This is a genomic window from Aeromicrobium sp. Root495, assembly GCF_001426755.1.
Taxonomy (GTDB): domain Bacteria; phylum Actinomycetota; class Actinomycetes; order Propionibacteriales; family Nocardioidaceae; genus Aeromicrobium.
Genome location: NZ_LMFJ01000001.1, coordinates 1 through 42458, shown reverse-complemented (window position 1 = coordinate 42458; position 42458 = coordinate 1). Strand labels below are relative to the sequence as shown.

The 42458-nt window shown below is 72.4% G+C and carries 41 protein-coding genes and 1 tRNA gene; 11 read left to right on the top strand and 31 right to left on the bottom strand.

Annotated features, from left to right (window positions below; translation table 11 throughout):
- Positions 1-31 precede the first annotated feature (31 nt).
- A tRNA-Thr gene (locus tag ASD11_RS00205) sits at positions 32-104 on the bottom strand.
- 91 nt (positions 105-195) lie between these two features.
- Between ASD11_RS00205 and ASD11_RS00200 the strand changes: the two genes are divergently transcribed.
- Positions 196-489: a chorismate mutase gene (locus ASD11_RS00200; protein WP_056281639.1), complete on the top strand. Its 294-nt coding sequence runs from the start codon at positions 196-198 to the stop codon at positions 487-489.
- Between the two features lie 6 nt (positions 490-495).
- Here ASD11_RS00200 and ASD11_RS00195 read toward each other — a convergent pair whose 3' ends face one another.
- Genes ASD11_RS00195 through topA form a run of 4 tightly spaced genes read right to left on the bottom strand, consistent with a single transcriptional unit; the run spans position 496 to position 6594 of the window.
- Positions 496-2022 (bottom strand): alpha/beta hydrolase, encoded by a 1527-nt coding sequence (locus tag ASD11_RS00195; protein ID WP_056281636.1) that lies wholly within the window; start codon positions 2020-2022, stop codon positions 496-498.
- On the bottom strand, positions 2022-3167 hold the full coding sequence (locus ASD11_RS00190; RefSeq protein WP_056281633.1) for a DNA polymerase III subunit delta': 1146 nt from the start codon (positions 3165-3167) through the stop codon (positions 2022-2024). The genes ASD11_RS00195 and ASD11_RS00190 overlap by 1 nt, the downstream gene beginning before the upstream one ends.
- A complete protein-coding gene (gene tmk / locus ASD11_RS00185; protein ID WP_056281631.1) occupies positions 3164-3805 on the bottom strand; it encodes a dTMP kinase in 642 nt (213 codons plus the stop codon). Before tmk ends, ASD11_RS00190 begins: the two co-directional genes overlap by 4 nt.
- Before the next feature lie 29 nt (positions 3806-3834).
- A complete protein-coding gene (gene topA, locus ASD11_RS00180) occupies positions 3835-6594 on the bottom strand; it encodes a type I DNA topoisomerase (protein ID WP_056281628.1) in 2760 nt (919 codons plus the stop codon).
- Positions 6595-6761: 167 nt separating this feature from the next.
- On the opposite strand from topA, the gene ASD11_RS00175 reads away from it, so the two are divergent.
- Positions 6762-8024 carry an MFS transporter gene (locus tag ASD11_RS00175; RefSeq protein ID WP_056281625.1) on the top strand — a complete coding sequence of 421 codons (1263 nt, stop codon included), beginning with the start codon at positions 6762-6764 and terminating at the stop codon, positions 8022-8024.
- Here the strand turns inward: ASD11_RS00175 and ASD11_RS00170 are convergent.
- The 4 genes from ASD11_RS00170 to ASD11_RS00155 all read right to left on the bottom strand — a co-directional run bounded on the left by ASD11_RS00170 (position 7976) and on the right by ASD11_RS00155 (position 13492).
- Positions 7976-8833 carry a DUF559 domain-containing protein gene (locus ASD11_RS00170; protein ID WP_056281623.1) on the bottom strand — a complete coding sequence of 286 codons (858 nt, stop codon included), beginning with the start codon at positions 8831-8833 and terminating at the stop codon, positions 7976-7978. The genes ASD11_RS00175 and ASD11_RS00170 overlap by 49 nt on opposite strands.
- 236 nt (positions 8834-9069) lie before the next feature.
- Positions 9070-10518 (bottom strand): DUF7059 domain-containing protein, encoded by a 1449-nt coding sequence (locus tag ASD11_RS00165; RefSeq protein ID WP_056281619.1) that lies wholly within the window; start codon positions 10516-10518, stop codon positions 9070-9072.
- Positions 10519-10588: 70 nt separating this feature from the next.
- Entirely contained in the window at positions 10589-13015 is a 2427-nt protein-coding gene (locus tag ASD11_RS00160; protein ID WP_056281615.1) for a sodium-translocating pyrophosphatase, read from the bottom strand.
- Between the two features lie 135 nt (positions 13016-13150).
- Positions 13151-13492, bottom strand: a complete 342-nt coding sequence (locus tag ASD11_RS00155; protein WP_056281613.1) for an anti-sigma factor antagonist — start codon at positions 13490-13492, stop codon at positions 13151-13153.
- 96 nt (positions 13493-13588) lie between these two features.
- Here ASD11_RS00155 and ASD11_RS00150 point away from each other — a divergent pair, with 96 nt between their 5' ends.
- Positions 13589-15907, top strand: coding sequence for a DEAD/DEAH box helicase (locus ASD11_RS00150; RefSeq protein ID WP_056281611.1), 2319 nt, complete (start codon positions 13589-13591; stop codon positions 15905-15907).
- On the opposite strand, the gene ASD11_RS00145 is transcribed toward ASD11_RS00150, so the two are convergent.
- Positions 15898-16428 (bottom strand): CGNR zinc finger domain-containing protein, encoded by a 531-nt coding sequence (locus ASD11_RS00145; RefSeq protein WP_056281609.1) that lies wholly within the window; start codon positions 16426-16428, stop codon positions 15898-15900. The two genes, ASD11_RS00150 and ASD11_RS00145, sit on opposite strands and share 10 nt — an antisense overlap.
- A 39-nt stretch (positions 16429-16467) precedes the next feature.
- Here ASD11_RS00145 and ASD11_RS00140 point away from each other — a divergent pair, with 39 nt between their 5' ends.
- On the top strand, positions 16468-17478 hold the full coding sequence (locus tag ASD11_RS00140; RefSeq protein WP_056281607.1) for an EamA family transporter: 1011 nt from the start codon (positions 16468-16470) through the stop codon (positions 17476-17478).
- Here ASD11_RS00140 and ASD11_RS00135 read toward each other — a convergent pair.
- From ASD11_RS00135 to ssd, 8 genes are all read right to left on the bottom strand, one after another.
- Positions 17463-17831, bottom strand: a complete 369-nt coding sequence (locus ASD11_RS00135; RefSeq protein WP_056281604.1) for an Rv3654c family TadE-like protein — start codon at positions 17829-17831, stop codon at positions 17463-17465. The two genes, ASD11_RS00140 and ASD11_RS00135, sit on opposite strands and share 16 nt — an antisense overlap.
- On the bottom strand, positions 17828-18184 hold the full coding sequence (locus ASD11_RS00130) for a TadE family type IV pilus minor pilin (protein ID WP_082554060.1): 357 nt from the start codon (positions 18182-18184) through the stop codon (positions 17828-17830). The genes ASD11_RS00135 and ASD11_RS00130 overlap by 4 nt, the downstream gene beginning before the upstream one ends.
- A gap of 3 nt (positions 18185-18187) precedes the next feature.
- Entirely contained in the window at positions 18188-18412 is a 225-nt protein-coding gene (locus tag ASD11_RS00125; protein ID WP_056281600.1) for a DUF4244 domain-containing protein, read from the bottom strand.
- 71 nt (positions 18413-18483) lie between these two features.
- A complete protein-coding gene (locus tag ASD11_RS00120; protein ID WP_056281597.1) occupies positions 18484-18666 on the bottom strand; it encodes a DUF4244 domain-containing protein in 183 nt (60 codons plus the stop codon).
- A gap of 120 nt (positions 18667-18786) precedes the next feature.
- The gene (locus ASD11_RS00115; protein ID WP_056281594.1) at positions 18787-19500 is read right to left on the bottom strand and encodes a type II secretion system F family protein; all 714 of its coding nucleotides are present in this window, start codon (positions 19498-19500) and stop codon (positions 18787-18789) included.
- The gene (locus ASD11_RS00110; protein WP_056281591.1) at positions 19497-20309 is read right to left on the bottom strand and encodes a type II secretion system F family protein; all 813 of its coding nucleotides are present in this window, start codon (positions 20307-20309) and stop codon (positions 19497-19499) included. Before ASD11_RS00110 ends, ASD11_RS00115 begins: the two co-directional genes overlap by 4 nt.
- Positions 20306-21457: a TadA family conjugal transfer-associated ATPase gene (locus tag ASD11_RS00105; RefSeq protein WP_056281589.1), complete on the bottom strand. Its 1152-nt coding sequence runs from the start codon at positions 21455-21457 to the stop codon at positions 20306-20308. Before ASD11_RS00105 ends, ASD11_RS00110 begins: the two co-directional genes overlap by 4 nt.
- Positions 21454-22521: a septum site-determining protein Ssd gene (gene ssd, locus ASD11_RS00100; RefSeq protein ID WP_056281586.1), complete on the bottom strand. Its 1068-nt coding sequence runs from the start codon at positions 22519-22521 to the stop codon at positions 21454-21456. The genes ASD11_RS00105 and ssd overlap by 4 nt, the downstream gene beginning before the upstream one ends.
- A 107-nt stretch (positions 22522-22628) precedes the next feature.
- Between ssd and ASD11_RS00095 the strand changes: the two genes are divergently transcribed.
- Positions 22629-23435, top strand: a complete 807-nt coding sequence (locus ASD11_RS00095) for an HAD family hydrolase (RefSeq protein ID WP_056288184.1) — start codon at positions 22629-22631, stop codon at positions 23433-23435.
- Positions 23436-23821: 386 nt separating this feature from the next.
- On the opposite strand, the gene ASD11_RS00090 is transcribed toward ASD11_RS00095, so the two are convergent.
- A complete protein-coding gene (locus ASD11_RS00090; RefSeq protein WP_235503217.1) occupies positions 23822-24541 on the bottom strand; it encodes an oxidoreductase in 720 nt (239 codons plus the stop codon).
- A 49-nt stretch (positions 24542-24590) separates the two neighbouring features.
- Between ASD11_RS00090 and ASD11_RS00085 the strand changes: the two genes are divergently transcribed.
- On the top strand, positions 24591-25322 hold the full coding sequence (locus ASD11_RS00085; protein ID WP_056281578.1) for a class I SAM-dependent methyltransferase: 732 nt from the start codon (positions 24591-24593) through the stop codon (positions 25320-25322).
- Between the two features lie 59 nt (positions 25323-25381).
- Entirely contained in the window at positions 25382-25537 is a 156-nt protein-coding gene (locus tag ASD11_RS17950; protein WP_156464509.1) for a hypothetical protein, read from the top strand.
- A 35-nt stretch (positions 25538-25572) separates the two neighbouring features.
- Here the strand turns inward: ASD11_RS17950 and ASD11_RS00080 are convergent, their stop codons facing one another.
- The 7 genes from ASD11_RS00080 to ASD11_RS00050 all read right to left on the bottom strand — a co-directional run bounded on the left by ASD11_RS00080 (position 25573) and on the right by ASD11_RS00050 (position 32490).
- The gene (locus ASD11_RS00080; RefSeq protein WP_056281575.1) at positions 25573-26922 is read right to left on the bottom strand and encodes an O-antigen ligase family protein; all 1350 of its coding nucleotides are present in this window, start codon (positions 26920-26922) and stop codon (positions 25573-25575) included.
- On the bottom strand, positions 26919-28355 hold the full coding sequence (locus ASD11_RS00075) for a polysaccharide biosynthesis tyrosine autokinase (protein ID WP_056281573.1): 1437 nt from the start codon (positions 28353-28355) through the stop codon (positions 26919-26921). The genes ASD11_RS00080 and ASD11_RS00075 overlap by 4 nt, the downstream gene beginning before the upstream one ends.
- Positions 28356-28573: 218 nt before the next feature.
- Entirely contained in the window at positions 28574-29329 is a 756-nt protein-coding gene (locus ASD11_RS00070) for an SDR family NAD(P)-dependent oxidoreductase (protein WP_056281571.1), read from the bottom strand.
- The gene (locus ASD11_RS00065) at positions 29326-30702 is read right to left on the bottom strand and encodes a class I adenylate-forming enzyme family protein (RefSeq protein ID WP_056281569.1); all 1377 of its coding nucleotides are present in this window, start codon (positions 30700-30702) and stop codon (positions 29326-29328) included. The genes ASD11_RS00070 and ASD11_RS00065 overlap by 4 nt, the downstream gene beginning before the upstream one ends.
- A 4-nt stretch (positions 30703-30706) precedes the next feature.
- On the bottom strand, positions 30707-30952 hold the full coding sequence (locus tag ASD11_RS00060) for a hypothetical protein (RefSeq protein ID WP_056281567.1): 246 nt from the start codon (positions 30950-30952) through the stop codon (positions 30707-30709).
- 87 nt (positions 30953-31039) lie between these two features.
- Positions 31040-31897, bottom strand: a complete 858-nt coding sequence (locus tag ASD11_RS00055; RefSeq protein WP_056281565.1) for an SAM-dependent methyltransferase — start codon at positions 31895-31897, stop codon at positions 31040-31042.
- A complete protein-coding gene (locus tag ASD11_RS00050) occupies positions 31894-32490 on the bottom strand; it encodes a serine O-acetyltransferase (RefSeq protein WP_082554059.1) in 597 nt (198 codons plus the stop codon). The genes ASD11_RS00055 and ASD11_RS00050 overlap by 4 nt, the downstream gene beginning before the upstream one ends.
- A gap of 59 nt (positions 32491-32549) precedes the next feature.
- Here ASD11_RS00050 and ASD11_RS00045 point away from each other — a divergent pair, with 59 nt between their 5' ends.
- Entirely contained in the window at positions 32550-33353 is an 804-nt protein-coding gene (locus ASD11_RS00045) for an SGNH/GDSL hydrolase family protein (protein WP_156464508.1), read from the top strand.
- 39 nt (positions 33354-33392) lie between these two features.
- Here the strand turns inward: ASD11_RS00045 and ASD11_RS00040 are convergent, their stop codons facing one another.
- Positions 33393-34403: a class I SAM-dependent methyltransferase gene (locus tag ASD11_RS00040; RefSeq protein ID WP_056281554.1), complete on the bottom strand. Its 1011-nt coding sequence runs from the start codon at positions 34401-34403 to the stop codon at positions 33393-33395.
- Between the two features lie 61 nt (positions 34404-34464).
- On the opposite strand from ASD11_RS00040, the gene ASD11_RS00035 reads away from it, so the two are divergent.
- Positions 34465-35796, top strand: a complete 1332-nt coding sequence (locus ASD11_RS00035; protein ID WP_056281549.1) for a lipopolysaccharide biosynthesis protein — start codon at positions 34465-34467, stop codon at positions 35794-35796.
- 21 nt (positions 35797-35817) lie between these two features.
- On the opposite strand, the gene ASD11_RS00030 is transcribed toward ASD11_RS00035, so the two are convergent.
- The 4 genes from ASD11_RS00030 to ASD11_RS00015 form a co-directional block, all read right to left on the bottom strand.
- Entirely contained in the window at positions 35818-36531 is a 714-nt protein-coding gene (locus ASD11_RS00030) for an FkbM family methyltransferase (protein WP_056281544.1), read from the bottom strand.
- A complete protein-coding gene (locus tag ASD11_RS00025) occupies positions 36528-37691 on the bottom strand; it encodes a glycosyltransferase (RefSeq protein ID WP_056281540.1) in 1164 nt (387 codons plus the stop codon). Before ASD11_RS00025 ends, ASD11_RS00030 begins: the two co-directional genes overlap by 4 nt.
- Before the next feature lie 98 nt (positions 37692-37789).
- Entirely contained in the window at positions 37790-38845 is a 1056-nt protein-coding gene (locus tag ASD11_RS00020) for a glycosyltransferase family 4 protein (RefSeq protein ID WP_082554058.1), read from the bottom strand.
- On the bottom strand, positions 38842-39528 hold the full coding sequence (locus ASD11_RS00015; RefSeq protein WP_082554057.1) for an FkbM family methyltransferase: 687 nt from the start codon (positions 39526-39528) through the stop codon (positions 38842-38844). Before ASD11_RS00015 ends, ASD11_RS00020 begins: the two co-directional genes overlap by 4 nt.
- 103 nt (positions 39529-39631) lie before the next feature.
- On the opposite strand from ASD11_RS00015, the gene ASD11_RS00010 reads away from it, so the two are divergent.
- Both ASD11_RS00010 and ASD11_RS00005 read left to right on the top strand, forming a co-directional pair.
- Positions 39632-41089, top strand: coding sequence for a GuaB1 family IMP dehydrogenase-related protein (locus ASD11_RS00010; protein ID WP_056281531.1), 1458 nt, complete (start codon positions 39632-39634; stop codon positions 41087-41089).
- Between the two features lie 271 nt (positions 41090-41360).
- Complete coding sequence (locus tag ASD11_RS00005) at positions 41361-42284, top strand: glycoside hydrolase family 16 protein (RefSeq protein WP_056281528.1); 924 nt, start codon at positions 41361-41363, stop codon at positions 42282-42284.
- Positions 42285-42458 lie beyond the last annotated feature (174 nt).

Sequence of the window (42458 nt, the reverse complement as noted above, 5' to 3'; positions counted from 1 at the left end):
CCCCAGTCACGGGGACTGAGGCTTCTGGCGGAGCCGCCTGTCGGAATCGAACCGACGACCTTCTCATTACGAGTGAGATGCTCTACCGACTGAGCTAAGGCGGCGAAAGGTTCCCCGAGGATCGCCCGGCGAACCTCGTCGAGTCTACCGATCGCCGGGGCCGAGATGAAATCGGGCCTCCCCTAGGATGGCCGCGTGAGTGAGCGCGACGAGGTCCTGGCCGAGCTGGAGGACATCCGGTCCAGCATCGACAACGTCGACGCTGCCCTCGTGCACCTGCTGGCCGAGCGTTTCAAGAGCACCAAGCGGGTGGGGCGGCTCAAGGCCGAGCACGACCTCCCGCCGGCGGATCCCGAGCGTGAGGCGCGTCAGATCGCGCGGCTCCGGGCGTTGGCGATCGATGCCGACCTGGACCCCGCCTTCGCCGAGAAGTTCCTCAGCTTCATCATCGACGAGGTCATCCGGCACCACGAGGCCATTCGCGGCTGAGCCCGTTCACTCGGCCTTGCAGAGGGTGCCGTCCTTGGGCACCGTGCCGTCGACGAGGTACATGTCGATCGACTTCTGGATGCACGCGTTGCCCGACAGGTACGCGGTGTGGCCGTCGCCGTCGCGGCTCAGCAGCACACCGGTCTTGAGCTCGTCGGCCAGTCGGCGCGCGTTCTCGTACGGGGTGGCAGGGTCGCGCGTGGTGCCGACGACCACGATGGGAGCCGAGCCCGTGGCGTCGATCGTGGGCTGGGGGTTCGTGGCCTCCACGGGCCACAGGGAGCACCCGCCCGCACCGAGGGCCAGGGCTCGCCCGAAGAGCGGGGAGACCTTCTCGAACCGCGGGACCTGCTTCTCCATCTCGGCGAAGGTGGGCCGGTCGTCGGCGTCGAGGCACGAGACGGCCGAGATGACCTGTCCCTGGTTCGACGTGTACTTGCCCGACGCATCGCGGTCGAAGTAGATGTCGGAGAGCCGCAGCAGCACGGTGCCGTCGCCCTTGACGGCCGCCTGGAGCGCCTGCGTGAGGATGGGCCAGGACTCCTCGGAGTAGAGGGTGACGGCGATGCCGTAGAACGCGTTGCCCTCGGTGAGCACGCGGCTCGTGCCGGTGCGCAGCGGCGTGCGGTCGATGGCCTCGAGCAACGAGCTGAGCTTCTGCGTGGCCTGCTCGGGGTCGGAGCCGACGGGGCAGGCGTCCTTCGTGGCGCAGCTGGCGGCGTAGGCGTCGAAGGCCCGCTGGAAGCCGGTGGCCTGGCCCAGGGCGGACTCGATGGTGGACTCGTCGGGGTCGACGGCGCCGTCGAGGACCATGCGGCCGACCGTCTGGGGGAACAACGTGGCGTAGGTGGCGCCCAGCTGCGTGCCGTACGAGGCACCGAACCACGTGAAGGTCTTCTGGCCGAGCACGCCACGCACGACGTCCATGTCGCGGGCAGCCTCCTCGGTGGAGACGTGGGAGGCGAGCTCGCCGGAGCGCTTCACGCAGCCCTCACCCAAGGTGCGCGTGGCGTCCTCGAACTCCTTGACCTCGGCCGGGTCGTCGGGAGTGGGGTCGCTGGCGACGTAGGCGTCCATGGCCTTGTCGTCGAGGCACGTGACGGGATCGCTCAGGCCGACGCCCCGGGGGTCGACGCCCACGACGTTGTAGGCCTTGCGGACGCCGTCGCCGAACGACGTGGCCATCTGCCCGGCGAAGTCGACGGCCGAGCCGCCGGGACCACCGGGGTTGACGAACACGACCTTGCTGCTGTCGCTCGTGGCGTCGACCCACCGGACCCGCAGGCGCAGGGTCTCGCCGTCGGGCTTCTCGTAGTCGACCGGGACCTTGACCCAGCCGCAGCGGTCGCCGTCGCAGTCGGACCACGAGATCTTCTGCTCGTAGAAGGACTTCAGTGGCGCCGCGCTGGCCGGGGCCGGTGCAGGCTCGGGCATGGCGCGGGACGAGTCGTCGCCACGGGTGAGCACGACCGCGACCACGACCCCCGCGACGAGGACGACGGCCAGCAGGACGAGCAGGAGACGGGCACGCATCAGTCGAGGAATCCGATCATCATCGCTTCGAGGGACAGCAAGGGGGCGGCGTTGGCGGCGAGCGCCTCGCGTGTCTCGACGATGGCACCGATGTGGCGCATCGTCGACTCGGGGGTCCACAGCTCGGCGAGGCGCTGGACCTGGTCGGTCACGTCGGCGTTGACGAGCGGCGCCGTGGGCGCGAGCTGGGCGGCCGCGACGTCGCGGCACAGGGAGAGCAGGTCGAGCAGGACGCCGTCGATGGAGTCGCGGGCGAGGCGGGTGCGCCGCCGCTTCTGCTCCTTGTCGAGTCCCGACAACGCGCCGGCATAACCGGCGGGGCGGCGGCCGCGGTCCTCCACGCCCCAGGACTGCTTGAGGTCGTCGAGCTCACGGGCGTCGGCGTCGTCGGCCACCTGCGCGGCGCGCTGCGTGGCCTCCTCGTGGATGCGCTGGGCCGCCTCGAGCGCGCTCCCGATGCCGCGCAGGCCGCTCGGGATGGCGAGGATGCGGCGCCGACGCTCCCGCGAGGCCTCGTCGCGGGCGAGGCCACGCGCCCGACCGATGTGTCCCTGCGAGGCGGCCGCGACCGCGGCGGCGAGCTGCGGCTCGATCCCGTCGCGCTGCACGAGCAACGACGCGATGGCGTGGGTGGGCGGGGTGCGCAGCAGCACGGGCCGGCACCGCGACCGGATGGTGATGAGGACGTCCTCGACCGCAGGGGCGCACAGCATCCAGACGGTGTGCTTGGACGGTTCCTCGATGGACTTGAGCAGCGCGTTGGCGGCCTGGTCGGTGAGCCGGTCGGCGTCCTCGACGACCAGCACCTGCCAGCGACCGAGCGCGGGGCGCAACGCCGCCTTGCGGACGTGGTCGCGCGCGACGTCGGTGCCGATGGACAGGCCGTCGGTGCTGATGATGGTGATGTCGGGGTGGCTGCCCGCGGCGGCCGTGGTGCACGAGTGGCACTCACCGCAGCCCCCGCGCTCGCACTGCAGCGCCGCCGCGAAGGCGAGGGCTGCGTTGGAGCGGCCCGATCCGGGCGGACCGGTGAAGAGCCAGGCGTGCGTCATGGACGGCCCGCCACCGTGGGCGGCGTCCTGCGTGGCGGCCCGCAGGGTGGTGACGACCGAGTCCTGCCCGACGAGGTCGTCCCACACGCTCATGACGACGCCTGTCCGAGCCACGGCTCGACGGCGGAGCGCACGAGGGCGTGCACCTCGTCGGGGGTCCCGCCGGCATCGATGACGAGGTAGTGCTCCGGGTCGGCTGCCGCGAGGGAGAGGAAGTGCTCCCGCACCCGGGTGTGGAACTCCAGCGGCTCGGCCTCGATGCGGTCGGGCGAGCCGGCGCGCGCCAGGCCGATGGTGGGGTCGACGTCGAGCAGGATGGTGAGGTGGGGGCGCAGGTCCTCGGTGGCCCAGCGCGCCACCGGCTCGAGCTCGGCGACGGCGAGGTGGCGGCCTGCTCCCTGGTACGCGAGCGTGGAGTCGACGTAGCGGTCGGTGACGACCACGGCCCCGCGCCGCAGGGCGGGCAGCACGAGGGAGTGCACGTGCTCGGCCTTGTCGGCGGCGTAGATGAGCGCCTCGGCGCGCGGGGACGTGAGCGGCGAGTCGGGGCTGAGCACGAGCGAGCGCAGCGTGGTGCCGAGCTCGGTGCCGCCCGGCTCGCGGGTGAGGACGACGTCGTGGCCCAGGCCCGAGAGCCAGCCCTGGAGCAGGGCGGACTGCGTGGACTTGCCCCCGCCCTCCCCGCCCTCGAGGGCGATGAAGACCCCGGAATCGGTGAGGAGCGCTGCCATGGGGGCGAGCCTAGTCGGCCCCGCCCACGTCAGGACTTCTTGGTGGTCCCGGTCTTCTTGGCGGCGGTCTTCTTGACCGTCGCCTTCTTGGCGGCCGTCTTCTTGGTGGCAGCCTTCTTCGCCGTGGCCTTCTTGGCCGTCGTCTTCTTGGCGGTGGACTTCTTGGCCGTCTTCTTGGCGCCCTTCTTGGCCGGGCCCCTGGCACGGCGCTCGGCGAGGAGCTCCTGGGCCCGCTCCGCCGTGAGCGTCTCGAGCGCGTCGTCCTTGCGCAGGGTGGCGTTGTACTCGCCGTCGGTGACGTAGACGCCGAAGCGCCCCTCCTTGACGACGATGGGGCTGCCGCTCACGGGATCGTCGCCGAGCTCCTTGAGCGGCGGCTTGGCCGCGCGCCGGCCGTAGGTCTTGGGCTGGGCGTAGATGGCCCGGGCCTGCTCCTCGGTGAGGCTCAGGAGCTGGTCCTCGCTCTCGAGCGAGCGGGAGTCGGTGCCCTTCTTGAGGTACGGGCCGTAGCGACCGTTCTGCGCCGTGATCTCCGTGCCGTCGACGTCGGTGCCCACGACGCGCGGGAGCGTGAGCAGCTTGACGGCGTCGTCGATGCCGATGGAGTCCAGGGTCATGGACTTGAAGAGGCTGGCGGTGCGCGGCTTGGCGCTCTTGGGCGAGCCGTCCGGCAGCGCCTCGGTGACGTACGGACCGAAGCGGCCGTTGCGAGCCAGCAGCTCCAGGCCGGTCTCGGGGTGCGTGCCGAGCGACTTCTCCTGGCCGGCCGGGTTGGCGAGCAGCTCCTTGGCGAGCTCGAGCGTGAGCTCGTCGGGGGGCAGGTCCTCGGGGACGTTGGCACGCGTGGGGACGTCGACACCGCCGTCGCCGGGCACCATGGGCGGGCCCTCGACGTACGGGCCGTACCGACCGACGCGCAGGTTGATGTCCTCGCCGATCGGGAACGTGGCGAGTCCGCGCGCGTCGATGTCGGGAAGGTTCTCGATGAGGCGCTTGAGACCGGTGTCGCCCTCCTTCTCGCCGCTCCAGAAGCCGGTGAGCACGGCGACGCGGTCCTCGCGGCCGTGCGAGACCTCGTCGAGGACGTCCTCGAGCTGGGCGGTGAAGGAGTAGTCGACGAGACGCTCGAAGTGCTGCTCCATGAGCCGGACGACGCTGAACGCGATCCAGGCCGGCACGAGCGCCGTGCCCTTCTTGTAGACGTAGCCGCGGTTCTGGATGGTGCCGATGATCGAGGCGTACGTGGACGGCCGGCCGATCTCGCGCTCCTCGAGCTCCTTGATGAGCGAGGCCTCCGTGTAGCGCGACGGCGGCTTGGTGTCGTGCCCTGCGGGCGTGAGCTCGTGGGCGGTGACGGGGTCGCCCTGCTGGAGCGTGGGCAGCTTGGTCTGCTGGTCGTCGCCCTGCGCCTCGGGCTCCTCGACCGTCTCGACGTACGCCTTGAGGAAGCCGTGGAAGGTGATGGTGCGGCCCGACGCCGTGAACTCGACGGGCGTGCCGGACTCCGGGCCGTCGCCGACGGTGGCGGCGAGGCGGATGGAGAGCTGCTCGCCCTTGGCGTCCTTCATCTGCGAGGCGACGGTGCGCTTCCAGATCATGTCGTAGAGCCTGCGCTCGTCGCCGGAGAGACCGGTCTGCTCGGGCGTGCGGAACTTCTCGCCGGCCGGACGGATGGCCTCGTGCGCCTCCTGGGCGTTCTTGACCTTGCCGGTGTAGGTGCGCGGGGCGTCGGGCAGGTACTGCGGCCCGTAGAGCTCGCGGACCTGCGCGCGGGCCGCGGTGAGCGCCGTCTGCGACAGGGTGACCGAGTCGGTGCGCATGTAGGTGATGTGGCCGCCCTCGTAGAGGCGCTGCGCGACCTGCATGGTGCGGGCGGCGCCGAAGCCGAACTTGCGCGACGCCTCCTGCTGCATGGTGGTGGTGCGGAACGGTGCGTAGGGCTTGCGCGTGTAGGGCTTGGCCTCGACGCTCGTGACCTTGAAGGGCGCCTCGCGCAGCCCGGCCGCGAGCGCGGTGACCCGGGTCTCGTCGAGGTGGGCGACGTCGGCCGACTTGAGCGTGCCGTCGTCGGCGAAGGCCTGGCCGGTGGCCACACGCTTGCCGTCGACGGTGACGAGGCGGGCGGGGAAGATGCGGGCGTCGGTGACGTCGGGTCCGGCGTCGAACGCGGCGTCGAGGTCCCAGTAGGAGGCGGAGCGGAACGCGAGGCGCTCACGCTCGCGCTCGACGACGAGACGCGTGGCGACGGACTGGACGCGGCCGGCGGACAATCCGCTCATGACCTTCTTCCAGAGCACGGGGCTGACCTCGTAGCCGTAGAGACGGTCGAGGATGCGGCGGGCCTCCTGCGCGTCGACGAGGTCCATGTCGATGTCGCGGGGGTGGGCGATCGCGTACTGGATCGCGTCCTTGGTGATCTCGTTGAAGACGATGCGCTTGACCGGGACCTTGGGCTTGAGCTCGTCGAAGAGGTGCCAGGCGATGGCCTCGCCCTCGCGGTCCTCATCCGTCGCGAGCACGAGCTCGTCGGCGTCCTTGAGGAGCTTCTTGAGCTTGGTGATCTGCGGCTTCTTGTCGGCGGACACCACGTAGACCGGTTCGAAGCCGTTCTCGATGTCGACGCCGAGCCGCGCCCAGGGCTCGCCCTTGTACTTGGCGGGCACCTGGTCGGCACCCTTGGGAAGGTCGCGGATGTGGCCGACGGAGGAGTCCACGACGTAGCCGTCCCCGAGGTACGACTGGATGCTTCGCACCTTGTTGGGGGACTCGACGATCACGAGCGTGGTCACGATTTACCTCTCCTCGTCGGCTCGCCGGCGGCAGGGTGCCGTCGTCGTCAGCCTCGACGGGCACACCGTAGCGCGCCCTGTCAACGCATTCACATCGCGCATCGGCCGTAGTGATTCACGCCATGGGCCGGACGCGAGCTGTCCGAGGTCGATGGAACCATGGGCCGGTGGGGTTCTCGGGGTACGCGCGGCTGTGGTCGGACCGGCAGGTCCGTCGCGTCTTCGTGGCCGCGTTCCTGGCCCGCATCCCCATGATGGCGCTGCCGCTCGTCCTGACGCTCGTGGTCGTGGAGGGCATGGGTCGCTCGTACGCCGAGGCCGGCCTCGTGGCGGCCGCCGAGACCATCGGCTCGGCCGTCGGGTCGCCCTGGCGTGGACGCCTGCTCGACTCGGTCGGCCTGCGCCGCGCGCTCGTGCCGTCGCTCGTCGCGGTCGTGGTGGTCTACCCGCTCATGGCCGTCGCGACGTTCTGGTGGCTCGTGCCGCTGGCCTTCCTCGCAGGCATCTTCCTCGTGCCCATCTACGCGCTCGTGCGGCTCTCGCTCGCCGTGCTCGTGCCCGAGGAGGAGCGGCGCACGGCGTTCGCCCTCGACGCGGTGGTGGCTGAGGCCTCGTTCATCATCGGGCCGGCCGCCGGAGGGGCGCTCGTCGTGCTCGTCTCCCCCGAGGTCGCCATCACGGCCGTGGGCCTGTGCATCGCCGCCGCTGCCTCGGTGTTCTGGTACACCGACCCACCCATCCGTTCCGAGGCGTCGAAGGACCGTGAGCCGTCGAGCACCCGCGAGCCCTGGCTCACGGCCGACGTCCTCTTCCTCTTCCTCGTGTGCGTGGGCGCCATGGCCGCCCTCATGTCCACCGACCTCGGCATCATCGCCGCGCTGCGCGAGCTCGACAGCGTGGGTCTCGTGGGCCTCGTCTATCTCGGCTGGGGTGCGTCCTCGCTCGTCGGCGGCCTTCTCTACGGTGTCTGGCACACGTCCATCCGGCCGTCGTACCTCCTGCTCGCGCTGGGCCTGCTCACCATCCCCGTCGGGGTGGCGCACGAGCCGTGGGCCCTCGCCCTCGCCACCATCCCGGCCGGCTTCCTCTGCGCGCCCACCATGACCGCCTGCACGGAGTGGCTCGTGAAGCTGGTGTCGGAGGAACGCCGCGGCGAGGCGAGTGGCTGGCAGGGCACCTCGTTCACGGCCGGCGGCGCGGTCACGGCCCCCCTCATCGGCCTGGCCATCGACCACGGCGGCGCGGCGGTGGGCTTCGCGGCGGGTGGCGCCGCCGCCACGCTCATCGCCGTCGGATCCCTCACCGCCCAGCGCCTCCACCGCCCCGCTGAGTGTGACGTTTGCGGGGCGAAACGGCCTCTCCGCGCCCGCAAACGTCACACTCAGCGCCAGCGGCGGGCTGAAGGCCAGGTCTGCCACCACGCTGGCTGATCGAGAGTCCACGAGCCCTGCGGCATCCGCATCGCGTGAAGCTGCGCTGCTCTGATCCTCGCGATCGTGCGCCACGGGTCCTGGTGGTCGAGGACCGTGACGCGGACGACCGTGCATCCATGCCTCTCGAGCAGCTCTTCGCGGCGGTTGTCGTGGGTGTGCTGCTGCAGCCCGCGGTGATGCCCGCCGTCAGACTCCACGACCAGGCCGGTGCTCGGATCAACGACGTCGACGACACCCAGGAGGTCACCGTCGGGACCGAAGAGGGGGACGTTGACGAGGACGTCGGTGACCTCCGCCCTCGAAGCGAGCAGACGCGTGCGCGTCTCCCACGGACTGGCCGCTCGGCTCGACGCGCGATCGACGGCTGCTCGAGCCTGCACGATGCCGCGGACCTTGAAGTGCGACGCGATGACCCCTCGGACCGCGCTCAGAGTCGTGTGCGGTCGGCCGCTGGTCGTGCTCGTCGCCATCTCGATGACGACGGTGGCCTCGTCCAGGCTGGCAGCCAGCCGCGCCTCGTCGAAAGCGGCCCGTGCCAACGTGGTCATGACGACGCCCTCCAGGTCGATCAGCTCGTCGGGATGGGTCAAGCCGCGGAACGGCTCCACGATGTCCCGCCGACGGAGCTGCGTCCTCGGCAGGCAGTGGACCAGGGCCGTCCGTACACCGCTCGAGCTCCAACCATCGAAGAAGTCGTTGCCTTGGAGCCGCAGCGACGCCCACCCGCCCAGAGCGGTTCCTGGAAGCAGCAGCCCGACAGCGTCGTCGACGCGTGCGTCCTGGACCGACAGGTCGGAGCCGGCCACACGAAGAAGACCGTGAGCTCGCCTCTTCAGAGCCGGCCCACGGAGCTGGTCCCTCGTGAGACCTGCCTCGAGGTGCAGCGCCGATCGCCTCGCGTCCCCATGCTCCATGGACGGTGATGCTCCCGACCATCCGTCCGAAGGGCGAGCCCACCGTCCACACCTCGCTGAGTGTGACGTTTGCGGGGCGAATGGGCCTTTCCAGGCCCGCAAACGTCACACTCAGCGGGGGCCGGGGGTCAGGGGGTGAGGAAGCCCTCCTCGACGAGGGTCCGGACGCTCGGGCGGTACCTCTCGCGGACCTCGCTCGCGTCCTCGCCCAGCAGCCCGGCGATGGCCTCGAGGAGCTGGCCGGCCGTGAGGTCGCCGTCACTCGCGCCCACGAGACCGGCCTCGACGGTGTCGAGCGAGGCGGTGCGGCACGGACCCGACGTGAGCCGCGCGACGATGCGCTCGGGATCGCTCGCGCCCGCGCGTCCGTAGGTGTCCTGGACCAGACCGTCGGCCTGGCGCCAGGCGCGGTCCAGCACGTCGCCGTCGGCGAGGGCGTCGGTCCGATCCCCCCACGCCGTGACGTGCGGGGCCATGGGCTGCACGACCTCGTACGGCCAGGACTCCACCCGGACCGACGGGACGGCGCGGTCGGCGCGACGCAGCTGGATCCAGCCGAAGCCCATCGCCTCCACGCCCTGCTCGGTGAACCACGAGAGCCAGCGGTCGTACTGCTCCACGTAGTCGGGACGGTGGCGAGCGCCGGCGTCGGCGAGCCACATCTCGGTGTAGGACGCCAGGTCGAGGACCTCACGCTGCAGCACCCAGGCGTCGAGCCCCGTGGGCGCGACCCAGCCGGACAGTCGTTCCTCCCACGGCTGGCCGTCGGCGTGGACCCAGGCCGCCAGCACCTGGCACCAGCCACCGGGCTCGAGGTGGTCGGCCGAGCCCTGCACCACGCGGCGCACGACGTCGTCGCCCGGGAACGACGTCTCGCGGTAGACGAGTCGTTCCTCGCTGGGCGGCGAGACGACGAACGGCGGGTTGGTGGTGATGAGGTCGAAGCGCTCGCCCGCCACCGGCTCGTAGAGGCTGCCGTCGCGGACGTCGACGTCGACGCCGTTGAGGGCGGCGGTGAGGCGGGCCGCCCACAGGGCCCGCGGGTTGACGTCGGTGGCCACGACGGCGTCGGCGTGGGTGGAGAGATGCAGGGCCTGCACGCCGCACCCCGTGCCGAGGTCGAGCGCCCGGGCCACCGGGTCGCGTCGGGTCAGCTGCGCGAGGCTGTTGGACGCCTCACTGATGCCCAGCACGTGCTCGGACCCCACCTCGACGGGCTGCTGGTCGAGGCCCGGCGTGAGGTCGGCGACGACCCACCAGTCGTGACCCTCGTCTCCGTAGGGACGGACGTCGACGAGCGCGCGGACCTCGCCTCCCGAGACGGCCAGGACCTCGGCGGCGACCAGCGCGTCGACGAGTCCCGGCAGGGCACGCTCGGCGTCGTCGCGGGGCACGGACAGCTGCAGCTGGAAGAGACGCACCACCGTGGCGAGCGGCGACCCGTCGGCCGTCGCGCGACGCGCCGGGGTGGTCTCGTTGCGACCCAGGGCGTGATGGGCGTCGGCGCCGAGAAGCCCGAAGACCCCGTCCACCGTGAAGCCGGTCTGGCGGAGCCGGTCGCGCAGCTGGTCGATCATCCCTTCACCCTGTCAGAACGGCAGGACCCCCACCGGCGGCGGCCGGTGGGGGTCCTGGTGCTGCGAGGCGCTACTTCGCCGGAGCGGGCTCCGGGTCGGGCTCCTCGATCACGGTCGGTGCCGACGGTCCCCCGTCGTCGCCGATCGCGATCGGGCGACGCTTGGAGATGTAGACCGCGGTCACGATGATGACGACCGAGACGGCAGCGATGCCGTACCGCACCAGGTTGTTCTGGTCGTCGCCGTAGCTGAACTTGATGATGAGCGGCACCGCGAGGAGCGCGACCAGGTTCATCACCTTGAGCAGCGGGTTGATGGCGGGACCGGCCGTGTCCTTGAACGGGTCGCCGACCGTGTCGCCGATGATCGTCGCCTCGTGGGCGGGCGATCCCTTGCCACCGTGGTTGCCGTCCTCGACGAGCTTCTTGGCGTTGTCCCACGCTCCACCGGAGTTGGCGAGGAACACGGCCATGAGCGTGCCCGTGCCGATGGCGCCGGCGAGGTAGGCACCCAGCGGGCCGATGCCGAGGCCGAAGCCGACGGCGATGGGCGCGAAGATGGCCAGGATGCCCGGGGTGGCGAGCTCCCGCAGCGAGTCACGCGTGCAGATGTCGACGACCTTGCCGTACTCGGGACGACCCGTGCCCTCCATGATCCCTGGGATCTCGCGGAACTGGCGACGGACCTCGTAGACCACGGCTCCGGCCGCCCGGCCCACGGCGTTGATGGCCAGGCCCGAGAACAGGAACACGACCGCGGCACCGATGAGCAGGCCCACCAGGTTGCTGGGGTCGGCCACGTTGAGGATGCCGCTGAAGGCGTACGTCTCGACGGCGTTGATGTCGGCCGCGTTCTCGGCGTTGAGGCCCGCGGACTGCACGGCCCCCTTGATGGCGTCGGTGAACGAGCCGAACAGCGCCGTGGCCGCCAGGACGGCCGTCGCGATGGCGATGCCCTTCGTGATGGCCTTGGTGGTGTTGCCCACGGCGTCGAGCTCGGTGAGGATCTGTGCGCCCTCCTCGTCGACGTCGCCCGACATCTCGGCGATGCCCTGCGCGTTGTCGCTCACGGGACCGAAGGTGTCCATGGCCACGATCACGCCGACCGTGGTGAGGAGGCCACAGCCCGCCAGCGCCACTGCGAACAGCGCCACGGTGAGCGAGCCCGCTCCGAGCAGGAACGCGCCGTACACGGCAGCACCGATCACGATGGCGGTGTAGACGGCGGACTCGAAGCCGACCGAGAGGCCCGAGAGGATGACGGTGGCCGCTCCGGTGAGCGACGTCTTGCCGACGTCCTGGACGGGACGCGTCTCGGTGCCGGTGAAGTAGCCCGTGAGCGCCAGGATGACCGCGGCCAGCACGATGCCGATGAGCACGGCGACGATGGCGATGACGCGCGGGGAGATGTCGAGCCCGGGCGGGGTCTGACCGCCCACCTGCGCCACCGTGGCGACGAGGCTGTTGGAGTCGATGCCCTTGAGGTCGTCGAAGCTGCTGGGGAGGTAGAACCAGGCCGCAGCCGAGCAGAGGACCGCGGAGAAGGCCGCCGACAGGTAGAAGGAGCGGTTGATGGTGGTCAGGCCGCTCTCGCCCGCACGGGGCTTGGTGAGGAAGACGCCCAGGATGGCGGTGACCGCACCGATGGCCGGGACGATGAGCGGGAAGACGAGACCCTCCTCGCCGAACGCGACCGAGCCGAGGATCAGCGCCGCGACCAGGGTGACGGCGTACGACTCGAAGAGGTCGGCCGCCATGCCGGCGCAGTCGCCGACGTTGTCGCCCACGTTGTCGGCGATCGTGGCCGCGTTGCGCGGGTCGTCCTCGGGGATGTTGTTCTCGACCTTGCCCACGAGGTCGGCGCCGACGTCGGCCGCCTTGGTGAAGATGCCGCCACCGACGCGCATGAACATGGCGAGGAGCGCGGCACCGAAGCCGAAGCCCTCGAGCACGGTGGGGGCGTCGCCCTGGTAGATCAGCACGACGGCCGCAGCGCCCAGCAGGCCGAGGCCCACGGTGAGCATGCCGACGGTGCCGCCCGTGCGGAAGGCGATGCGCATGGCCGGCTCGCGGCCCTCGTTCTGCGCCGCGGCGGCCACGCGCATGTTGGCCTTGGTGGCCAGCGACATGCCGAGGTAGCCGATGGCGGCCGAGAACAGGGCGCCCGCGAGGAAGGCCACCGACTGACCGATGGAGACCTTCCAGTCGTAGTCGAGCACGAACCTGCCGAGCAGGAAGAGCAGCACCACGACGGGCAGGGCGAAGAAGGCGAGGGTCTTGAACTGTCGCGTCAAGAAGGCGGTGGCGCCCTCCTGGACGGCCTGGCCGATCTCCCGCATCCGCTCGGTCCCCTCGTCAGCTGCGAGGACCTGGGAGCGGAAGAGAGCCGCGAAGACGAGTGCTAGGACACCGATGCCGGCCACGATCGCGACGTACGTCGTGTTCGTGCCCGACAGGGAGATGTCCTCGGCAGCCGCAACGAACGTTGCGTTGGCCATGAGTTCCTCCAGTGGTCAAGGGATGTGCACACGGGGTTACCGCGACCCAACCAACCACGAGAGTGTGACGCACGCGACACCGGGGTCAGCATGCGGACAGGCCCACAGCAACCATCCAGGCCCCCGACAGCGGGGTCAGGGACGCGCGGCGCGGGCCTCGTCGACCGAGGCGTGCAGACCGAAGACCTTGTCGAGGCCGGTGATCTGGAAGATCTTGAGGATGCGCTCCTGCGTGCACACGATGTCGAGCGAGCCACCGTCGGCCCGCACGCGCTTGAGAGCGCCGACGAGGACGCCGAGGCCCGTGGAGTCCAGGAAGTCGACCTTCTCGACGTCGATGACGAGGCGCGTGGCACCGCGGTCGACGGCCTCGACGACCGCCTCGCGCAGGCGCGGAGCGGTGTAAACGTCGATCTCCCCACCGACCTCGATGATCTCGAACGGTGGTGCGGAACGGGTGGCGAGTGCCAGATCCATCGGATTCCTCCTGTGCGACCGATTCAACCACGCGGTGCCACGCCCTGCCTCTCGCCGTCTCGCGTCGCGCTGGGTCGCCAGTGGGAGGATGACGGGGTGCGTCCCGACGACCTGCTGGCCCGTCATGCGGACCGCGTCACCCACCTGGAGCAGGTGCCTGCCCGGGACGCGGTGGTGGAGCCATGGCCCGACTGGGTCGACCCCCGGGTGCGAGCCGTCTTCGAGGCCGAGGGCGTCGACGCGCTGTGGGGCCACCAGGCCGAGGCGCTGCACCACGTACGGGCCGGACGGCACGTCGTGGTGGCCACCGGGACGGCGTCGGGCAAGTCGCTCGTCTTCCAGGTCCCGGCGCTCGACGCCCTGGCCCGTGGCCGCGAGGGCGCCGCGCTGCACGGCTTCCGCGCGCCCACCACGCTGTACCTCGCGCCCACCAAGGCCCTGGCCGGCGACCAGCTGCGTCGGCTCGGGCCCGCCGCCACGCTGGGTCGGTTCGCCACGGTCGACGGCGACAACTCCCGCGAGGAGCGCGCGTGGGCGCGCGACCACGCCGACTACGTGCTCACCAACCCCGACACGCTGCACCACTCGCTGCTGCCCACGCACCCTCGGTGGAGCCGGTTCTTCGCCGGGCTCCGCTACGTCGTGATCGACGAGGCACACCACTACCGAGGCGTGTTCGGCGCGCACGTGGCCCACGTGCTCCGACGGCTCCGACGGGTCTGCGCGCACTACGGCGCCGACCCCGTCTTCATCCTGTCCTCGGCCACCATCGCCGACCCGGCCGTCTCCGCGGGGCGACTCACGGGCCTCCCCGTCGAGGCCGTCACCGACGACGCGTCCCCCCACGCGGGGCGCGACGTCGCGCTCTGGGAACCTCCGCTCGTCGGCGCCGCGCACCCCAGCCAGCCGCCGACCCGCAGGTCGGCCACCACCGAGGCCGCCGAGCTGCTCACCGACCTGGTCGTCGGCGGCACCCGGACACTCGTCTTCGTGCGCTCGCGCCGAGGCGCCGAGCAGGTGGCCCTGTCCGCGCAGCGTCGGCTCGACGAGGTGCATCCCGAGCTCCGCGGCCGGGTGGCCACCTACCGCGGCGGCTACCTCCCGGAGGAGCGGCGGGCGCTGGAGGACCGGCTCCGCTCCGGTGACCTCCTCGGCCTGGCCTCCACCAACGCCCTCGAGCTGGGCATCGACGTCGCCGGGCTCGACGCCGTCGTGAGCGTCGGGTTCCCCGGCACCCGGGCCGCGTTCTGGCAGCAGCTCGGACGCGCCGGCCGGTCGGGGCAGCGGTCCCTCGGCATCCTCGTGGCCCGCGACGAGCCGCTCGACACCTATCTCGTGCACCACCCCGAGGCGCTGCTGCACGCGCCCGTCGAGGCCACCGTGTTCGACCCCGACAACCCCTACGTCCTCGGACCGCACCTCGCGGCCGCCGCCCAGGAGCTCCCGCTCACCGAGGCCGACCTCCCCCTGTTCGGACCCCGCGCAGCGGAGGGTGTCCAGGCGCTCGAGCAGGCGGGCTGGCTGCGTCGGCGCCAGGCCGGGTGGTTCTGGACCCGGCGCGACCGTGCCGCGGCCCTCGCCGACCTCCGCTCGGCCGGAGGACGGCCGGTGCAGATCGTCGACGGGCCCACGGGGCGCCTCGTCGGCACGGTCGACGCCGGATCGGCCGACGCCACGGTCCACACCGCCGCCGTGTACGTCCACCAGGGGGAGCCGTACGTCGTGGACGACTACGACCCCGACGAGTCGGTCGCCGTGGTGCACGCGGAGGTCCCCGACCACACCACGTCGGCGTCCTCGCAGAGCGAGGTCACGATCGTGTCCACGGAGCGCACCCGGTCCTGGGGCGAGGTCGAGGTGTCCTTCGGGATGGTCGACGTCACCAGCCAGGTGGTCTCGTTCGCCCGCCGAGCACATGACGGACGCCTGCTCTCCGAGGAGCCGCTCGACCTCCCCGAGCGCACGCTCCGCACGAGCGCCGTCTGGTGGACCCTGTCGCCCGACGCCGTGGAGCAGACCCTTGCCGGCGCCGACGTCCCCGGCGCGGCCCACGCCGCCGAGCACGCCTCCATCGGCCTCCTCCCCCTGCTCGCCACGTGCGACCGGTGGGACCTCGGCGGTCTCTCCACGGCGCTCCACGCCGACACCGGCCGGCTCACCGTGTTCGTGCACGACGGACATCCGGGCGGGGCCGGGTTCGCCGAGCGCGGCTACGACGTGGTGGTGCACTGGCTGCGGGTGACCCGCGACGCCATCGCCGCGTGCGAGTGCCTGACGGGCTGCCCTTCGTGCGTCCAGTCACCCAAGTGCGGCAACGGGAACGAGCCTCTGGACAAGGCAGGAGCGGTGGCGCTCCTGGACCGGGTCCTGCGAGACGCACCCTCCCCTGAGGCCGCGCCCGCGAGTCAGGACTGACGCGCGCGGTAGGCGGCCACGGCGTTGCGGTTGCCACACGCCGTGCTGCAGTAGCGGCGCGAGCGGTTGCGCGAGAGGTCCACCACGACGCCCTCGCAGGTGTCGTCCTGGCACACCCCGAACCGGCTGGACTCGTCCTGGCGCACGACGTCGACGACGGCCATCGCCGTCTCCACGAGGATCCGGTCGGCCAGCGGCCAGTCCTCCTGCACGGCATGGAGGTGCCAGTCCCAGTCGTCGTGACGCACCAGACGGGGCACCGCACGATGCTCGGCCAGCACCTCGTTGACCAGCTCGACTGCGTCGTCGCGCTCGGCCAGGAGGAGCGATCGCAGTCGCGGCCGGACGGTCTGCACCGCGAGCAGCTCGGCCTGCGTGCGGTCGTGCCGACCGGTGTACGCGTAGGCCGCCATGAAGGCGTCGAGCTGCGCCACGGAGTCGAGCGTCTCGGGCTCCTCCGCGGAGTTCACCAGGAACGCGGCCGCCTGGAGAGCCACCTCGACGTCATGGGCGAAGACCATGTTGACACCTTACACCGGACGACCGTACCGTCATGACCCATGAACCGCTTGACCCATGACACTGCCGAGGTCCGCGCCCGGTCCCGGGCGAGCACCGGCCTGGTGCTGGCCGTCGTGTCGGCCGCCTCCTTCGGGCTCTCCGGCCCCCTCGGGCGAGGGCTCATGGACGCGGGATGGTCCCCGGCGGCCGCGGTGGCCGCCCGCGTGGCGATCGCCTCCCTCGCCCTCGCGCCGTGGGCGGTGACCCAGCTGCGCGGTCGGTGGGGGGTGATGGTGAGCGGATGGCGGACCCTGCTCGTCTACGGCCTCGTTCCGGTGGCGGGGTGCCAGCTGGCGTTCTTCAACGCGGTCCTGCACCTCGACGTGGGCGTGGCCCTCCTCGTGGAGTACACCGCCCCCGTGGCCATCGTCGTGTTCTTGTGGCTGCGGCACGGCCAGCGGCCGCACCGGCTCACGGTCGTCGGAGCGGCCGTGGCCGCCGCCGGGCTGGTGCTCGTGCTCGACCTGCTGGGCGGGGGCGGCGTCTCGTTGTCGGCGGTCGGGCTCCTCTGGGCCCTGGGGGCCATGGTGGGCGCGGCCACCTACTTCGTCATGTCGTCCGACGAGAGCCACGGCATCCCCGCAGCCGCCCTGGCGTCGGGTGGGCTCGCGGTGGGCGCAGTGGCCCTCACCGCGGCGGGCGTCGCCGGGCTGGTGCCGTTCTCCGCCGCGACGGCCGACCTCACGTACCGCGGGACCACGGTGCCCTGGTGGGGTCCCGTCCTCGCTCTGGGCGTGCTGACCGCCGCCGTCGCGTACCTCACCGGCATCGAGGCGTCGCGTCGACTGGGGTCGCGGCTGGCCTCCTTTATCGCCCTGAGCGAGGTCCTGGCCGGTCTGCTCTGGGCCTGGCTCCTCCTCGACCAGCTGCCCCAAGGAATCCAGCTCGTGGGCGGTGCGCTCGTGGTGGTGGGCGTGGTGGTGGTGAAGGCCGGCGAGCCCGCCGCCGACGCCACGCCCGAGCCCGTCCCCGAGGCGACTGCTCCACCGACCCCTCACGGCGGCGCGTAGTCGGTCGGAGCCGCGCGCGCGTCGACCTCGCTGACCCAGCGCCGCTCCCACCACGAGCCGCTGACGAGACGGGCCGTCACGGTGGCGACGTCGAGGTCCATCCGACAACGCGACAGCACGGCGTCGTTCTGCCGGGCCACCTCCCGCGCTGCACGGCACCCGTCGTCGCCCGAGAGCGAGGCCTGTGCCCCGGCCAGCGCGGCCAGGTCGGCGGCCGCCGCCACCCGATGCTTCATCCGGACGAGCAGCGCGGCCTGGAGGACGACCGCAGCGAGCAGGCCCAGCACCACGCCCACGGCGATGGCGTGCACGGTCACGCTGCCCGCGTCGCCGTGCCGGCCCGCCGACCTCACGGATCCTCCTGCGCAGAGACCGCCCGGGCCTCGAGCCTCCGCGACCCCACGTGCGGCAGGAAGGGCAGGCCGCGCCGCACGCTCACCTGCACCGTGACCATCCCGTCAGAGCGCTCGACCCGGACGGCCGCTCCTGCGGGCGCACCTCGACGGGCCACGTCCGCGGCCGCTCCGACGGACTCGCCACGCGCCACCAGCCGGGCCGCCTCCCGGGCTGCATCGGTGAGCTGGACCTGGGTGAGCCCGAGCGCGACCACCCAGGCGAGCAGGAAGGTGAACACGACGCCGAACGGCGCGATGACCGCCATCTCGGCCGTGACCATGCCGGACTCCTCCTCCACGGTGCGCCGCACGGCTCACCTGCCTCGCAGCGGTGTGAACGGCAAGCCGTCCCGGACGAGCTCGACGAGGCGCAGCGGGTCGAGCGCCGAGCGGATGATCGACGAGAAGAGGTCCTGGAACCACTCCCCCTGGGTGAGCCTGACGAGGACAGCCGCGACGACGCACGCGCCGAGGCTGCCGACGGAGTACTCCGCCGTGGTCATGCCTCGCTCGTCGAGCCGGCTGGACTGAAGCTTCATGGTTCTCCTTCTGACGGGCGGGTGGCCGGGTCCACCGGCCACCCGCCTGCACGTCGGGTGGTGGGGACAGGTCAGAAGCCGGGGATCAGGTCGGGGATCTTGGACAAGACGTCCTTGACCAGCCCGCCGAACCACTCGCTCTGCCCGATCTTGACCAGCACGCCGCCGACGGTGCACGCGCCGAGCGTGCCGACGGTGTACTCGGCCGTGGTCATGCCCAGCTCGCCTCGACGCGTGCGCAGGAACTTCTTCATGGGGCTACCTCTCGTTGGATGGTGTGACGTCAGAAGATGGCGACCTCGGGCCCTGACCTGCCGCACCTCCTCGGCGCCTGTGGAGACGGGACGTCGCGACGGGCGGGCTGTGGAGAGCCGTCATCCCAGCCCCAGGTCGAGGCCGGCGAGCACGCCCATGACCGTGGGGACGACGCCGACCAGGAAGAAGGCGGGCAGGAAGCACAGCCCCAGCGGAGCAGCGGTCTTGACGGCGACCCGGCGCCCACGCTCGCGCCGTTCGCCCTGATGGACCCGTCGCTGCTCCACCGCGACCTCGTGGACCACGCGGGCCACCGGCATGCCCGACGTCTCGGCCCGGCGGAAGGCGCGCCCCGTGGGCCCCAGCACGGGATCGGACGCGAGGTCGTCCCAGACCGCGCGAGGGTCCGACGCGACCCGAAGGCGTGCCGCGACGCCCTCCAGCTCCTCGGCCAAGGGGGCCTCCACGACGGCGGCCACCATGGACAGCGCCGCTCCCGGTGGACGCCCCGCCTCGAGGGCGGCCACCACGAGGTCGAGCGCCCTGGGGAGCTGGGCCCCCACACGCTGTCGGCGGCGGCGCTGTGCCGCGGGCTCGGCGGCGGCACGCCACCGCCGCCCCACCAGGAGGACACCGAGCGACGTGAGCAGCCCGGCCACCGGACCCAGCACGAGGATGCAGAGCACGGGGAGGGCCATCACCACGCCGAGCCAGGGTCGTGCCGCGGCGGAGGCGCGCTCCTCCGCGAACCGGCGGCGAGCACGACCGGCCGAGCTGCCGGGGACGAGGAGCCAGACGCCGGCCGCTGCGGACAGCGCGCTCACGACGATCACGTCGGGTCCTCGGCCGCGTCGGCGAGACGATCGATCCAGGCCGTGCCGGCGCACGCGAGGGCGGCACCGGCGGCCAGGCACAGGGCACCCGGGACGGTACGGGTCAGAAGCACCAAGGGGTTGGAGCCCAGGCCGGCTCCGAGGCCGAGGCCGAGGACGGGGAGCACCGCCATGAGCCGGCCGGTGGCCCTGGCCGGTGCGGCCTCGCCGCGGACCTCGCGTCCCAGGTCGACGTCGTCGCGGACGGAGGAGGCCAGGCGCTCCAGGACGCCCGCGAGGGGCACCCCGGCCCGGTCGGCCAGCGCCCAGGCCGCCGCGAGGTCGGCCAGGGCCTCGGCGCCGGGCCTGCCGGCCGCGACCTGCAGCGCCGGCACCGGATCGGCACCGGCCGAGAGCCCCGCGGCGACCGGTGCCAGCACCGCCACCTCCTGGGCCACCCCGCGCAGCGCCTCGCGGGGCAGGACCCCGGCCCTGATCTCGGCGGCGAGGAGGTCGAGGGAGGCCGCGACCTCGGTCCGGCTCTGCGCCACGTGGATGCGCCGACGCTCCGCCCGCCAGCGGCTCCACGCGAAGGCCGCGACCCCCGCGCCGGTGGCGAGCGTCAGGCTCGAGGCGAGGTCGTGGACGAGGATCGCCAGCGCGGCGAGGCCGACGAGCACGACGAGCGGTCGGGCGACCGCTCGCGCCGCGATCCTCCTGGTGTGGCCCGCGGTGCCGAGCCGCACTCGCGCCACCACCGCGGGTGCGGGTCGCGCGAGCAGGAATGCGCCGACCGTGGCCGCCCCTGCCAGCCAGGTCCACCCGCTCATGGAGCACCCCACCGGTCCTCGAGGCGCTCCAGGCCCGGACCGCCCGACCAGCCCGTCGCTCCCCGCACCAGGGCCGGCAGGGCCCGGACGAGCCCGGACTCGTCCCTCCCCAGCACCGCGACCTCGCGAAGCTGCCGCGGCCCGCCGCGGCGATCGAGGTGCAGCACCAGGTCGAGCCCTGCCGCCAGCTGGCTGTGGACCGCGGCCCGAGGGAGGCCGGCGGCCACCCCGAGCGCCTCGAACCGGGCGGGGACGTCGGCGGCGGAGTTGGCGTGGATGGTCCCGCAGCCGCCCTCGTGCCCGGTGTTGAGCGCCGCCAGGAGCTCGGCCACCTCGGCCCCGCGGACCTCGCCCACCACGAGCCGGTCGGGACGCATGCGCAGCGCCTGGCGCACGAGGTCGCGCATCGTCACGAGGCCGGCGCCCTCCACGTTGGCCGGCCGGGCCTCGAGGCCCACGACGTGCGGGTGCTCCGGACGGAGCTCGGTGGAGTCCTCGACGACGACGAGCCGCTCCTGCGGAGGGACCAGGCCCAGGAGGGCCCCCAGCAACGTGGTCTTGCCCGACCCAGTCCCGCCCGAGACCACGAAGGCGGCCCTGCCGAGCACGAGCCGCTCGAGCCAGGCGACGGCGACGTCGTCGACCGTCCCCGCCTCACGGAGGTCGGCCAGCGAGAACGTGCGACGAGCCGGCACGCGCAGGGAGATGAGCGTCCCGGGGCGCGCCAGCGGGGCGAGCACGGCGTGCAGACGCGTGCCGTCGGGGAGCCTGGCATCGACCCAGGGACTGGCGTCGTCGAGACGGCGTCCCGCCTGCGCGGCCAGCCGCTGGGCCAGCCGACGGACCTCCTCGTCGGACGCGAGGTGGACGTCGGCCGGCTCGAGCCCGGACCCGCGGTCGACGTGGACACCGTGCACCCCGTTCACCAGGACGTCGGTGACGCCGGGCTCGGACAACAGGTCCTCGAGCGGTCCGGCGCCTCGGGTCTCCCGGCGCAGGACGTCGACCACGGCGAGGACCGTGCCGGTGGAGTGGACGCCCGGCTCGGCGAGCAACGCGTCGGCGACGGTGCGTGCCGTGGGCTCGGCGGCCGATCCGGCCAGTCGCCGCCGGACCCGGTCGACGAGCTCCGGCGCCGCGCCGGTCATCGGGCCGGCCCGTCGGACCCCTCGAGCCCCAGGAGGTCGAGCACGTCGGCTGCGGCGCGCTGCCACCGCCTGGACCGACCCGGGCCCCGGCCGCTCTCGACGCAGAGCCCGATGCGGCGCTCGTGCCTCACCCGGGCGACCGTGGGAACCCCCAGCAGCTCTCCGACGGCTGTGGCCCCGGTGCCGCCCCGGGCCCCGGCGGAGACCGCGACGACCGACGCGCAGCGCTCCTGCAGCTCCCGCACGGCACGACGACCCGCCGCCACCGCGTGGACGCGCTCGGGCACCACGAGCACGGTGAGCACCGAGCGCGCCAGGGTGTCGTCGGCTGCCTGCTCCCTGGCGGCCCGGGGGACGTCGGCCACCACGACGTCGAAGCCTCGCACCGCGGCGTCGAGCACCCCGCCCACGGCCTCCGGCAGACCACCCTCCGCGCCGGGCGCCAGGACGGCGACGCCGTGCGCCCGAGGCAGGACGCGCGGCAGGGTGGAGGCACCGAGGGAGCCGTCCACCTGGAGCAGCTGGGGCCACCGCGCACCCTTCGCGTGCTCCGCACCCAGCACGAGGTCCAGACCTCCCGACGACGAGTCCGCGTCGAGCAGCAGCGTGCCCAGGCCGCGACCCGAGGCCCCCAGCGCGAGGTAGCAGGCCAGGGTGCTGGCACCGGCCCCACCCACGGCGGGGACGACGCTCACCAGGCAGCCCTCGCGTCGGCCGTCGAGCACCTGGAGCACCTCCGTCACCGCGTCGTCCTCCTGGCCGACCACGGCGACGCCCGACGCCCCGACGAGCACGGCGGGCGCCCAGGCGGACTCCCGCTCGCGGCTGACGAGCACGACACGGTCGCGACGAGACAGGTCCGGCCGGGCCAGGTCCTGGCCCACCAGCACGGCGGAGGCCGTGCGCCAGGACCGTCGCAGGCCGACCTCGTCGTGCGCCACGTCCGGCGTGGCCCCTGCGGCAGCACACCAGCGCAGAGCCGCCTCGAGCAGCACCGGATCGGAGGTGGCGACGAGCGGCGAGCCGTGGTCGGAGGAGGGCGAAGGACGGGCGCGTCTCGGCATGGTTCCACCGTCGGGGGCGGCGGGCGAGGACGCGACGACCTTCTCCGGAGCTGTGGACGGCGCCGTTCGCGCCCCGCCGCCCTGTGGACGACCCCTATGCTGAGGACGTGACCACAGCCGGGACACGTTCGGCCGCGTTCTTCGACCTGGACAAGACGATCATCGCCAAGTCGAGCACGCTGGCCTTCAGCAAGCCGTTCTTCCAGGGCGGCCTGCTCACCCGGCGCGCCGTGCTCCGCAGCGCCTACGCCAACTTCATGTTCTCGCTGCAGGGCGCCGACCACGACCAGCTCGAGAAGATGCGCGCCTACCTGACGCAGATGATCGCCGGCTGGGACGTCGCCGTGGTCCGCCAGTGCGTCGCCGAGACGCTGCACACCGTCGTGGACCCCATCGTCTACGCCGAGGCGGTCGAGCTGATCGAGCAGCACCAGGCCGCCGGACGCGACGTCGTGATCGTGTCGGCCTCGGGGAGCGAGGTCGTCGAGCCGATCGGCGAGATGCTCGGCGTCGACCACGTCATCGCCACCACCCTGGTGGAGGAGGACGGCCGGTACACGGGTGAGGTCGCGTTCTACGCGTACGGCCCCCACAAGGCGGCCGCCATGCGCGCGCTCGCCGAGGAGCGCGGCTACGACCTGGCCGACTGCTACGCCTACTCCGACTCCGAGACCGACGTGCCGATGCTCCAGGTGGTCGGGCACCCCTTCGCGGTCAACCCCGACAAGACCCTGCGCAAGGAGGCCGAGGAGCGCGACTGGCCGGTCCTCACCTTCGGGCACCCCGTCACCCTCAGCAGCCGGCTCGCCCTCGACACCACCACGGGCAAGGCGGCGGCAGCGCTGCTGCTCGCCGGTGGCGCCGGAGCGGCCGCCGCACTGCTCGCCCGGCGTCGCACCCGCGGCGCGTCCTGAGCGTCGTCGTCGCGCTTGCGCGCTTGTGAACGAGTGCGCACAACGTTACGAGTGCGTAGGGGTTCCCCGGCTCGTGCTCGGGGCGTAGAACTGAGGCACAACACCACAGACGACCAGTAGCTTCGGTACCCACGCGGCGATCACCCTTCTGACAGGGCAGTCACGTCCGGGACATCCGCGATCAGGGATCACGCGGCCCCGGCTGACATCTTGAGACAGCACGCTTGGTAGCCGACCCTGCTGGCCCCTGACCGGCGTCACCATCCAGGTGACGCCGGTTTCTTGTGCTCGACCGCACTCCCCTCGGCAACCTGACCCATACCTCGGGAAGCTTCCGTAGGGATGGGTCGGTCTGCCAACCCCCCGTGGTAAACCGGGCTGGGGGGTCAGGTGAGGGGGGAGGCTTCGGCGGCCTTCGTGAAGGCGGTCGGGGCGTAGAGGAGCCACTGGTGGACGCCGGTGGTGTCCCCGCGGGAGTAGCCCTCGAGCCCGGCCCGGTAGGCGATCTCGTCGGCGGCGTGACCGGCCTCGGGCACCGTGACCGACGCGGGGTCGACACCGCGCGTCACGAGGACGAGCCGTTCGGCGGCCCGGGCCACGACCCCGTTGTGCGAGAGGAACGCGGACGCGTCGGCGATCTCGGCATGCACGAGGGCCGCCACCACGAGCGCGGGGGCCTGGGTGGGTACCGCGAGCGAGCGGGCCAGCTCGGTGAGGCGGGCCACCCCGTCGGAGGACGCCGGACGGCCGAGGTCCTCGTCGGCCACCGACCCGGCGGCGGCCAGGGCGTGCAGGCGGGCGATGGCCTGGACCGGCGAACGCTTCCAGATCTCGGTGAGGCCGAGGAGCTCGGTGCTGAGGCGCACGGCGGCGCGACCCGTGGCGTCACCGCCACCCGACGTGAGCACGTCGACGTCGGGCTCACCGCCCTCGAGCCGCGACGTGGCGGCCGCGCCCAGCAGGAGCGAGCGGGCGGTGTGGTCGGGCGTGCTGCGCCGCAGGCCACGGTCGCGCAGGACGGCATCGATGCCGTCGCGGGCCGCCGCGAAGGCAGAGGGAACACCCTCGAGCGAGGCGGCGGCTAGGAACGGGTCGACGGGGGACACGGGCCCAAGGTACCGGGCCGCCAGTGGCCCGAACGGTAGCCTTCAGGGGATGAACACGGCGGGCCAGATCCTCGGCAGCTCGTCCCCCACGGGACCGAGCGGTGCCGAGCGCGCCGCCGCCTGGCTCGTGGCCGACCAGCTCTCCTGCGTGCTCCACGTGGGCGACAGCCCGCTGGCCTACGTCCTGGCCGACCAGGGCCACGAGGTCGTGGTGGCGGGCGACGACGTGGTCCGTCGCCGGCACCCCGACGTCCTCTACGTGCGCTCCGTCGGCGAGCGCCTCCCGTTCCGTCCCGACGCCTTCGACGTCGTGGTGGCGCCCGAGCTGCGCGACTCCCCCGTGGCCCTCGCCGACTACGCCCGCGTCCTGCGCCCCGGTGGCCTGCTCTCCACGCTCACCCGCACGCACGACCGGTCCATCCCGTGGATGCGCCGGCTGCGCGAGATCGTGGGCGAGCCGCCACAGCCCCGCGACCCCGCCGACACCTTCGGGGCCTCGGGCCTGTTCACCGACCCCGAGTCCACCGAGATCGGGGCGTGGGAGCAGCTCGACCTGCCCGGTCTGCTGCGCTTCGCCGAGGAGCTGGGCGGCACGCCCGGAGCCCCGCTCGACCCCGCTCAGCACGCCGGCGCGGTGCGCAACCTGTTCGGCGAGTACGCGGCGCAGACGGGCACGCTGCGGGTGCGGCACCAGACCACGTGCACGCGGGCCCGGGTCGTCAAGGACACCACCCAGGAGCCGGAGGAGCAGCCCGACACGTTCCTCCTCGACTTCCGCTGAGCATCCTCGGCCCGGCGCGTCGCCACGATCTGTCGGTGCTCGTGCCTACCGTGAGGGACATGGACTACTCACTCACGCAGCTGGGGCTCGCCGTCGTGTGCGAGGCGTGCGAGGGCGAGATCGACCTGCTCGAGGACGAGCTGGGCTCGGCCCTCTGCCGCCAGTGCGGCGTCGCGTTCCTCGTGGAGGTCTCCCCCCGGCGTCTCACCGCCTAGGGCAGCCCGCGTCGCAGTCTCCGTCCCGCGAAGGATCAGACGTCGAGGCGCTGGCCCGAGCCGACGAGCTCACCCCGGTCCTCGGGGTCGTCCGACGACGGGTCGGGGCGCGACAGGGCCGGGATGAGGAACGGCAGCGCGAGGACGGTCCAGACGTAGCGGTCCCAGAGGATCGTCGTCATGGCGCCGATGATGGCGTAGCCCATGACCGGCAGCACGAGCAGGACGTAGGGGTCCGGGAGCCTCGCCGCGCGCAGGAACACCGAGCCCAGCATGACGAGGTAGACCGCCAGGCCGATCACGCCGATGCCGGCGGCCACCTGGAGGTAGATGTTGTGCGCCTCGAGGATCTCGGCGAGGCCCTGGCCGATCACGGGGTGCTTCTGGAAGGAGTCCCACGCCTCCTGGGCCAGCTGTTCTCGCGCGACGTCGGACCCGCCGGCCGAGCCGCCACCGAAGAGTCGGCCGAGCGCGTTGTCGGAGCTGTCGTCACCCTTGAGGTAGGCCTGCGCCACGAAGTAGGCCACCGGGATGGCCGCACCGAACAGGGTGACCGCCACGCCCACCGAGCGGCTGAAGACGACGTAGAGCACGATGACGGCGGCCAGGGCCAGCAGCGCTGCGCGGCTGCCGCTCACCCAGACACCGAGACCACAGCCGGCGGCACCGGCGAGCGCCGTCCAGCGGTACGCCTTGGGCAGGACCGTCCAGAGGAACGGGCACAGGGCGAAGCCGAGCATGGCTGCGAGACCCATGATGTTGGGGTGCGTGGAGTAGCCCAGCCGACGCCCGAAGTCGACGACGCCGACCGTGAAGGCGAAGCCGAGGTTGAGGATGTTGCCCGCGACGTACGAGGCCGCGAAGGCGATGAGCACCTCGCGGCGCGGACGCCACCAGGAGAAGACGATCGGCAGCAGGAGGGCGCCGATCGCGAGCCGCATGAGGAACGCGAGGCTCCCGACGGGGTTGTCGCTCAGCACCGAGCTCACGATGCCGACGATGAACAGTCCGCTGGCACCCGCGAGGTAGAGCGGCTCGCGGGGGAATGGCCGGCCCATGAGCACCGGGATCAGGAGGCCGAGCGCGGCGAAGAGGATGAGGTCCGAGAGCGACGCGATGCCGAGCGCGGCCACCGGTCGCAGCCGGTCGAGGGGTGACAGTGCGATGCCGAGGGCGAAGAGCGCGATGGCGGCGCCCTCGAAGCCCGCGGCGAGCACGAGGCACAGCCCCACGGCCATGGCCACCGCGAACCCGGCGCCGATGGTCGACCCCGTGCTGATGGTGATGAGCAGCAGGAGCAGGACCGCCACCAGGAGGGCCGGACCCGCGAAGGCGACCGCGGCACGCAGCCGCGGGCTCGGCGCCAGCGTCTGGAAGGGGGTCATGAGCGGGAGAGCGTCGAGGCCTCGTCGCCGGACTTCTGGACCTGCTCGGGCTTGACGGCCGTCGGGAGGGCCGAGCCGTAGCCGTAGCCGTGCCCGTAGCCGTAGCCGTAGGCGTCGTCGCTCGCGCGACGCGGCGTGCGGTTGAGGACGCAGCCGAAGAGCCGGCCCCCGACCGTCTCGACGCGCTCGACCGCGAGCCGCAGCTGCTCACGCGTGGTGGACCCGTGGCGCACGAGGAGCAGGGCGCCGTCGACCTCGGTGAGCAGGATGGACGCGTCGGCCACGGGCAGCATGGGCGGGGCGTCGATGATGACGGTGTCGAACTCCTTGCGGACCCGCGAGAGCAGGTCGCGCATGGCTCGGGACTCCAGGACCTCGGCCGGGTTGGGCGCGGCAGGCCCCGTGCCCATGAAGGAGATGCCGCTGACGTGCGGCTGGATGGCCTGCTCGATGGTGGTGCGACCCACGAGCACCGACAGCAGACCGACGGAGTTCTCGAGGCCGAGGAGCTCGGCGACGTTGGGGTTGCGCATGTCGGCGTCGATGAGGAGCACCGAGCGGCCGGACTGCGCCATGGAGATGGCCAGGTTGGTGGCCGTGAGGGTCTTGCCCTCGTTGGGAAGCGCGCTGGAGACGAGGATGGCCTGGCGGTCGGCGTCGAGCTTCACGAACTGCAGGTTGGTGCGCAGCACGCGGAAGGCCTCCGCGAGGTTGCCGCCGGTCTCGGCGCTGAGCGGCTCCTTCTTGACCTGCGGGTAGAACGGCAGCGTGGCCAGCACTGCGCTCGACGTGATGGTCTCGACGTCGCGGCGCGACTTGACGGTGCGGTCGAGCAGGTCGCGCACGAGCGCACCGGCGATGGCCACGAAGAGGCTCACGAGCAGTCCGGCGGCCAGGTTGAGCGGCACGTTGGGCGCCACGGGCGAGGAGCGGAAGCTGGGGTCGGCGGCGATGCGCGCCGTGACGGCGGCGGTCTGCCCCGAGGCTGACGGGCGCTCGAGCCGCTTGACCAGCGCGACGATGGCATCGGCCTCGGCGCCGGCGATGAGCTGGGCCTGCTCCGCGGTGTCGGCGGTGACGTCGATCTGGATGTTGTTGGTGCCCGTGACGACGGTGGCCGAGATCTGGCCCGCCAGCTCCTGGGGCGTCTCGTCGAGGTCGAGCCGGGTCACGACGGTGTCGAGGACGGCCGGGTCGACGGCGAGGTCGGCGTAGGAGGCCACGCGCTGCTGCAGCGTGTAGGCGGCGACGTACTCCGTGGTGCCACCGCCGGGGGTGGACATGAAGATCTTCACGGTGGAGCCGTACTGCGGTGCCATGGTGAAGACGAGCGCGACCGTGGCGATGGTCCCGAGGAGGAACGCGACGAGCGCGAACTTCCATCGCGCTTGCAATGTTCCGAAGAACTGCCGCAGCTCCACGTACTTCCCCATTCATCGATCAGACGACGGACAGGTCGTCATGGCATGCCGAGTCTATGCCACGACCTGGGGCGCGACCGATCATTCACCGCGCTCCAGCAAGCCCCTCCGAAGGACAGAACGAGTCAACCGGGCCGGAGTTATGGCGAGCAGGGCCGCTGCGGGGTCACGGAGGAGCGCCGTCACCGCCCCGTCGGGCGGCCACGTCGCGGGCCGTGGGCGGCCCGGGATCAGGAGGTCAGGCCGCCGTCGACGACGATGACCTGACCCGTGAGGTACGAGCCGGCGGGGTCGGTGAGGAACTGGCAGACGCGGGCGATGTCCTCGGGGTAGCCCAGTCGGCCGGCCGGGGTGCGGCGCTCGATCTGCTTGAGCTGGCCCTCGTCGAGACCGTGGCTCATCTCGGTGCGCAGGTAGCCCGACGCGATGCTGTTGACCGTGATGCCGCGTGAGCCCAGCTCGCGGGCCAGGGCGCGGGTCAGGCCGTCGAGGGCGGCCTTGGACGCGCTGTAGACCGCGAGACCGCGGTAGCCGGAGAGGCCGACGATCGACGAGATGTTGACGATCGAGCCGCTGCCCTTGGCGAGCATGCGCCGGCTCACGAGGCGCGACATGTAGATCGTGCCCTTGATGTTGAGGTCGACGACGGTGTCGATGTCGTCGTCGGAGAAGAGCCCCAGGATGCCGTCGCGGGCCACGCCGGCGTTGTTGATGAGGACGTCGATGCGTCCCCACTTCTCGATGACGGCCTTCACGAAGACCTCGGCGTCGGCGGACCTGGCGAGGTCGGCCGTCCCGAACAGGAAGCGGTCGGCGGTCTCGGGGTCGGACTGCCAGGCCTCCACCTCGGCAGTGATGCTCCGGGCGCAGGTCGCGACGATGTCGCCGGCGTCGAGGTAGGCCTGCACGATGCCGGCGCCGAGGCCACGGCTGCCGCCCGTCACGACGACGACGCGGGGGCCGGTGGGGGTGGCTGCTGCGGTCATTCTGATCTCCTGACGATCTTGCTTCCGGCGGTGGTGATGTCGTCGACGAACGTGATGCTGCGGGGTCGGGCGGCCGGCACGAGGTCGGCACACGCCTCCCGCAGGGCGACCTTGAGGACGTCGAGGTCCTGTCCGGGCGCGGCCACGACCTCGAGGGCCACCACCGCACCGACCATGGGGTTGGGACGACCGTAGACGCGGGCCATGTCGACTCCCGGCACCGCCCCGACGCGCTCCTCGATGGGGAGGGGGTGCACCTTGACCCCACCGACGTTGATGACCTCGGAGGATCGTCCTCGGAACTCGACGCGGTCGCCGACGACCTCCACGAGGTCGCCCGTGGCGCGCCAGCCGTCGGGGTCGACGGGCGGCTCTCCGTGGTAGCCCAGCATGCCGATGCGCGAGCGGATCCAGAGCTCCCCGTCGACGACCTTGAGGTCGACGTCGGCGTCCTCGCCCCGCTCGAGGGCCTCGACGGACAGACCCGGTCGCCCGTCGCGCACCGAGCCGGTGGAGCCGAACTCCGACGCGGCGTAGACCTGGGAGACGGCGGCGGCCGGGAAGGCGGCCTGCAGCTCACCCAGGAGCGGGCCGGGAATGGCCTCGCCGCCGAGCGTGATCTGCTGCAGGACCGGCAGGCCGGCGCCGTCGGAGCGGGCCTGCGCGAGCAGGAAGCGCCAGTAGGTGGGCGTGGCGCTGGCGTGGGTGACGTCGAGCGTGCGCATGGCCTCGAGGCCCTCGATGGGCCGACGCGGCGCCGGGGCGACGAGCGTGGCGCCCGACGCGAAGACGTGGAGCAGGACCTGGAGGCCGGCGAACTGGTGGAGCCCGTAGGCCAGGAGCCAGCGCTCGCCGACCGCGGGCCGCACGCGGCGCGTGCTGCGCACGAGCCTGGCCCAGTCGTGCCGGACCCCTCGGGGGGCGCCGGTGGTGCCGGTGGTGAGCACGAGGTGCGGGCGCGAGGCGGGAGCCTCGAACGGCTCGGCCGACGAGCCCGGGTCACCGTCGAGGGCCTGGTCGGTGGTCCACGTGGTGGGCGCCAGCGCGGCGAGGTCGGCGTGGTCGGTGACGAGGAGCTCGTGCTCCATGCGGTTCAGCAGGTCCGCGGTCTCCTCGCGCCCGCTCGACGGCGGTGCCGGCGGCGGGTAGAGACAGGCCTCCACGCCCACGAGCGAGGCGGCCGCGAGCAGCGGCACCACGACGCGCGCCTCGTGGTCGGCCACGGCGAGACGACGGACACCCTCGGCGCGCAGCCGGGCGGCCGCCCGTCGGGCGGCGTCGGCGAGCTGCCCGTAGGTCAGCTCTTCGTCGTGCGTGACGACGGCCAGACGGTCGGGGTCCTCGACCTCCACCCGCCGCAGGAGCTCGTACAAGGTGTCAGGCCGGAAGCGCTGCGTAGAAGGCCTGGATCTCGCCCAGCGTCTGCGGCATCTCGCCCGAGGAGTAGGGGTCGCTGCCGTGGACGTCCTCGAGCGTGGCCGAGAGCTCTGCGGTCTCGAGCGAGTCGAGCTCGGCGCCGTCGGCGTAGAGCGGCGTGCTGTCGCCGAATCCCTCGGGCAGCTTCTCGATGCGCGTCAGGAAGTCGGTCACGGTGCGCTCGACGTCGGCGGGGGAAGTCGTCATGGTGGTGGTTGCTCCTCGATCACGGCCGGCGGATGGGTCCGGCACTTCGTCAACGAACTCCGCGCGCGGAGGTCACGGTGCTGGAGGTCAGGCGGGGCGACGGGCTCCGACGATCCCGTAGCCGAACGTGCCGTCCCGCCAGAACGCCTCGAGTATGTCGCACGAGCCGACGAAGGCGGCGTGACCCTCGACGCCGATGAGATCGACGACCGCGTCGTGGTGCAGCTCGGCGTTGGCCCGCCAGCGGTCGAAGGTGGGAAGCGTGGCCTGGGTGAGGTCGTCGGCCACCTCGACCTCGAGCCCGAGGCCCCGGACGGCCTCGACGTAGTAGTCGAGGGACTCGAAGTGGGCGTCGCCGAACGCTGCGCGGAGCGTGGCGAAGTCGACACGGCGCTCGCGCACCTCGCGGAAGGGGATCTCGCGGAAGCGGAGCAGGTCGCACAGCACGAGCCGGCCGCCGGGGCGCAGGACGCGCGCCATCTCCGAGAGCAGCGCGGGCCGGTCCCGCATGAGGTGCGCGGACTCCAGCGCCCACGCGACGTCGAACGAGGCGTCGGGGAAGCCGTTGTCCATGCCGTCGCGCTGCTCGAAGGTCACGCCGTCGAGCCCCAGCGAGGCAGCGCGCTTCCGTGCCGTCTCCACGCCGACCCCGCTCGTGGTGATGCCGACGACGTCGACCCCGTGGGCCGTGGCCATGGCCACGGCCGGCGCGCCCGAGCCGCAGCCGACGTCGAGGACGCGGGTGCCCGAGGGCGCCTCGTCGAGGTGGGCGGCGGCGACCATCCGTCCGGTCAGCGCGCGCGTGGCGACGTCGAGCGGGTCGTCGGCGTGGTCGAAGACTCCGTAGTGCAGCTCCTCGCCGAGCAGCAGGGCCCAGGCGGCGGTGATGTGGTCGTAGTGCGCGGCGGGGTCGTACGACGGCGTCTGCGGGGACTCCGAGCTCATGCGGTCTTCTCCTCCTGGGGTCCGCGGGACCCGACGCGACGGGCTGGCGAGCCCATGACGACGGCCCCGGCGGGGACGTCGGACAGCACGACCGAGTTGGCGCCGATCATGGCGTCGTCGCCGATGGTGACGCCGCCGACGAGCACGGCGTGGGCTCCGACGACGACGCGGTCACCGATCGTGGCCCACTCCTGGACCTCGTCGCCCTGGGGCTCGTAGTAGCGCCCTGCGCACGTGACGCCGCCGGCGAAGGTGACGTCGTCGCCGATGACGACCCCGTAGCCCATGGTGACCCCGACCGGGTGGGCCAGCATGAAGCCGCGTCCGATCTGCATGCCCGGGCCCAGGTCGGCGCCCACCAGCACGTTGCCGAGCGTGCGGAGCTGCTCGGCGAGGCGCACGCGGCCCGAGCGGGCCAGCACCTGCTGGGCGCGCAGCACGAGCGAGGCGAGCAGCCCCGGGAGCGAGGGGAGCCGCAGCACGACGCGGAGCCACGACGCCGTGGACCCGGGTCGGTAGCGCTCGTAGTCGGAGAACACGAGCTCCTTGAACGACAGGGTCTGCGCCGACAACGGCACCGCTTCGGTAGACATCGGGGCGAGCGTAGTACAGCAGCCGCGCGCAGACCGGAGGTCGTGCGAGAATTCACGCCGTGGACCGCACCCCTCTGCCGATGCCGCTTCGCATCCTCTTCAAGGGCGCCTCGACGGTGATCTGGACCTCGTTCATGAAGGGGCCGCGCACCGACCTCGCGTACCCCCGCGTCGTGGAGCGCAACCTGCTCCGGCGCGGGCTCCCCGTCCGACCCGAGGTGCGGGCCGTCCCTGCCGAGCGCGCCAGGATGATGCTCCGCACGTGGGAGACCGAGGTCTCTCAGCTCTCCCCCGACGTCATCGTGCTGCACTGCGGCCACATGGAGACGATCCACGTCTTCATCCCGCGCTGGCTCGAGCGGCACGTGCGCGGGACGGCCGACCGACCCGGCTTCTTCCGGGAGCGGTACCGCCGACGCCTCCTCGACCCCGCCTTCGGTCTCCTCGCCAAGCTGCAGAAGCAGGTCGACCTCCGTGTCCCGACGCGGTACTTCGACCGCCGGACCCGCAAGTTCGGCGCCACGCTCGAACGCTACGTCCGCCGCTCGCGCACCGTGGCGAGCCCGCTCGTGCTCGTGATCGGCCTCGTCCCGCACGGCTCGCGCTGGGACACCTGGTTCCCGGGGATGGCGGCACGCCTGGAGCAGATGGACGCCGAGCTCCGCGCGCTCGTGCAGCGCGTCGACCACCCCGACGTCCGCTACGTCGACCTCATGCCTCTGTACGCCGAGCACGCCGCGCGTGGCGAGGAGGCCTGCCCCGACGGCGGCCACTTCACGCCGCAGTTCCACGCCGACGTCGGCGACCTGCTCACCGCCGAGGTGCTCGCCTGGGGCGAGCAGCAGACCCACCTCGACTGGTAGCCCCGGCCGGCTCCCGCCGACCGAGGCCCGTCCGGGACGTCAGGAGATCCGGCGGATCCAGAGCGAGGACGGCGGGTTGATGTCGTCGTCCACCGGCACGTAGTCGGCGAACCGCTCCCGCAGGACCGACTCGTCCTGGTGACGGATCATGGGCGCCGACAGCACGACCTCGAACGCGGAGTTGAAGGCCAGGAACGTCTGCACGACCATGGCCTCGTTCCAGTAGACGGGCCAGCGCTCGCCGAACAGCCACGTGGACGACGGGTAGGGCGTGTTGTACGGGAAGTGGACGTCGTGGATGTGCACCCACACGCCCTTCTTGACCTGCGGGAGCACCTCGAGGAACAGGTACGCGACGTCGCTGTCGATCTTGAGGGCGTGGGTGGAGTCGATGAACAGCACGTCGCCGTCCTCGAGCTCCTGGAACTTCGAGACGGGGACGTCCTGGACGAAGCCCTCGACGAGGTCGAAGTCGGGGAGCGTCCGCAGCGCGTCGAAGGGGTACGGCTCGACGCACGTGATGTGCAGCGGGTCGCCCTCGGCCTTGTTGCGCTCGGCCGCGAGGGACGCGTAGAAGGTGGACAGGCCGGAGCCGACCTCGAGGTAGCGGCGGGGCTTGTGCTCGCGCAGCATGAAGTAGAGGAACCGGGCGTCGAGCGCCGGGTAGCCGGGGCCGAACCCACGCCGCGTGTTGGCCAGGTAGTCGCCGGTCTGCTCGACGAACTCGGCGTCCCACTTCTTGGCCAGGTCGTCGAGGGTCTCGGTCATGGCAGGGACGTCGATGTCGAGGCCGGCGAGGGCGCTGGGCTTGTCCCACCGCGCCTTGGTGGCCTCGATCTCGGTCAGGACGGGCAACGTGGAGTAGTAGTCGCCCTTCTTGACGATGTTGTAGCCGAGGGCCTTGCCGAGCCGCTGCGCGCCACGGATGCGCGCCTTGCGCGAGCCGAAGACGACGCGGTCGAGACCGTTGACGACGGGTGAGGGCAGGAAGCGCGCGGCGCGTTCCTTGGCCGAGGGAGTGGGCTGCTGCTCAGGCAGGAGGCTGACCATGCGGAGATCGTACGGGACGCGGCTCCCGCTCGGAGCCGCTTGTCGCGAGTATGCTCACGGCGTGCCGGACGCCAACCCCGGGCCGCGACCGGACACCGACGAGCAGCCCCTCCTCCCCGACCCGCCGCCCCCGGTCACCGGCACCGCGCGGGGCGGGTTCACGTTCCTGCTCATCGTGGGTGCCACGTTCGGCGTCCAGTTCCTGATCCTCGCCTCGGGCGTCATCTCGGCCCGGGTGCTGGGGGTCGAGGGACGCGGCGTGGTGGCCCTCGCCATGGCCATCGCGACCTTCGCCGCCCAGCTCAGCTTCGGGGGCAGCCTGCCCCCGGCGATCACCAAGCTGCTGGCCGAGCGACGCGTGGGCGCCCGCGACGGCTTCGGCGCCGTGGCGCGTCGCCGCGGTTGGCTCCTGGTGCTCCCGGCCCTGGTGGCCGGTGCGCTGGTGCCGGTCCTGCACCACGGGGCCGACGTCGAGGAGCAGGTCGTCACGGCCGTCGTGGTGGTCGTGATCACCCTCCAGACGATCCTCTTCCTCGTCCTGGCCGGCGGCCTGCAGGGCGAGGGCCGCCTCGTCCGGATGGCGTGGGTCGCGCTCGCCCCGCAGGCCGCCTTCGTGGTGGCCCTCTCCGTCGCGCTCGCCGCGGACTGGTCGTGGGGCGCCACGTCGGTGCTCGTGGCCTACGTCGCCGCCAACGGGCTGGGCCTCGTGCTCTCGTGGTTCGCGCTCCTGCGCCGCGGCGGCGGTGAGCCCATCGAGGAGGCGGCCCTCTGGACCGAGACCCGGCGCAACTACGTGAGCGGCGTGCGACCCCTCGACGGCCTCGGCATCGAGCGGCTCCTCGTGGGCGGTCTGCTCGGCACCACCGCCCTCGGGCTGTTCGCGGCGGCGACCGCCGTCTCCAACTTGTGCCGCCTCGTGAGCACGGCCATCAGTGTCGTGGTCCTGCCCCAGGTGGCCCAGCACCAGGAGGACCCCGACGGTCAGCGCGCCGTCATCCGCCGGTGGACGGGGGTCACCGTCCTCCTCGTGGTGGTCATCGTGGCCGCCCTGGAGGTGCTGGCCGAGCCGATCATCCGCCTGGCCTTCGGCCAGGAGTTCCTCGGTGCGGTCGCGTGCGCCCGCTGGCTCATCCTGGCCGACGGCCTGTTCGCCGTCCGGCGGGTGTTCATCGCCGTGCTGCAGGGGCAGGGACGAGGCGGCGTGGCGTCATGGGTCGAGCTCGCGCTCCTGCCCGTCCTGGCGGTGGGGATCGTGGCCGCCTCGCTCTCGGACTCCCTGACGGGCGTGGGGATCACCCTCGCCCTCGTGGGCGGGCTCAGCTGCCTCGCCCTCGGGTGGGCCGTGGCGCGCCGACCGCGCGCCCGGGTCGTCCGCGGCCGCCATCGCGCCTGACCGACCCCCGGGCGGTCAGGCTCAGTCGCGGGCGAAGATGCCGTCGATCTGGAGGATCTCGCCGGTGGGCGAGGCGTAGCCCTGCTCGACGACGACGAGGTGGAAGCCGTGGTCGTAGGCCCAGGAGACCGCCTCGTCGACGAGCATCCCGCCGCCGTACAGCGGCACGAACGACAGCTCCAGCTGCAGTCCCACGCACGACTCCACGGTGTCCGCTCCGCCGGCCAGCACCTCCCGCTCGAAGCCCTGGGTGTCGATCTTGAGGAAGGGCGCCCGGTGGTCGGCGAGGAGGTCCGGCGTCTCGTCGTCGAGGCGGGCGATGGTGATGGTCTCCTCGCCGACGTAGGTGACCTGCGGTGCTGCCTCCACGTGCGCGTCGAGCATGGGCAGCAGCGAGCTGCTGGTGCTGTTGGACGCGATGTTGATGACGGCCTCGCCGGCCTCCGAGCCGAGTCCCTTGTGGCGGGTGCTCCAGCGCGGGTCGGCGGCGCTGCCCTCGGTGAGCGCGGCGAAGGCCGAGGCCTGCGGCTCGAACGAGACGATGTCGCCGCGGTACCCGAACTCGCGGAGCTGGCGACCGTAGCCGCCGTCGGCCGCACCGACGTCGAGCACGAGGTCGACCCCGAGCCGCTCGAGCAGCATCTGGCGGCGGGTGGCGGGGTGGCGGCGCACCTCGAAGCCTCGGCGGCCGAGTCCGCGGACCGCGGCGTGCATCAGCGTGTGACGGGCACTCATCGTGCGATCCTCTCGTACGGACGTCCCTGCTCGTCGACCCCCAGGACGGTGCGGCCGAACTCCTCGGGCGTGACCTCGTCGAGCTCCTGCGTGACGGTGAAGTCACCCTCGACGACCGTGCGGATGGCCGCCCCGATGCTCTGGGCCGTGAACTCGCAGGCGACGCCGGTGCCGGTGGCCTCGACCTCTCGGGCGCGCACGACCGAGCCGGTGGTGACGACCGGGACCCCGGCCGCCTGGGCCTTGCCCATGATGCCGCTCGGGCCGTTGTTGGTGAGGGCGAGCGGCACGACGTCGGCGGACGCCACGAAGCGGTCGAGCGTGTCGTTGTCGAGGAACTCGTCGCGGGCCACGACCCGCTCGCGGTCGCGGGGCTCGAGCGAGTCCAGCCACTCCTGCACGCCGGGCTCGAAGCCGCCGGCCAGGACCAGCACGGCGTCGAGGCCGGAGGCGTCGATGGCCTCCAGGATGAGCGGGGCGTTCTTGCGCGGGCCCACCGCGCCGAAGATGCCCACGACGACCTTGTCCTGAGGCAGACCCAGCTGCTCGCGGTACAGGGCGGCGTCGCGCGCGTGGGCCGAGCTGTAGTGCGGGTCCCGGACCCGGCGCACGATCCACCCGCGAGCGTCGTCCTCACGTCCGCTGAACCCCACGACGCGGTGCAGGCTGCGGCGCAGCATGGCCACGACGGCGAGCGTGGCCTTGGGACCGCGCAGGCGCCAGCCGGTGAGGTCGGTGAGGCGCAGGCGGGCGGGGTAGCGGGTGAGCATGAAGATGACCCGCGGGCGACGGGTGAGGCCGCGGAGCTGGCGCGGGGCGACGGCCCACCACCGCTTGAGCGGCTGGTCGCCGTCCATCAGCACGACCCGTCCGACGGGGACGCCCTGCACGCCGGTGCGGCACCAGTCGGCCGAGAGCCGCGCGAGGTCGGCCGTGGGCGGGCGCCGGTCGTCGAAGACGCCGACCGCCTCGAAGGAGTCGGAGTCGAGCAGGTGACCGAGGTAGACGCGCAGCGAGGGGTTCTCGACCCCCTCGTGGGTCGTGAGCATCACGACCGGTCCGTGGTGGACGGCGACGCCGGCGACGGCGGCCACCGCCTGGTAGTGATGCCCTGCGTAGTCGGGCTCGACGATGACGGTCGCCGTGCGGTCCTGAGCCATGCCAACCTTCCTGTACCGACCCCTGTGGAGTCGGCACACCCTACCAAGATCGACCGCTTCGGGACCGTTCTTCGGACCGCGCTCGGCGGGCCGTCGCTCTAGCGGGGAGCGAGCACCTCGAGCAGCTGCTCGTGCGCGACGAGGGCGGCGTCCCTGCGCTGCTCGAACCGCCGACGTGCCCGCTCGGCGTCGTCGGGCCCCGCTCCGCGCACGGCCTCGACGACGGCGGCGGGAAGGTCGTCGCCGACGCGCACCAGGTGCCCCGGCTCCACGAGCTCCTGCAGGCAGCCGGTGTCGTAGGCGACCGCCGGGACGCCGTGGCGCAGCGCGTCGAGCACGACGAGCGGCTCCGCCTCGTTGACGTAGGTGCTGGGGAACACGAACAGGTCGATGTCGCGGTAGAAGGCGTCGACGGCCGGGCCGTCGAGGCGACCGGGTGCCGCCACGCGGTCGGGGTGCCTGCGGACCACGTCGTCGACCAGGGCCTGTGCCTCCGGGGAGGAGCACGGGCCCGCGAGGAGGAGCCGCGCGTCGAGGCCGGCGTCGAGCGCCCGGTCCAGTGAGGCGACGACGTCGGCGAGGCCCTTCTCGAGCGACAGGTTGCTCAGGTGGCCCAGCACGAACGCCCCGCCCACGGGCGCGTCCCCCGGGGGCACAGGGCTCATGAGGCCCGCGTTGGAGCACGTGAGCACCCTGGCCGCTCCCGGGTAGAGCTCTTGCAGGCGCGCCGCCATCACGTCGCCCAGCACCACGTGGACGAGCCGCGGTCCGCCGCACCGGACCAGGGCGGCCATGGCGGCCGAGCGCTCGTGGAGGTAGCTGTAGTTGTGGTGGTGGTAGGCGGCCGGGCGCCGGGTCACGCGCGCCAGCAGCACGAGCAGCGCCTGGTACCAGACCAGCTCGCCGCCGGCGCCTCCCACGTACAGGCTCCCCCGGCCCGGGGCACCGACCAGCACGACGAGGAGGCCGCGGACCAGGCGCACCAGGCGCCGGGCGAGGCCCGCGTCGTCATTTGTGTCGACCCGGACGAGCGGCCGCGCGGAACGGCCCGCCAGGCGCTCGGCGACGTCGGCCGTGACGCGCGCCGCCCCGTGCATGGGGGGCGGGAACGGTCCGACGACGCGGACCGGCCCCCCCGAGGTGCTTGCGGTCATCCCGCCGCGGGCTCGCGCACGTAGACGTGGTTGAGGCCCTCGATCTGCAGGAGGCGGTACCCCGCCCGGCGCAGGAGCTTCGTGGTGGCGATGACGGCGCGGACGCGGTGGTCGTCGAACTCGACGCAGAGGCAGAGCGGCCGCATGCCGTCGCCGAGCATCTGCTCGATGACACGGTGCTCCGCACCTTCGATGTCGAGCTTGAGCACGGCCGCCTCGGTCTCACCGGCGTCCTCGACGAGACGGCGGACGGTGGTGACCGGCATCTTCTCGACCGTGGAGGTGGAGGTGCCCGAGGGCGTGGTCTCGCCGATCATCCAGGACTCCTCCCAGACGTCGTCCTGGGCGAACTCGAGCTCGGTGACCGAGGTCCAGACGCCCACCGGGATGAAGGTGAGGTCGGACCCCAGGCCCTCCACGTGCTCGACGGCGGCCGGGGTGGGGTCGGCGGTGTAGACGCGGTAGCCGAGCCGCAGGAGCTCGAGGTCGAAGGTGACGTCGGTGCCGGCCCCCACGCAGAAGGCCGGGCCCGCGTCGGGATCGACCGAGGGGATCCACCAGCCGCCGTAGTAGGTGCCGAACCGCTGCATGCCCGCAGGTCGCTCGGGGCGCAGCCACGCCTCGAGGAAGAAGATCGCGAGCTTCATCTTGGCCTTGGCGAGGAACACACGTGCTCTCGACATCCGAACCCTTTCGAAGAGGATCTCCCCCGGTGGACCGCAGTCTAGGGGTCGGGACCCGTCCTGGCGCCACTCTGCGGCCGGATGCCGTGCCTAGACTCGTGCCGTGAAGTTCCTGAACGACCTGCAGCCCTCGCACGACCTCACCTACAACGACGTCTTCATGGTGCCGGGACGGTCCGAGGTCGCCTCGCGGTTCGACGTCGACCTGTCCACCGGCGACGGCACGGGCGCCACGATCCCCCTCGTGGTGGCCAACATGACCGCCGTGGCCGGGCGCCGCATGGCCGAGACCATCGCGCGCCGCGGCGGCGTGGCGATCGTCCCGCAGGACATCCCGCTCGACGTCATCGCGCGGACGGTGGCCCGCGTCAAGGCGGCGCACACCGTGTACGACACCCCTGTCACCGTCCCGCCGGGCACCACGGTGGGCGAGGCGCTCAGCCTCCTGCCCAAGCGTGCGCACGGCGCTGCGGTGGTGGTGGAGGACGGCAAGCCACTCGGACTCTTCACCGAGCGCGACGGCGCCGAGGTCGACCGGTTCGCCCAGGTCCACGAGGTCATGTCCACCGACATCCGCACGGTCGAGGCCGGACTGGACCCCCGCGAGTACTTCGACGTGCTGAGCGGCAGCCACCTCAGCGTGGCCCCCGTCGTCGACGGCGGCGAGCTCGTGGGCGTCATCACGCGCAAGGGCGCGCTGCGCTCCACGGTCTACGCGCCGGCCCTCGACCCGGCCGGCCGTCTCGTCGTGGGCGCCGCGGTCGGCATCAACGGAGACGTCCGGGCCAAGGCGGCCGCCCTGCTCGCCGCCGGGGTCGACGTGCTGGTCGTGGACACGGCCCACGGCCACCAGGTCAAGATGCTGGACGCCCTGCCCCTCGTCGTCGCGGCTCGAGACGAGCACGAGCAGCGCACCGGGCGCCGGATCCCCGTCGCGGCCGGCAACGTGGTGTCGGCCGACGGCACCCGCGACCTCGTCGCGGCGGGTGCCGACATCGTGAAGGTCGGCGTCGGGCCGGGTGCCATGTGCACCACCCGGATGATGACCGGCGTGGGCCGTCCCCAGTTCTCCGCCGTGCTCGAGTGCGCCGAGGCCGCCCGCTCCGTGGGCGCCCACGTGTGGGCCGACGGAGGTGTGCGCTACCCCCGCGACGTCGCGCTGGCCCTGGCCGCGGGCGCGGCCAGCGTCATGGTGGGGTCCTGGTTCGCCGGCACGTACGAGAGCCCCGGCGACCTGCGGACCGCCGCCGACGGCCGCCTGTACAAGGAGTCGTTCGGCATGGCCAGCTCGCGCGCCGTGGCCAACCGCACGCGCGACGCCGCCGGCTTCGAGAAGGCCCGGATGGCGCTCTTCGAGGAGGGCATCAGCTCCTCACGCATGTTCCTCGACCCGGAGCGCCCCGGGGTCGAGGACCTCGTCGACGCCGTCACCGCCGGTGTCCGCTCCAGCTTCACCTACGCCGGGGCCCAGAGCCTTCCGGAGTTCGCCGAGCGGGCCGTCGTCGGGCTGCAGAGCTCGGCCGGGTACGACGAGGGACGCCCGCTGCACACCAGCTGGTGAGCCGGAGGCCCCCCGGCAGAAGGCCCCGTTCCCAGGACCGGTGGTGCAGGACGACGCGGCGGCCGGTCCTGGCCCGACCCGGGTCGGAAGTCCTGCAAGATGGCTCGTTCGGGTCATCTGTCGGCCCGCCCGAGTGGGTACGCTTCGTGGCACGAGGACGAACGCCGCCCTGAACGGGAGACCTGGGGCGGCAGCCATGGACAACAGGTCCCGGGCGTTCGGGGGGTGGGACCGTCTGCCTGTTCCGACTCGTCGACCAGGAAGCGCCTACGTGCTGACCCACGCCCTGCGACGCACCGTCACCACTGCCATGGCCGTCGTGGCCTCGCTCGTCGTCCTTGCATCGTCGACCACCGTCGCCCTGCCGGACGACGCCGTCGCAGCAGCCGCGGCCCCGAGCTGCGGTCCCACGCGCTACAAGCCGGACGGATCGGCCTGGCGCTGCAGGTTCGCCGACGGTTTCGGCGGCAGGTCCCTCGACCGCAGCCGCTGGCAGCCGGTGACCACGAGGACGAGCGGCTACGCCATCAACCGCGACTGCTACTTCGACAGCCCGCGCAACATCGCCGTGAACCGGGGGACCTTGCGCCTCACCGCACGAAGGACGTCGAAGCCCTTCACGTGCAAGAGCCCCTCGGGCAGGTACCGCTCGTCCTACACCGCTGCGAGCCTCACCACGCTCGGCCGGTTCCAGCAGACCCACGGACAGTTCGAGGCTCGCATCCGGTTCCCCGGGACCCGCGGGCCCGGCACCCACAGCGCGTGGTGGCTCTTCCCCACGAGCCGCGCGTACGGTGGCTGGCCGTGGGCCGGTGAGATCGACATCGCGGAGTTCTACGCCCAGTACCCCGACCGGGTGGTCCCGCAGCTCCACTACGTGCCGCGGGTCGACGCGGGCGTCGCTTCGCGCAGCAACTACTACTGCATGATCTCGAAGCCGTCGGACTGGCACACCTATCGCCTCGTATGGTCCCCGACCCTGCTCACGATCAGCTATGACGGCAGGACGTGCCTCTCCTACACGCTGCTCCCGGCGCGGGCCGAGTCCGGCCGTTCGATCGCGGCCGGCAAGCCCTTCGACAAGCCGTTCACCCTCAACCTGACCCAGGGAGCGGGACTGGGCGACAACGCGCCCACCGCCGGGACGGCGTTCCCGGCCACGATGGTGGTCGACTACGTCCGGGCCTGGTCCTGACGCCCTGGCCGGACCACGGTCGAGACCGATGTGGGCGCCCTGCTGACGCCGTGCGAGCTTCCTGACAGCCGCACCGGAACCTGAGACGATCACAGTCGTTAAGACTCTCGAACGTTCCACATCAAGCAGATCGGAAGTACACACATGACAGTTCTGGTGACAGGCGCCGGCGGG

Bases quoted from the DNA above. Each gene is read 5' to 3' on its own strand.
- ASD11_RS00025 (WP_056281540.1), bottom strand. From the start codon at position 37,691: ATGGCTCAGGACCGCACGGCGACCGTCATCGTCGAGCCCGACTACGCA.
- ASD11_RS00080 (WP_056281575.1), bottom strand. From the start codon at position 26,922: ATGACCCCCTTCCAGACGCTGGCGCCGAGCCCGCGGCTGCGTGCCGCG.
- ASD11_RS00070 (WP_056281571.1), bottom strand. From the start codon at position 29,329: ATGACCGCAGCAGCCACCCCCACCGGCCCCCGCGTCGTCGTCGTGACG.
- ASD11_RS00055 (WP_056281565.1), bottom strand. From the start codon at position 31,897: ATGAGCTCGGAGTCCCCGCAGACGCCGTCGTACGACCCCGCCGCGCAC.
- ASD11_RS00020 (WP_082554058.1), bottom strand. From the start codon at position 38,845: ATGACCGCAAGCACCTCGGGGGGGCCGGTCCGCGTCGTCGGACCGTTC.
- ASD11_RS00060 (WP_056281567.1), bottom strand. From the start codon at position 30,952: ATGACGACTTCCCCCGCCGACGTCGAGCGCACCGTGACCGACTTCCTG.
- ASD11_RS00140 (WP_056281607.1), top strand. From the start codon at position 16,468: ATGAACCGCTTGACCCATGACACTGCCGAGGTCCGCGCCCGGTCCCGG.
- ASD11_RS00085 (WP_056281578.1), top strand. From the start codon at position 24,591: ATGAACACGGCGGGCCAGATCCTCGGCAGCTCGTCCCCCACGGGACCG.
- ASD11_RS00110 (WP_056281591.1), bottom strand. From the start codon at position 20,309: ATGAGCGGGTGGACCTGGCTGGCAGGGGCGGCCACGGTCGGCGCATTC.
- ASD11_RS00120 (WP_056281597.1), bottom strand. From the start codon at position 18,666: ATGAAGAAGTTCCTGCGCACGCGTCGAGGCGAGCTGGGCATGACCACG.
- ASD11_RS00105 (WP_056281589.1), bottom strand. From the start codon at position 21,457: ATGACCGGCGCGGCGCCGGAGCTCGTCGACCGGGTCCGGCGGCGACTG.
- ASD11_RS00125 (WP_056281600.1), bottom strand. From the start codon at position 18,412: ATGAAGCTTCAGTCCAGCCGGCTCGACGAGCGAGGCATGACCACGGCG.
- ASD11_RS00030 (WP_056281544.1), bottom strand. From the start codon at position 36,531: ATGAGTGCCCGTCACACGCTGATGCACGCCGCGGTCCGCGGACTCGGC.
- ssd (WP_056281586.1), bottom strand. From the start codon at position 22,521: ATGCCGAGACGCGCCCGTCCTTCGCCCTCCTCCGACCACGGCTCGCCG.
- ASD11_RS00015 (WP_082554057.1), bottom strand. From the start codon at position 39,528: ATGTCGAGAGCACGTGTGTTCCTCGCCAAGGCCAAGATGAAGCTCGCG.
- ASD11_RS17950 (WP_156464509.1), top strand. From the start codon at position 25,382: ATGGACTACTCACTCACGCAGCTGGGGCTCGCCGTCGTGTGCGAGGCG.
- ASD11_RS00040 (WP_056281554.1), bottom strand. From the start codon at position 34,403: ATGGTCAGCCTCCTGCCTGAGCAGCAGCCCACTCCCTCGGCCAAGGAA.
- tmk (WP_056281631.1), bottom strand. From the start codon at position 3,805: ATGGCAGCGCTCCTCACCGATTCCGGGGTCTTCATCGCCCTCGAGGGC.
- ASD11_RS00190 (WP_056281633.1), bottom strand. From the start codon at position 3,167: ATGAGCGTGTGGGACGACCTCGTCGGGCAGGACTCGGTCGTCACCACC.
- ASD11_RS00165 (WP_056281619.1), bottom strand. From the start codon at position 10,518: ATGATCGACCAGCTGCGCGACCGGCTCCGCCAGACCGGCTTCACGGTG.
- ASD11_RS00075 (WP_056281573.1), bottom strand. From the start codon at position 28,355: ATGGGGAAGTACGTGGAGCTGCGGCAGTTCTTCGGAACATTGCAAGCG.
- ASD11_RS00155 (WP_056281613.1), bottom strand. From the start codon at position 13,492: ATGGATCTGGCACTCGCCACCCGTTCCGCACCACCGTTCGAGATCATC.
- ASD11_RS00160 (WP_056281615.1), bottom strand. From the start codon at position 13,015: ATGGCCAACGCAACGTTCGTTGCGGCTGCCGAGGACATCTCCCTGTCG.
- ASD11_RS00195 (WP_056281636.1), bottom strand. From the start codon at position 2,022: ATGCGTGCCCGTCTCCTGCTCGTCCTGCTGGCCGTCGTCCTCGTCGCG.
- ASD11_RS00050 (WP_082554059.1), bottom strand. From the start codon at position 32,490: ATGTCTACCGAAGCGGTGCCGTTGTCGGCGCAGACCCTGTCGTTCAAG.
- ASD11_RS00145 (WP_056281609.1), bottom strand. From the start codon at position 16,428: ATGGTCTTCGCCCATGACGTCGAGGTGGCTCTCCAGGCGGCCGCGTTC.